Annotated in this window: 43 protein-coding genes, 2 pseudogenes and 1 riboswitch (1 of these 46 running past the window's edge); of the genes and pseudogenes, 27 read left to right on the forward strand and 18 right to left on the reverse strand. The window is 65.2% G+C overall.

Annotated elements, in window-relative coordinates:
• The 4 genes and pseudogenes from QM685_RS33330 to QM685_RS33345 all read right to left on the reverse strand — a co-directional run.
• A pseudogene (locus tag QM685_RS33330) lies at positions 1–225 on the reverse strand (multidrug transporter subunit MdtA); the annotation flags it as partial.
• A 456-nt stretch (positions 226–681) separates the two neighbouring features.
• On the reverse strand, positions 682–1,518 hold the full coding sequence (locus QM685_RS33335) for an IclR family transcriptional regulator (RefSeq protein ID WP_415123511.1): 837 nt from the start codon (positions 1,516–1,518) through the stop codon (positions 682–684).
• Between the two features lie 682 nt (positions 1,519–2,200).
• Positions 2,201–2,581 carry a fluoride efflux transporter CrcB gene (crcB, locus tag QM685_RS33340; protein ID WP_415123512.1) on the reverse strand — a complete coding sequence of 127 codons (381 nt, stop codon included), beginning with the start codon at positions 2,579–2,581 and terminating at the stop codon, positions 2,201–2,203.
• A gap of 72 nt (positions 2,582–2,653) precedes the next feature.
• Positions 2,654–2,715: riboswitch (Fluoride riboswitch) on the reverse strand.
• A 118-nt stretch (positions 2,716–2,833) separates the two neighbouring features.
• Positions 2,834–4,021 carry an ammonium transporter gene (locus QM685_RS33345; RefSeq protein ID WP_415123513.1) on the reverse strand — a complete coding sequence of 396 codons (1,188 nt, stop codon included), beginning with the start codon at positions 4,019–4,021 and terminating at the stop codon, positions 2,834–2,836.
• Between the two features lie 411 nt (positions 4,022–4,432).
• Between QM685_RS33345 and QM685_RS33350 the strand changes: the two genes are divergently transcribed.
• A complete protein-coding gene (locus QM685_RS33350) occupies positions 4,433–6,154 on the forward strand; it encodes a sensor histidine kinase (RefSeq protein WP_415123514.1) in 1,722 nt (573 codons plus the stop codon).
• Positions 6,155–6,190: 36 nt separating this feature from the next.
• On the opposite strand, the gene QM685_RS33355 is transcribed toward QM685_RS33350, so the two are convergent.
• Positions 6,191–6,772 carry a DJ-1/PfpI family protein gene (locus tag QM685_RS33355; protein WP_415123515.1) on the reverse strand — a complete coding sequence of 194 codons (582 nt, stop codon included), beginning with the start codon at positions 6,770–6,772 and terminating at the stop codon, positions 6,191–6,193.
• 221 nt (positions 6,773–6,993) lie between these two features.
• Here QM685_RS33355 and QM685_RS33360 point away from each other — a divergent pair, with 221 nt between their 5' ends.
• The 4 genes from QM685_RS33360 to QM685_RS33375 all read left to right on the forward strand — a co-directional run bounded on the left by QM685_RS33360 (position 6,994) and on the right by QM685_RS33375 (position 11,917).
• A complete protein-coding gene (locus QM685_RS33360; RefSeq protein ID WP_415123516.1) occupies positions 6,994–7,467 on the forward strand; it encodes a hypothetical protein in 474 nt (157 codons plus the stop codon).
• A gap of 87 nt (positions 7,468–7,554) precedes the next feature.
• Entirely contained in the window at positions 7,555–8,010 is a 456-nt protein-coding gene (locus tag QM685_RS33365) for an Rrf2 family transcriptional regulator (RefSeq protein WP_415123517.1), read from the forward strand.
• A 182-nt stretch (positions 8,011–8,192) separates the two neighbouring features.
• Positions 8,193–8,840: an NAD(P)-dependent oxidoreductase gene (locus QM685_RS33370; protein WP_415123518.1), complete on the forward strand. Its 648-nt coding sequence runs from the start codon at positions 8,193–8,195 to the stop codon at positions 8,838–8,840.
• A 248-nt stretch (positions 8,841–9,088) separates the two neighbouring features.
• A complete protein-coding gene (locus QM685_RS33375) occupies positions 9,089–11,917 on the forward strand; it encodes a mechanosensitive ion channel domain-containing protein (protein WP_415123519.1) in 2,829 nt (942 codons plus the stop codon).
• A gap of 97 nt (positions 11,918–12,014) precedes the next feature.
• Here the strand turns inward: QM685_RS33375 and QM685_RS33380 are convergent, their stop codons facing one another.
• Positions 12,015–12,608, reverse strand: a complete 594-nt coding sequence (locus tag QM685_RS33380; protein WP_415123559.1) for a cysteine dioxygenase — start codon at positions 12,606–12,608, stop codon at positions 12,015–12,017.
• Between the two features lie 212 nt (positions 12,609–12,820).
• On the opposite strand from QM685_RS33380, the gene QM685_RS33385 reads away from it, so the two are divergent.
• The 4 genes from QM685_RS33385 (at position 12,821) to QM685_RS33400 (ending at position 14,504) form a co-directional block, all read left to right on the forward strand.
• Positions 12,821–13,288, forward strand: coding sequence for an Lrp/AsnC family transcriptional regulator (locus tag QM685_RS33385; RefSeq protein WP_415123520.1), 468 nt, complete (start codon positions 12,821–12,823; stop codon positions 13,286–13,288).
• A 218-nt stretch (positions 13,289–13,506) separates the two neighbouring features.
• A complete protein-coding gene (locus tag QM685_RS33390) occupies positions 13,507–13,749 on the forward strand; it encodes a type II toxin-antitoxin system Phd/YefM family antitoxin (protein ID WP_415123521.1) in 243 nt (80 codons plus the stop codon).
• On the forward strand, positions 13,736–14,026 hold the full coding sequence (locus tag QM685_RS33395) for a type II toxin-antitoxin system RelE family toxin (RefSeq protein WP_415123522.1): 291 nt from the start codon (positions 13,736–13,738) through the stop codon (positions 14,024–14,026). Before QM685_RS33390 ends, QM685_RS33395 begins: the two co-directional genes overlap by 14 nt.
• 268 nt (positions 14,027–14,294) lie before the next feature.
• A complete protein-coding gene (locus QM685_RS33400) occupies positions 14,295–14,504 on the forward strand; it encodes a hypothetical protein (RefSeq protein ID WP_415123523.1) in 210 nt (69 codons plus the stop codon).
• Between the two features lie 22 nt (positions 14,505–14,526).
• On the opposite strand, the gene QM685_RS33405 is transcribed toward QM685_RS33400, so the two are convergent.
• Positions 14,527–17,034 carry an FUSC family protein gene (locus QM685_RS33405; protein WP_415123524.1) on the reverse strand — a complete coding sequence of 836 codons (2,508 nt, stop codon included), beginning with the start codon at positions 17,032–17,034 and terminating at the stop codon, positions 14,527–14,529.
• 214 nt (positions 17,035–17,248) lie between these two features.
• On the opposite strand from QM685_RS33405, the gene recC reads away from it, so the two are divergent.
• From recC to QM685_RS33420, 3 genes are read left to right on the forward strand one after another with little or no spacing between them, the layout of a single operon-like run.
• A complete protein-coding gene (gene recC, locus QM685_RS33410; protein ID WP_415123525.1) occupies positions 17,249–20,692 on the forward strand; it encodes an exodeoxyribonuclease V subunit gamma in 3,444 nt (1,147 codons plus the stop codon).
• Positions 20,689–24,399: an exodeoxyribonuclease V subunit beta gene (gene recB, locus QM685_RS33415; RefSeq protein WP_415123526.1), complete on the forward strand. Its 3,711-nt coding sequence runs from the start codon at positions 20,689–20,691 to the stop codon at positions 24,397–24,399. The genes recC and recB overlap by 4 nt, the downstream gene beginning before the upstream one ends.
• Positions 24,396–26,453 carry an AAA family ATPase gene (locus tag QM685_RS33420; RefSeq protein WP_415123527.1) on the forward strand — a complete coding sequence of 686 codons (2,058 nt, stop codon included), beginning with the start codon at positions 24,396–24,398 and terminating at the stop codon, positions 26,451–26,453. Before recB ends, QM685_RS33420 begins: the two co-directional genes overlap by 4 nt.
• A 67-nt stretch (positions 26,454–26,520) precedes the next feature.
• On the opposite strand, the gene QM685_RS33425 is transcribed toward QM685_RS33420, so the two are convergent.
• Entirely contained in the window at positions 26,521–27,162 is a 642-nt protein-coding gene (locus QM685_RS33425) for a VC0807 family protein (RefSeq protein WP_415123528.1), read from the reverse strand.
• A 149-nt stretch (positions 27,163–27,311) separates the two neighbouring features.
• On the opposite strand from QM685_RS33425, the gene arfB reads away from it, so the two are divergent.
• On the forward strand, positions 27,312–27,716 hold the full coding sequence (gene arfB, locus QM685_RS33430; RefSeq protein WP_415123529.1) for an alternative ribosome rescue aminoacyl-tRNA hydrolase ArfB: 405 nt from the start codon (positions 27,312–27,314) through the stop codon (positions 27,714–27,716).
• A gap of 16 nt (positions 27,717–27,732) precedes the next feature.
• Here arfB and QM685_RS33435 read toward each other — a convergent pair whose 3' ends face one another.
• Positions 27,733–29,052, reverse strand: coding sequence for an EAL domain-containing protein (locus tag QM685_RS33435; RefSeq protein WP_415123530.1), 1,320 nt, complete (start codon positions 29,050–29,052; stop codon positions 27,733–27,735).
• A gap of 608 nt (positions 29,053–29,660) precedes the next feature.
• On the opposite strand from QM685_RS33435, the gene QM685_RS33440 reads away from it, so the two are divergent.
• Entirely contained in the window at positions 29,661–29,951 is a 291-nt protein-coding gene (locus QM685_RS33440; protein ID WP_233829372.1) for a putative quinol monooxygenase, read from the forward strand.
• A 103-nt stretch (positions 29,952–30,054) separates the two neighbouring features.
• On the opposite strand, the gene QM685_RS33445 is transcribed toward QM685_RS33440, so the two are convergent.
• From QM685_RS33445 to QM685_RS33455, 3 genes are all read right to left on the reverse strand, one after another.
• Complete coding sequence (locus QM685_RS33445) at positions 30,055–30,312, reverse strand: hypothetical protein (RefSeq protein WP_008923870.1); 258 nt, start codon at positions 30,310–30,312, stop codon at positions 30,055–30,057.
• A gap of 246 nt (positions 30,313–30,558) precedes the next feature.
• Positions 30,559–30,798, reverse strand: coding sequence for a hypothetical protein (locus tag QM685_RS33450; RefSeq protein ID WP_415123531.1), 240 nt, complete (start codon positions 30,796–30,798; stop codon positions 30,559–30,561).
• Between the two features lie 256 nt (positions 30,799–31,054).
• On the reverse strand, positions 31,055–31,774 hold the full coding sequence (locus QM685_RS33455; protein WP_415123560.1) for a YdcF family protein: 720 nt from the start codon (positions 31,772–31,774) through the stop codon (positions 31,055–31,057).
• 264 nt (positions 31,775–32,038) lie between these two features.
• On the opposite strand from QM685_RS33455, the gene QM685_RS33460 reads away from it, so the two are divergent.
• Entirely contained in the window at positions 32,039–32,365 is a 327-nt protein-coding gene (locus tag QM685_RS33460) for a hypothetical protein (RefSeq protein WP_415123532.1), read from the forward strand.
• A 357-nt stretch (positions 32,366–32,722) separates the two neighbouring features.
• On the opposite strand, the gene QM685_RS33465 is transcribed toward QM685_RS33460, so the two are convergent.
• The gene (locus QM685_RS33465) at positions 32,723–32,977 is read right to left on the reverse strand and encodes a hypothetical protein (protein ID WP_415123561.1); all 255 of its coding nucleotides are present in this window, start codon (positions 32,975–32,977) and stop codon (positions 32,723–32,725) included.
• A gap of 325 nt (positions 32,978–33,302) precedes the next feature.
• Positions 33,303–33,698: pseudogene (locus tag QM685_RS33470) on the reverse strand (transposase); the annotation flags it as partial.
• 411 nt (positions 33,699–34,109) lie between these two features.
• On the opposite strand from QM685_RS33470, the gene QM685_RS33475 reads away from it, so the two are divergent.
• The 9 genes from QM685_RS33475 to truB all read left to right on the forward strand — a co-directional run bounded on the left by QM685_RS33475 (position 34,110) and on the right by truB (position 46,773).
• Positions 34,110–35,012, forward strand: coding sequence for a LysR substrate-binding domain-containing protein (locus QM685_RS33475; protein WP_415123533.1), 903 nt, complete (start codon positions 34,110–34,112; stop codon positions 35,010–35,012).
• A gap of 192 nt (positions 35,013–35,204) precedes the next feature.
• Entirely contained in the window at positions 35,205–36,413 is a 1,209-nt protein-coding gene (locus QM685_RS33480) for a pyridoxal phosphate-dependent aminotransferase (protein ID WP_415123534.1), read from the forward strand.
• Positions 36,414–36,780: 367 nt separating this feature from the next.
• A complete protein-coding gene (scpB, locus tag QM685_RS33485) occupies positions 36,781–37,866 on the forward strand; it encodes an SMC-Scp complex subunit ScpB (protein ID WP_415123535.1) in 1,086 nt (361 codons plus the stop codon).
• Positions 37,867–37,930: 64 nt separating this feature from the next.
• A complete protein-coding gene (gene rluB, locus QM685_RS33490) occupies positions 37,931–39,703 on the forward strand; it encodes a 23S rRNA pseudouridine(2605) synthase RluB (protein ID WP_415123536.1) in 1,773 nt (590 codons plus the stop codon).
• A gap of 523 nt (positions 39,704–40,226) precedes the next feature.
• Positions 40,227–40,685 (forward strand): ribosome maturation factor RimP, encoded by a 459-nt coding sequence (gene rimP / locus QM685_RS33495; RefSeq protein WP_062123533.1) that lies wholly within the window; start codon positions 40,227–40,229, stop codon positions 40,683–40,685.
• A complete protein-coding gene (gene nusA / locus QM685_RS33500) occupies positions 40,682–42,157 on the forward strand; it encodes a transcription termination factor NusA (RefSeq protein ID WP_415123537.1) in 1,476 nt (491 codons plus the stop codon). Before rimP ends, nusA begins: the two co-directional genes overlap by 4 nt.
• Positions 42,158–42,251: 94 nt before the next feature.
• On the forward strand, positions 42,252–45,176 hold the full coding sequence (infB, locus tag QM685_RS33505; protein ID WP_415123538.1) for a translation initiation factor IF-2: 2,925 nt from the start codon (positions 42,252–42,254) through the stop codon (positions 45,174–45,176).
• A gap of 198 nt (positions 45,177–45,374) precedes the next feature.
• Positions 45,375–45,740: a 30S ribosome-binding factor RbfA gene (gene rbfA / locus QM685_RS33510; protein WP_415123539.1), complete on the forward strand. Its 366-nt coding sequence runs from the start codon at positions 45,375–45,377 to the stop codon at positions 45,738–45,740.
• Between the two features lie 76 nt (positions 45,741–45,816).
• Complete coding sequence (gene truB / locus QM685_RS33515; protein WP_415123540.1) at positions 45,817–46,773, forward strand: tRNA pseudouridine(55) synthase TruB; 957 nt, start codon at positions 45,817–45,819, stop codon at positions 46,771–46,773.
• A gap of 130 nt (positions 46,774–46,903) precedes the next feature.
• Here truB and QM685_RS33520 read toward each other — a convergent pair whose 3' ends face one another.
• From QM685_RS33520 to QM685_RS33535, 4 genes are all read right to left on the reverse strand, one after another.
• Positions 46,904–48,466, reverse strand: coding sequence for a DHA2 family efflux MFS transporter permease subunit (locus QM685_RS33520; RefSeq protein ID WP_415123541.1), 1,563 nt, complete (start codon positions 48,464–48,466; stop codon positions 46,904–46,906).
• Between the two features lie 32 nt (positions 48,467–48,498).
• The gene (locus QM685_RS33525) at positions 48,499–49,722 is read right to left on the reverse strand and encodes an EmrA/EmrK family multidrug efflux transporter periplasmic adaptor subunit (RefSeq protein WP_415123542.1); all 1,224 of its coding nucleotides are present in this window, start codon (positions 49,720–49,722) and stop codon (positions 48,499–48,501) included.
• Positions 49,723–49,803: 81 nt separating this feature from the next.
• The gene (locus QM685_RS33530) at positions 49,804–51,312 is read right to left on the reverse strand and encodes an efflux transporter outer membrane subunit (protein WP_415123543.1); all 1,509 of its coding nucleotides are present in this window, start codon (positions 51,310–51,312) and stop codon (positions 49,804–49,806) included.
• A 49-nt stretch (positions 51,313–51,361) separates the two neighbouring features.
• Positions 51,362–51,877, reverse strand: coding sequence for a MarR family winged helix-turn-helix transcriptional regulator (locus QM685_RS33535; RefSeq protein WP_415123544.1), 516 nt, complete (start codon positions 51,875–51,877; stop codon positions 51,362–51,364).
• Between the two features lie 342 nt (positions 51,878–52,219).
• Between QM685_RS33535 and typA the strand changes: the two genes are divergently transcribed.
• The 3 genes from typA to odhB form a co-directional block, all read left to right on the forward strand.
• Positions 52,220–54,049 carry a translational GTPase TypA gene (gene typA, locus QM685_RS33540; RefSeq protein WP_415123545.1) on the forward strand — a complete coding sequence of 610 codons (1,830 nt, stop codon included), beginning with the start codon at positions 52,220–52,222 and terminating at the stop codon, positions 54,047–54,049.
• Between the two features lie 414 nt (positions 54,050–54,463).
• Positions 54,464–57,325, forward strand: a complete 2,862-nt coding sequence (locus tag QM685_RS33545; protein WP_415123546.1) for a 2-oxoglutarate dehydrogenase E1 component — start codon at positions 54,464–54,466, stop codon at positions 57,323–57,325.
• Between the two features lie 144 nt (positions 57,326–57,469).
• Positions 57,470–57,671: the start of a 2-oxoglutarate dehydrogenase complex dihydrolipoyllysine-residue succinyltransferase gene (gene odhB, locus QM685_RS33550; protein ID WP_415123547.1), read on the forward strand. It continues 1,082 nt past the right edge of the window; 202 of the gene's 1,284 nt are visible here — the first part of the coding sequence; it begins with the start codon at positions 57,470–57,472; its stop codon lies off the right edge, out of view.

Genomic DNA, 57,671 nt, shown 5'->3' on the forward strand with positions numbered 1-57,671 from the left:
GCTCGCGGCAGCCGGCGCGCTCGCGCCGCTGCCGGGCCCGCCCCACGGATGCCAGCGCCACAGCACGACTCCGAGAATGACCAGCGCCGCGACGATCAGTGCAATGGTGCGGCCGCGATGCCGCTTCACCGTGCCGGGCGCGCCGGCTTGCGCACCGCCGGCGGACGGTTGGGAAGCCGGGGCGGCGGGGCGTTGGGTTTCCGGATGCTTTTGTTGTTCGTCCATCGGTTCGGTCAGGTGGCTGGCTTTGTGATGTGAATTGCTCGCGCGGTTGCCATCGTTGAAGGGCGGCGGACCGCGCGCGGGCGGTGTGACAGGCGGTCTCGGCAGCGAGTGCGCCGTGCACGCTGAAGCGCGATGCTACCCGAGGCGCGGGACAGAGATGTTAACGCACCCAAAAGCGCACGCCAAAAGCGCAAGGCGGAATCATCATGGCCAGACAAAGCCCGCTTTCGACCGCGCCGAGGCTTGTTGCGCAAGCTTTCCGCCACAGGATGCGTGATCGTACGTTGCGGCATCTGTAACAGTCCAGCCGTCTATTTTTCGTTTGATTACGAAGGTTACAGGATGTTGGGATATTGTCGGCTGGGCGCGCGCGGCAGTGTAATGCGAGACGGCGCGAGGGCGGATGCGAGTGCAATGCGCGCCGCCGGACTTGCCATTTCAAGCCGTCTTTATGCGTCATTCGTTGAGCCGGCGCCCCGGCGAACCGCCGATTTCCTGCACGATCTTGTCGATGCATTCGAGCAGCGCGGGCGCCGCGTGCGAGATCAGCCAGTCGCGCGGGCACTGATCGGCCGAGCCGCCGCAATTGACCGCGTAGCGCTCGCCCGAAGGCCCGACGAAGCCGAGCGCGATCGCGTTCAGGCCGTCGTACCACTCGCCGGTGGCGATCGCGAAGCCGCGTTCGAGCGTGTCCCTGACCGCGCTTTCGAGTCGGCTCCCCAGGTAGCCCCAATCGTCGCCCTCGGCAGTCTGCAGGCCGGTGAGCAGCCGGTCGCGCTCCGGCTGCGCGAGCGCCGCGAGGTACGCGCGGCCGACGGCGGTGCGCGGAAGGCTCACGCGCGAGCCGATTTCGAGCCGCGACACGAGGACTGCGGAGCGCGGCCGGATCGTGTCGATGACGACCATGTCGTAGCGGTCGCGCACCGCAAGATGCACGGACAGCGCGGTGCGTTCCGCGAGCTCGATCAGGAACGGCCGCGCGCGGGCGCGAATGTCGAAGTTGCGCAGAAAGCCGTTGCTCAGTTCGAGCACCGACGATGTCAGCACGAAACGCTCGCTGTCGGGCAGCCGCAACAGGAAGCCGGCGCTGACGAGCGTCGCGGTGATGCGTGAGACCGTGGGTTTCGGAATTCCGGTCTGCTCGGTGAGCTCGCGATTGCTGAGCGGCGCGTGAGCGGCGGCGACGGCGCGCAGCACGGTCAGGCCGCGGGCGAGCGCGGTCACTTCGTCGCTCGTGCCTTCTTTCTCTTTGGTTTGGGCGGCTTCGATCTGGGTACGGGCGGGGTGATTCATCGTTTTCTGGAACTGTATTTCAGATTATGTGTGCGTAACCCGCTGGTGGCTGGTGGGCGAGACGGCGTCATCGTCTCCACTCCGCGCATAAGCTTACTTTTCATAAGAAGATTCATGGTATCGGAATAAATTTCCGGAACACGCCGGGCCTTCTTATATTTTGCTTGACTTGGTCAGCATAACCATAAAAAATGGAACTTCATTTCGAAAATGATTTCAGCTTCCGCGTTCGCTGTTCACATTATGGGTTTAATGTGAATTGACAGGATTTGTCGTCGACAGGCTACGGCGATTTTCCCGGTTTTCGGCGGCTTCGTTTTCGAATCCCCTCTCTCAGGTTCTAGCACGGCCCTCGGAATGGCTAGAACTTTTTTAAAGCGTCACGGCAACGTGACGCTTTTTTTTTGATGTTTTTCATCAGCGGCGATTTTGCGCCGGTTATCGCTTTACTTTGATATTGCCGACGGGCCGCATCAGTTAAGGGGCATCGAAGGCGGTGACATGGCGAAGCGTGATGCCCCGCTCAATTGTCGGGTCGATTTTCTGGATGAATTGCCGGTGGGTTTTTCAACTCACTGGATGCATCTCCGATACGCTTTACGTGATCCCGAACAGGATTTTGTCGAGCGCGGAGCAATTAATAGCCGGACGGCGCGCTACGACTATATTTCTCGCGACGATCTCAACGCGCCAGCAGCGAAACAGTCGCGATTCCGAGAATCGTCATGACAAGCGAAGCGCTCACGTGAATCACGACTTCGCCCGCCGCCCAGCCGAGCCGGCCGTCCTGCAGACGCTGCACGACTTCGGCGGAGAAGGTCGAGAACGTGGAGAGTCCGCCCATCAGGCCGGTGATGACGAAAAGCCGCCATTCCGGCGCGACTTGCGGCACGCGCGCGAAGCCCGCGATCGCGACGCCGATGATGTAGCCGGCGATCACGTTCGCGGCGAACGTGCCGAGCGGCATGCCGCTAAAAATGCCGTTCAGGCGAATGCCGAGGAACCAGCGGAACAGCGAGCCGAGTGCACCGCCAATGGCGACAGCGAGTAAGGACCAGTACATGGAGAGGTACGGAAACCGGAGTGTCGACAAACCGGTTCATGCGGGCGAGCCGATGCCGCGTCCGCATAGCCGGGCGTAGCAGGCATCATCAGCCCCAGGGGCGGTTAACGGAGAATGCCATCTCCAGCGGCGAAGTCTAACATCGGCACGGGCATTTGGGGACAGGCGGGCTGCGGCGGTGACGCGCAGCGACGGCATTGCGTATCCGCCGCCGGGCTCGCCACGCGGACGGACACTGCGCCCGGCGCCCTCTCACTCCGGCGTCGCCGAAATTTTGTGGATCGACAGATCCGCGCCGTTGTATTCCTCTTCCTGGTCGAGCCGCAGGCCGACCGTCATGCGGATCAGGCCGTACACGACCGTGCCGCCGAGCCCCGACACGACGATCCCGCCGAGGGTGCCGATCACCTGCGAGCCGAACGACACGCCGCCGAGGCCGCCGAGCGCGTGCGTGCCGAAGATGCCGGCCGCAATGCCGCCCCATGCGCCGCACAGGCCGTGCAGCGGCCACACGCCGAGCACGTCGTCGATGCGCCAGCGGTTCTGCACGCAGGTGAACATATAGACGAACAGCACGCCGGCGATGCCGCCCGTCACCAGCGCGCCGAGCGGATGCATGATGTCCGAGCCCGCGCACACCGCGACGAGCCCCGCGAGCGGGCCGTTATACGTGAAGCCGGGGTCGTTGCGGCCGGCGAACCAGGCGGTCAGCGTGCCGCCGACCATCGCCATCAGCGAATTGACCGCGACGAGACCGCTGATCTTGTCGAGCGTCTGCGCGCTCATCACGTTGAAGCCGAACCAGCCGACTGTCAGCACCCATGCGCCGAGCGCGAGAAACGGAATGTTCGACGGCGGATGCGCGGCGATGCCGCCGTCGCGATGGTAGCGTCCGTGGCGCGCGCCGAGCAGCAGCACGGCCGGCAGCGCGACCCAGCCGCCGAACGCATGCACGACCACCGAGCCGGCGAAGTCGTGAAACGGCGCGCCGAACACGTGCGCGAGCCAGCCCTGGATGCCGAAACGGTTGTTCCAGACGATCCCTTCGAAGAACGGATAGACAAAGCCGACCAGCACGAAGGTCGCGAACAGTTGCGGGTTGAATTTCGAGCGTTCGGCGATGCCGCCCGACACGATCGCGGGAATCGCGGCGGCGAACGTCAGCAGGAAGAAAAAGCGCACCAGTCCATAACCGTTGTGCTGGGCAAGCGATTCGGCGCTGCCGAAGAACTGCACGCCATATGCGATCGTGTAGCCGATGAAGAAATACGCGATCGTCGAGACCGAAAAGTCCACCAGAATCTTGACCAGCGCATTGACCTGATTCTTTTTGCGTACCGTGCCGAGTTCGAGGAACGCGAACCCCGCGTGCATCGCCAGCACCATGGCGGCGCCGAGCAGAAGAAACTCGGTATCGGCGCCGGATTTCAGACTTTCCATCGATGTGTCCCGCTTATGCCAAAAAAGTGCGCTATGCGAGCAAGAAGCGGGCCAAAGTTGTGCCGATCGCATCGACACGGTGCAGTCTGGCACCGGGATGGGATCCGATGATGATCTGAGTGTTTCGGAATGAAGCGCGATCCGCACCTTAACGGTGACGATAAGCACAATATATGTGCATATAGCCAGGATCGCACCGGAGATGATCCAACTCGGGGCGCAATATTCGATTTTAATTACAGCTTTATTCCGCATGCTGACGGCCGATGCCCGTGGTGTGGCGGCACTGCCGCCCGCGTCGGCACAGACGCCCGCCGCGACTCGTGCCCCTCTTTGTCTTCCCGCCCAAACGCCGACATAATGTGCCGACCCCGTGCATGATCCGCCGGCTACTTCCTCCAATGTGCACGCATGAGACTGACCACTAAAGGCCTGTTGCTGATCGCGATTCCGGCCGTCTTCGAACTGGCGTTACTTTCCGGGCTGGTGAAGGCGCAGGCCGACACGACGCAGGCGGAGCGCTGGGCGATGCATAGCGAGGACGTGCTGCGTCAGACCACCGCGATTCTCGATCCGGTGCTCGTGGAGTCCGTCGCGTTGCGCGGCGCGGTGCTCGCCAACGACACGCATTTCACGACGCCGGTCGCGGCCTGGGTGGACGTCGACCGGCGCATCGATCAACTGGCCGAGCTCGTCGCCGACAATCCCGCGCAGGTCGAGCGCGTGGTCGAGGTGCGCCAGGCGGCGCAGGCGTACCGCCAGTGGTCGGACCGGATCCAGGACATGCTGCATGCGGGGCGCCGCGCCGATATCCGCGAGCGTTTTCACGACCTCTCCGACGTCGACGTGCTCGATCGCTTCCGCGTGCAGGTCACCGCGTTCCAGGCCGAGGAGCGGCGTATCGACACGCTGCGCGCGAACGCCGCCAGCGCCGCGCGCGAGCGGCAGCAGACGCTGATCGTCGCGGCCGCGCTCGGCTCGCTGCTGTTCGTCGCGCTGGCCGTGTGGCTGTTCACGCGCGGCGTGCGCGGCCGGCTCGCGTTGCTGTCGGACAACGCCGGGCGCCTCGCCGGCAACGAGCCGCTTGCGCCGATCGGCGCGGGCCGCGACGAGATCGCGCGACTCGATCTGACGTTGCACGAGACCAGCCGGCGTCTGCTCGAAGCCGAGCGCATCGAGGCGCGTTTTCATGCGGATCTCGAACGCCGCGCGGCCGAGCTCGCGAGCATCAACGAGACGCTGCGGCAGCAGACCCAGGAAAACGAAATGTTCATCTACAGCGTGTCGCACGATCTGCGCGCGCCGCTCGTGAACCTGCAGGGCTTTTCGAAGGAGCTGATCCGCGCGTGCGACGAGCTGCGCGTGGCGGTGCGCGAATCGTCGCTCGCGGCGGACACGCGGCGGCGGATCGAGCGGATCGTCGAGGAAGACATCGGCGAGGCGCTGCATTATCTGCAGACCGCCGTGCTGCGCGCGTCGCACATCATCGACGCGCTGCTGCGGCTGTCGCGCGTCGGCCGCGTCGAGTACCGGCGCCAGAAAGTCGACGTGCGCGACATCGTGCAGCGCGTCGTCGATGCGATGCAGGGCTCGATCCGCGCGCGGCGCGCGCGCGTGACCGTCGGCGAACTGCCCGCGGTGTGGGGCGATCCGACCGCGCTCGAACAGATCTTTGCGAACCTCGTCGGCAATGCGGTCAATTATCTGGATCCGGCGCGCGCAGGCCGCATCGAAATCGGCACGACGCCCGCGCCACCGGGTGTGCATTCACTGCGCATCTTCTATGTGCGCGACAACGGCCTCGGCATTCCGGCGATCGCGCTGCCGCGTCTTTTCAGTGCGTTTCAGCGTCTGCACGGCAATGCGACGGCCGGCGAGGGCATCGGTCTCGCGCTCGTGCGGCGGATGGTCGAGCGGCACGGCGGACGCGTGTGGGCGGAATCGAAGGAAGGGGCGGGCACGACGTTTTATCTGTCGCTGCCCGAAGCCGGGTTGGCGGCGGCGAATGCGGGAGCGAGAGAGCCGGCGGCCGGGCGGCGGCCGGAAGCGGCCGCGGGTCAGCTTTCACGCGACAAGGGGAGCGGGCGGGCGCAGGCGGATGCACGCGAAATCGCCAATGGAGTTGGCCGATGAAGTTGCGGCGAGCGCCGAACGCGCTCGCCGCCGGACTCAGTGCTCGATCCGCGTGCCGAGCACGACGAAGAACTGCCGCAGCCACTCGGGATGCGCGGGCCACGCGGGCGCGGTGACGAAATTGGCGTCGGTGATCGCGGCGTCGACGGGGATGTCGGCATACTCGCCGCCCGCCAGCTTCACTTCGGGCGCGCAGGCCGGATACGCGGAAATGCGCTTGCCGCGGATCACGTCGGCGGCGGCGAGCAGTTGCGCCGCATGGCAGATCGCGGCGATCGGCTTGCCCGCCTCGGCAAATTGCCGAACCATGTCGATCACCTTCGGATTGAGCCGCAGATACTCCGGCGCGCGGCCGCCGGCAATCGCGAGCGCGTCGTACTGGCGCGGATCGATGTCGTCGAACGTTGCGTTCAACGTGAACTGGTGGCCCGGCTTCTCGGTATAAGTCTGATCGCCCTCGAAATCGTGGATCGCGGTCTTCACACGCTCGCCCGCCTTCCTGTTCGGGCAGACCGCGTCGACGACATGGCCGACTGCCTGCAGCGCCTGAAACGGCACCATCGTTTCATAGTCCTCGGCGAAGTCGCCGGTCAGGAACAGAATCTTCTTTGCCGCCATCGTATGCCTCCAGTTGATCAACGAAACACTGCGCCGAGGTCCGCACGGGCATCGACGCGAGGAGATGCTGACAGATGCTGGTTGATACTCTGGCAGTCTACTCCATCATGTTTGACAGAACCGCGACGAGGTGGGGCGGTGACTGGGGCGCGCGGCGCTTCGGCGGTATCATTGGCGCGTCTTCGCATGCACGAGCCGCCCCGCGCGGCTCCTACCCAAACATGATTTCAGCTCTTTCCTCGTCGTTGCCGCGCCGCGTGGCGTGCATCCTCTTCGTCTTCGGCGCGCTGGCCGCATGCCAGAAGAACGACGCGTCGGCCGGTCAGGTCGCCGGCAAGCTCGACGATGCCGCTCAGGCCGCCGGTCAGAAGCTCGATCAGGCGGCGAGCTACGTCGGCCAGCAGGTCGACGCGACCCGCTCCGCCGCGCAGCAGAACCTCGAATCCGCGTCCGCGCCGTCGATCAGGATCGATCCCGCCGCGCTCGCGTCGAGCGCGCAGGCCAATCTGCAGAACGCGGCGAGCGCGGCCAACGCGCAGCTCGGCAAGGCTGCGTCGATTACCGGCCAGGGTCTCGAAGTGGCGGGGCGCAAGCTGCAGTCGTGGTCGGCGCAGAATTCGGCGTCAGCGGCTGCGGCGAGCGCCTCGACCAGCTCCGCCGATTCTTCCGACGCACAGAAGCAGATGGACAAATGACAGGCGCACGGTTCCATTCCGCGGTTTGACGGCGGAGATAAATGTAATTACCATGGTTACATTTTGTCGTTGCCGGGCGGATTCGCTGTGAACACGAGTAGCCGGTTTGCATTTGCCGTGCATGTGCTCGCACTGCTGTCGTTGCAGGGCGGTGTGCCGCTGTCTTCGGAAATGATCGCGGGCAGCGTGAACACGAATCCCGCGCTGATCCGTCGGCTGCTGGCCATGCTTGCACAAGCGGGACTGACCACGTCGCAGCTCGGCTCGGGCGGCGGCGCGCTGCTCGCGCGGCCGCCCGAGCAGATCACGCTGCTGGAGGTGTATCACGCGGTGGAAGATGCTCAGTTGCTCGCGCTGCATCGCGAGGATCCGAATCCGGCGTGCATGGTAGGACGCCATATCCAGGGCGTGCTGCGCGGTGTCATCGACGAAGCGCAGCGGGCCATGGAGGCATCGCTTGCCGCGCGCACACTCGCCGATACGACGGCCGACGTGGTGCGGGCGGAAAAGCAGCGCGAGCGCAGGCGTCGCGCGCAAGCGTGACGCCGCGGGAATGAGCGGGCGGCAATAAACGGCAGAAGGCGGACAGAAAGCAGTATCGGTGGCGCGTGTCGGGCGGTTGCGGCACGCGCGCCTGAAAAAACGGACGGGGTGAACACCCCGTTTTTTTCCACTCTATATGTAACTTTTGTGGTTACATATATCGACATCAGGAGTACGGTGAAATGAGCCAGCAACTCAAGATCGCATTGTTTGGAGCAACCGGCATGATCGGTTCGCGGATTGCCGCCGAGGCCGCGCGTCGCGGGCATCAGGTGACGGCGCTCGTGCGCGACCCGGCGCGCGTGCCGGCCGGCGTCGCGAATCTGCACGCCGCGCGCGCCGATCTGCTCGACGCCGCGAGCGTCGGCGCGGCGGTACGCGGTCACGACGTCGTGGCGAGTGCGTATGCGCCGCCGCCAAGCGACCTCGCGACGCTCAGCAGCGCGACGCAGGCGCTAGTCGAGGGCGTGCGCGCGGCGGGTCTGAAGCGCCTCGTGGTGGTGGGCGGCGCGGGCTCGCTCGAAGTCGCGCCGGGCAGGCAACTGGTCGACACGGAAGGTTTTCCGGACGCCTATAAGGCAATCGCGCTCGCGCACCGCGACGCATTCGACTACTACCGCGGCGTCGCCGATCTCGACTGGACGTTCTTCGCGCCGGCCGCGCTGATCGCGCCGGGCGAGCGCACCGGCAAGTTCCGCACGGGCGCCAGCACGCTGATTGCCGACGCGGATGGCAATAGCCGCATTTCCGCGGAAGACTATGCGATCGCATTCGTCGACGAACTGGAACAGGGCCGTTTCATCCGGCAGATCGCGACGGCGGCGTACTGACGGGGACCGGTGCCGGCGGCGTTGCGCTGCCTTACGCCCGCAGCACGCGAATGCATAATGCGTGATGCGTGATGCGTGATGCGTGATGCGTGATGCGTGAATGCGTAAAGCCGTCGCCCGGCCGGCATACATTCCACCGCACACCCATTACCGCCCGCGCAAGCACACTAACAATCGGTTACGCATGTTCGGGCGCGCCGGGCGCAACTGCGGCTACACTGGCGTCTTCCGTTTTCTTGCGGATTGCCATGCAGTCATGCCCGTTGCGGCGTGAGTCCGAGGCTGCGCCGTCTGATGGCGCGCAGCAGCCGGCGACCCGCGCCGCCCCTCATTTTTCCTCCGACCCCACCGCCCGCACGACTCGCCGCGCGTCCAGCGGTGACATCCGCGCGTGCATGTCAGCGAGATTCGGCACATGGATCGCCGCGCTGCTGGGCGCCGCGCTGCTGCTGTGCCTCGGCGCAATCCCGTTACAGGCCGAAGCCGCGGGCCCGGTGGTCGGCACCGGCACGCCGGTCATTCCGGCATTGCAAAGCCTCATCAACAGCGCGACGGTGACAGCGGCGGTGCCCGCGTCGGCGGCTTCGGGCGCATCGGCGGCCGACGCGGCCTCCGCGCCATCGCCCGCGAGCCAGGCGGAACTCGCGCGCTCGCTCGACAGCGTGATCAGCACGCTCGACAACGACCGCCAGCGCGCCGCGCTCGTCAGCCAGTTGAAGAAACTGCGCGACGTATCGCAAAACGCCGCGCAAACCGTCGGCCCGGCTGCGCCGGTGCAACCGAGTCCCGGCCTGCTCGGCGCGATCGCATCGGGCATCGCGTCGTTCGAATCCGACGTGCATCAGGGCCGCACGCCGGTGCGCTACTGGAGCGGGCGCGTCAACGCGGCCGGCAACGAGCTCTTCACGATCGTCTCGGGGCAGGGGCGCGAGAGCCTCGGCCGCATCCTGCTGTCGATGCTCGCGATGCTGGCCGGCTGGGGTGCATGCGCGGGCGCGCTGATCTATCTGCAGCACCGCTTCTACCGGCGCTTCGGCATCGATGTCGGACTGCGGCCGAACCCGACCACGCGCGAGCTGCTGATCTTCGCGCTACGCCGCGTCGGCCCGTGGATCATCGCGTTTCTCGCCGCGCTGCTGTTCGTGCGCGCGATGCCCGATGCGCTCGGCCGCACGCTCGGCATGGTCGTCGCGTATGCGATCGTCGCGGGCGCGGTGTTTTCGGCGATCTGCCTGATCATGTTTTCTCTGTTCGGCTCGGGGCACCGGCGCGTCGCGGTGCGTCAACTGATCGATCACGCGCGGCGCGTGCTGTTCGTGATCGGCGTGTGCGGCGCGCTCGGCGACGCGGCCGTCAATTACGACGTCGCGCATCAGCTCGGCCCGAATCTCGCCGCGCTGATTTCGACCGCGGCCAACATGACGGCCGCCGTGCTGACCGGTTATTTCGCGGTCGCGTTCCGGCGCCCGGTCGCGCATCTGATCCGCAACCGGCCCTACGAGCAGCGCAACGACCACAAGGCCGCAACCGACGCGTTCGAGGTGCTTGCCGCGCTGTGGCACGTGCCGGTGCTGGTGCTCGCGGCCGCCTCGGTGGTCGCGACGTTTGGCGGTTCGGACTCGAGCGAAAACGTGCTGCAGATTTCGATCGTCACCGCGCTGTTGCTGGTGCTCGCGTTTTTCCTGTCCGCGATCGTGCTGCGCATGACGCGTCCGCGCAGTGCCCGCGCGCGGCGCCGCTCACCGTATCTGACGCGGCTGCTGCGCTTTTGCGGCACGCTGTTCACGCTCTTCATCTGGCTGTTCTTCTTCGAACTCGCGGCGCGTTTGTGGGGCGTGTCGCTTGCCGCGATGGTCGAGAAAAACGTCGCGGCGCGCGGCATCGCGCATGCGGTCACGGCGATCGTCGCGACCGTGTTCATCGCGTGGCTGCTGTGGATTCTGATCGACACCGCGATCACCGAGTCGCTCAATCCGGGCAGCGCGCGCAACAAGGCGCGCGCCCCGAGCATGCGCGCGCGCACGATGCTGCCGCTCGTGCGCAACGTGCTGCTGGTGACGATCATGACGATCGCGGGCATCGTCACCGCCGCCAATCTCGGTATCAACGTGACGCCGCTGCTCGCGGGCGCGGGCGTGATCGGTCTCGCGATCGGCTTCGGCGCGCAGTCGCTCGTGACCGACCTGATCACGGGCCTGTTCATCATCATCGAGGACACGATTTCGGTCGGCGACTGGATCGATGTCGACGGCGGACACGCGGGCACGGTCGAGCATCTGTCGATTCGCACCGTGCGGCTGCGCGACGGGCAGGGCGCGATCCACGCGATCCCGTTCTCGCAGATCAAGATCGTGAAGAACCTGTCTCGCGATTTCGCGTATGCGGTGTTCGAGGTGCGCATGTCGTTCTCGACCGACGTCGATCAGATCATCCAGTTGATCCGCGAGGTCGGCGCCGATCTGATGGCTGATTTCCGCTACCGGCGCGAGATGCTCGGGCCGATCGAGGTGTGGGGGCTCGACCGCTTCGATCCGAACTGGATGGTCGTCAAAGGGCAGATCAAGACGCGGCCGCTCCAGCAATGGAGCGTCGCGCGCGCGTTCAATCTGCAGCTCAAGCGCAAGATGGACGAAGCGGGGATCGAGATTCCGGTCGCGCAGATGCGGGTGTACACGTCGTCGAAGGATAGCGAGGGCGAACCGTTGCGCGACGATGAGATGACCGGCTTCGTCGCGCCCGTGGAGGCGCGGGAGAGCCGGCATGCGCATGGCGAGTCGCGTGGGGAAGCGCATGAGCGGGCGCGAGGGAGCGCGCGCGATCAGGCCGAGGAGGCGGTGTCGGCCCGCGCGCATGAAAGGACGTACGAGCAGACCCATGAAAGGGTGCACGAGAATGCGCACGCGGGGGCGCACGAGCCGGGCGGGATCGGTGCTTCGCCGCACGTGTCGGCGCAGGTGCCGCTTGCGCCGGCACGCGACGTGTCGCATGAGCCGCGTCCGGCGCCCCCACCGACCGGACAGACCGCGCCGATTCCGCCGCAGATTCCGACAGCCGGCGATGCGGGCGGCAAGAGTTGACGGGGTGAGAATCTGATCAGGCGTGCGGCGCAATTATTTCAACTGATCGACTTCAATTGATGCCGGCCCGCGCCGCGACGCGCCCGGCGTTGGCCCGTCAAACCAATGCCGCCGCGTCGGCCACGCGCACGATGTCATTCACATGGGTGCCGATCCGCGCGCCTTCGACGCCGTAGACATGCAGCGACACGGCCGGCGCGTCGCTGCTGTTGCCGAGCCGATGAATCGCGCCGCGGCCGTCGCGCACGAACGACACCGCGCCGCGTTGGCGCGCCTGCGAGCGCAGCGCGCTCGCGCAATCCCGCGCGTCGTTCCATTCGTAAATCGTCTCGCTGAGCTTGCCTTCGACCACCGCGTAACCGCACCACGTGTGATGCGCGTGCACGGGGCTCGCCTGGCCCGGCTGCCAGACCAGCGCGGCGATCGCGTAACGGCCGTACGGATCGGCGGCGAGCAGATGGCGGCGATAGCCAGTGGCCGAGCCTTCGCGTTGCGCCGGTTCGAGCAGGGCCGGATCGGCGGCCGCCTCGGCGAGCGCGAGCCGCATGCCGCGCGCGAAGAACGTCGAATGCGACGGCTCGGGAAATTTCGCGCAGGCCTCGAACATCGCGTCCAGCGTGTCGCACAGCCGCTCGAGCGGCGTGCGGCCGTGGCGGCTCGGCATATGGACGGACGTTGTGCCGGTGGGCATCCCGGCCGGTTCCGCCAGCGTGGCGAGGAAGTGGGAAGTGCGCTCGAAAGCGCTGGCGCGAAGGTTGTCGCTCATGGTCGTGGTGCAGCGTGCGCGCTGCCTGTCGGCTATTTTCGGTATCGATATTTATACCCGTTTGACCGGAGAAAGAGTTTTCATATAATTCCCTCGAGGCTCTAAAAAGTAGAATAATTTCCTATATGGAGTGTCCCATGGGTATGGATATCATCGATCGCAAGCTGCTCGAACTGTTGCAGGAAGACGCGACGATGCCGATCGCCGAACTCGCGCAACGCGTGAACCTGTCGCAGACGCCGTGCTGGAAGCGGCTCCAGCGGCTCAAGGAGGCGGGCGTGATTCGCGCGCAGGTGGCGCTGTGCGACGCGCGCAAACTGGGCGTCGGCACGACGGTGTTCGTGGCGGTGCGCACCAACCAGCACACCGAGGCGTGGGCCGCCACGTTCACGCAGGCGGTGCGGGACATTCCGGAGGTGGTCGAGGTTTACCGGATGAGCGGCGAGACCGACTATCTGCTGCGCGTGGTGGTGTCCGATATCGACGACTACGACCGTATTTACAAGCAACTCATCACGACCGTGCCGCTGTACGACGTGAGTTCGAGTTTTGCGATGGAGCAGATCAAGTACTCGACGGCGTTGCCGGTGCGGTACACCGTGTAAGCCTAACCTTTGTCGCGTATCAGGGGTGCCGCCGCATCTTTTTGTCCCTGCCCGGAATTGTCTCGAGAGGAATTTGACGAGACCTGATAAATGACCTATTATTAAATCTTTAAATGGGTCTTTCTAGGCGCCAGCCAACGACTTCATGAGGTCCGTGCTCTTCTGAAGACGAAACGACGCAATATTGGCGGCTAAATTGGCTGAGAGGTAATACCCCGATGGAAAGCATTCTTGCCCGCACATCGATTGGCATCAGCGAGCTCAAGGTCAATCCGACTGCTGCAATCGAGCAAGCTGATGGACCGGTCGCCGTGCTCAACAGAAACAAACCGGTCGCATACCTGATCCCGGCCGTGGAATGGGAAGCGATTTGCGAGAGGCTTGAAGACATCGAGCTGGCGGAAATCGTCAGGGCGCGCAGCGGCGAAACTGCTGTGAGCGTGAAACTTGAAGACCTATAGTCTGCAGTTTTTGACGTCCGCCCGAAAGGAGTGGGACAACCTCGACAACACGGTGCGCCAGCAGTTCAAGCGCAAGCTTGCGGAAAGACTGGAAAATCCGCGTGTCGAGTCGGCGCGCTTAAGCACGATGCCAGACTGCTACAAGATCAAGCTTGCGGCATCAGGTTATCGACTCGTGTATCAGGTAGTTGATAGCACCATTACTGTTACTGTGGTGTCGGTAGGCAAGCGCGAGCGAAGTGCCGTCTACGCTGCGGCGATAGCTCGATTGAAGTAAAAAAGCTCGCTTCGGCGGGCTTTTTTCATTTAACGATGCGTTTTTTGCAGTGACGTGAAAATCGCGGATGACACACAAGTGATGTATAGAGCGACGCACGATGCGCGGCGCATGGGGTAGGTGCGCCGCTTGCTGGGTTGAAGGTGAGCGCCACGCGTCCCGCTTCATTGCCGGTGCTGTCGACTGCAAGCCGTGTGCAAGCTCAGTGGGCGTAGAATTCCGCCTTCCCCGACCCATCCGCGACCGCGTCGCGAACCGAGCCTGCTTCATGAACAAACCGCCGCGCAAGAAGAACCCGACCTTGGGCATCGCCGTCTTCATCGTGGTGGCGATCCTGCTGGTGATTGCCACGCTGTTCTACAACGCGATCCGCGAGAAGGACGAGTTCGACAGCCAGAACGCGCAGGCGCCGTCGGTGACGTCGCAGGCCGCGGCGGCGGCGAATGCGATGAAGCCCGCGAGCGGCGCCGCGCAGTAACGCGAGCCGCTTCCCTCCCGTTTTATTCCTCCGGCAGCCGGATGATGCTCGCATCCTTGCGAATCTGCGCCGACGCCGCCAGCATCTGCTTGCACTGGTGAGCGAGCTGCTTCATGTCGTGCACGGCATCGGCCGCATAGTCCGGCGATTTCTCCGTTTCGACGACCATCGCATCGAGTTCGCGATTCATCAGCTTGATCTGCTCGCTCTGCTCGCCGGGCAACGCGATGCCGGCTTCGGCCGCGGTGAGGTTGTCGCGCACGAGGGTGAGCGCGCGTTGCAGCGGCTGTAGCGAGATGTCCTCGACCTGCTGCTGTTGTTGCGCGGAGGTGCGCAGCAACGGGGCAGCGGCGGTGATCTGCGACGCGAGCACGTGGCTGCGCACCAGCAGGCCATTGAGTTCCGGCACGAACTTCTGCGCGGACTTCGGCTCGAGCATCATCCGCTGGAACGCCTGGCCCAGATTCGCGAACGCGACGTGGACGTTCTTGCGCGCGAGCCGGTAGCGGTAGTCGCGATCGAGCGCGGTGGCCGCCGCGGCGGCCGCGGCCGATGCGCCGCCGGCGGGTCGCGCGGTCGCGTTGCTGATCGTGGTCGTGGCGGTGTCCGTGGCGGCATCGGCCGCGCTCGTGTCGATGCCGGTGTTCGCGACCGGCCGTGCGGCCACGCTGGCGCTGGCACCGGCGCCGCCATCAGCGCCAATGCCCGCCCCGGCAAGCGCGGTTCCCCCAAACCCGATCGCCGGATCCGCCATCGCCGCCGCCGGCGCGCGCGCGCCGGCTTCCGTCACGGCGGTCACGACCGCCGCGGCCGGCCTGCCGCTCCACCACCAGCTCGCTTCCAGATACTGCCGCGTCGCGCTGATCATGTTGTTGACGAGCTTGCCCATCAGCCGGTATTCCCAGTACGGGAACAGATGGCTCGCCGCGATCGCGATCGCGCAGCCCACGACGGTGTCGATCGCGCGCTCGCCGATGATGCGCATGCTGCCCGGCGCGAGCAGATGAAACATCATCAGCACGTACGACGACGTGAACACCACGCTCGCCGTGTAATTGAACAGCAGCAGGCTGTAGCTCATCACCATCGACGCGAACATCACCACCATCAGGATGTGCGGCTCCTTTACGAAGATGATCAGCGCGATGCTCGCCGCGCAGCCGATCAGCGTGCCGATGATCCGCTGCCCGTTGCGCTGCTTGGTCAGCGAATAGCCGGGCTTCAGGATGATGACGGTGGTCATCACGATCCAGTACGCGTTCGTGAGCGGCAGCAGCCGGCCGAGCCAGAAACCCACGGCGACCGCGATCGTCACGCGCAGCGCGTGGCGAAAGCTCGGCGAGGCCATCGTCAGATTCGAGAAGATCTGCCCGAACGGCACGCGGCGGCTCGACACGAAGCGGGTGAGCGCCTCGTCGATGCGCAATTCGGTTTCGGTCGCGCCCGGCTCGGTCGTGAGGCTGCGGCGCATCTTGTCGATCAGCCGCGTGGCGCTCCAGATGCGCCGGAAGTTCGACGATACCGCCGAATACGCTTCCGGGTTCTGCGCCGGCAACGCCTGCTTGCGCATCAGCTCGATTTCGTACTCGATCGCGCGCAGTTCCGCCTTCACGTTCACGCGCCGGCGCGGCGCCTGGTTCTGCAGCACCGCGAGGCCGATCTCCTCGAGATCCTCGGCCGCCTTGCGGATCAGATCGCGATAGAACACCAGCAGATCGGAGCCGCCGAACGTACTGCGCACGAGCGTGTAATCGGTTTGTGCGCCGACGAACAGCTCGTGCAGATCGACGGTATTGATGAACAGGTTGTACAGCATCGCGCGGCGCGGTTCGAGCTCGCCGCGCTTCAACGTCGGCAGATTGCGCAGCACGATGTCGCGCGCGGCGTCCTGGCGCTCCACCGCGGAGATCTGCTTGTCGACGAGGTTGCGGTAGCACTCGTCGAGATCGTTGTCGAGGTCGTAAAACGCGGCGCGCGCGAGCAGATAGTCGGCGCACGCGAACACGCTTTCGGCGAGCGCCTGCTGCTCGATGCGATGCATCATCCAGCGGCTCACGAAAGTCGACCAGTACGTGTACCAGAGGCCGCCGAGCAGGATCCACGACGCGTTGATGAGCGCCTGCATCGGCGTGAAGTGCTCCTCGAGCGTCATGATCATCATGAACAGCGTCGCGAAGCTGATCTGCGGCCAGCGGTTGCCGTACACGACGATCAGCGACAGCACGAAGGTGAGCGGCACGACCGTGCACCACAGCGCGACCGGATTGACGGTGGCAAGCCCGGTGGCGAGCGCGGACAGAAAGCCGATCACCGTGCAGGCTAGCATCTCGTTGTGCTTGTACTTGAGCGGGCCCGGCATGTCGACGACGCAGGCGCCGAGCGCGCCGGTCGCGATCGTGAAACCGAGTTCGCGGTTGTGAAACACGATCAGGCACAGGATGGCCGGTAACGACACGCCGACCGCGATGCGCAGGCCGCCATAGAAATACTGGCTATAGAGGAATTTTTTTATTTCGACCGAATAGCGCATCGACTACCTGAAATCCATTCACCGAGAAAGCCGCAGTTGAAAAGACAACTCGAAACTGCCGTCGAGTCTAACTGATTTTGCGCGCGTTCTGACCTTGGCCATTCGGCCAGGTTATGCCCTGGGAGCGCGTTTGTTATGCTGTCGCTTCAATGTCCGCCGTGGCTCGCGCGCGCCGCTCGCGAGCCACCCGCGTGTCACATCTCACCCGGAATCCATGCTGCAGCTCTTCTACTCGAACCGCTATGAAACGCTGGTCGGCGCGCTGCTCGACGACCTCGCGCGCGCGCCGGCCGACCCGTGGACCGCGCAGCCCGTGATCGTGCCGAGCGCGGCCGTGCGCAGGCGGCTCGAGCTCGATATCGCGACGCGCCGGGGCATCTGCGCAAACATCGACTTCTGTTACCTCGCGCAATGGCTGTGGGCGCAGATCGGCGGCGTGATCGAGGTGCCGAGGCATTCGCCGTTCGCGCCGGACCGGCTCGTGTGGCGCTGTTACCGCCTGCTCGGGACCGGGCCTGACGCGCACGAAGCACCGCCGTGGAACGCGTCGCCTCGTCTGCGCACCTATCTCGATGCGGCGGATGCGTCGATGCGCTACGAACTCGCGCGGCGCGTCGCGACCGTGCTCGATCACTACCTGACGTACCGTCCGGAATGGCTGTTGCAGTGGCAGAAGGGCGGCTCGATCTTCGCGAGCGGCGCAGCCGACAAAAGCGCGGACGATACCGGCCCGCGCCTGAGTGGCGCGAGCGAGGCGGCGCGCGAAGACGAGCGCTGGCAGGCGGCGCTGTGGCGCGCGGTGCTCGCGGAAGTCGCGCAAGCGGCGCGGCCGGTCACGGAACACATGGAACACACGGGACACGCGCACTCGCCCGCGGCCGCGCTGCCGCCCGCGTACCGCTTCCTCGATCAGATCGGCACGCTCGATCTCGAGGCGATCTCGAATGCGCGCTGGCCCGAGGCGGTCAGCGTGTTCGCGCTGCCGACCATGCCGCCGCTGCATATCGCGCTGCTGCGCGCGCTGTCGCGCTGGGTCGACGTGCGTCTGTACGTGATGAATCCGTGCCGCGAGTTCTGGTTCGACGTCGTCAGCGAAGCTCGCGTGCAGGCGCTCGATGCGGCCGGGCAGCTCGACTATCAGGAAGTCGGCCATCCGCTGCTCGCCGAGTGGGGCCGGCAGACCCAGGCCCAACTGCACATGCTGCACGAGCTGACCGAGAGCGCCGCGTCCGCCGAGACCGGCGACTTCACTGAAAACCCGGAGCCGAGCTGGCTCGCGGCGGTGCAGAACGGCATCCTCGATCTGCGCGCGGAGAGCGACGCGGACGAACCGCCGCTCGAGCGCGGCATCGAGGTGCACGTCTGCCATAGCCTGTCGCGTCAGCTCGAAGTGCTGCACGACCGGCTGCTCGGCTGGTTCGACGAGTTCGACGATCTGCAGCCGTCCGACGTGCTCGTCGCGGTGTCCGATCTGGCGGCAGCCGGTCCGCTGATCGACGCGGTGTTCGGCACCACGCCGGCCGGCGACACGCGCCGCATTCCGTATCGGATCACCGGCCTGCCGCCGTCGCAGGCGAATCCGGTCGCGCGTCTGCTGCTCGACTGGCTCGCGCTGCCCGAGCGCAGCGTCGGCGCGCCGGATCTGATCGAATGGCTGCGCGTCGACGCGATCGCCGTGCGTTACGGGATCGATGCGAATTTGCTCGAAGTCGCGCAGGAATGGCTCGCGGCGGCCGGCGCGCGGCGCGGGCTCGCGCCGCTCGAACCGGTCGGCGAAAACGTGCCGGTCGCGCGCCATACGTTCGCGGATGCGCTCACGCGGCTCTATCTCGGCTACGCGATGCCGGCAGGTGGCGAGCCCGTCGACGCCTGGCTGCCGGTCGAAGGCGCGGGGGGCTCGGACGCGGAACTGCTCGGCCGCCTGTCGCGTTTCGTCGACGACATCGACAGCTTCGCGGCGCAGTGCGCCATCGAGCGGCCGCCCGCCGAATGGGCGCGGCTATTGCTCGAAACGCTTGCGCAGTGCTTCGACGGCGGCGTCGAGTTCGCCGAAACGCTCGCCGCCGTGCGCGACGCGATCGGCGCGATGAGCGACGCGATGCAGGCCGGCGCGCACGATGTGCGATTGCCGGCGTCGGTGGTGCGCAGCGCGCTCACCGAAGCGCTCGACGACCCCGCGCGCGGCGGTGTGCCGTGGGGCAGCGTGACGTTTTCTTCGCTCACGAGCCTGCGCGGCTTGCCGTTTCGCGTCATCTGCCTGCTCGGCATGGACGACGGCGTATTGCCTTCGCTCGCGCGCGCCGACGAGTTCGATCTGATGGCCGCGTTCGGCAAGGCCGGCGACCGCCAGCGCCGCGACGACGAGCGCAACCTGTTCCTCGATCTGCTGCTCGCCGCGCGCGAACGGTTCTTCATCGCGTACACCGGCCGCAGCATCCGCGACAACGCGCCGCTGCCGCCGGCCGCGCTCGTCGACGAACTGCTCGATCACCTCGCGCGGGTGTCGGCGGGCGAGGGCGCGAGTCCAGCGGAAGTCGATGCCGCGCGGCGCGAATTCATCGTCGAGCATCCGTTGCAGGCGTTCGCGTCGGACTATTTTTCATCGAAGCCCGACCTGTTCACGTACGACGCCGATCGTGCCGAACTGGCGACGCTGCTCGCCGAGCCTCGGCATCCGGCCGCCGCGCCGTTCTTCGACCAGCCGCTGCCGCCGGAAGACACCTGCGAGGTCGAATTCGACGACTTCGTGCGCTTCTGGCGCCACCCTGCACGGGCGCTGCTGCGCGATCGCCTCGGCATTGCGTTGTCTGACGCGCAAGGTGAATTGCTCGACACCGAACCGTTCGAGCTCGATTACGCGGGCCGCGACACGCTCGCCGGACGTCTGTTGCCGGTGCTGCTCGACACCGATAGCGAGGACGAAGTCATGTTCGAGCGTGTGCGGCGCGTGGCCGAGGCGAGCCCCGAGCTGCCCGGCGGCGCGACCGGCGCGGTATGGCGCGCGCGCGAACTCGCCGCGTTGCGGCAACTGGCAACGAGCGTGCGTCGCGAGGTGGCGTCCGGTGTCGAGCGTTTGCCGTTCGTGCTCGACATCGCGCCGCGCTGGCCCGATAGCGCCGATAGCACGGACTTCCCCGTCGCGCTGTTCGGCGCGCACGACGCGGCGTTGCGCGAGGCCGCCGAAACGCCGCTGCAATTGCGCGGCACGTTGAACCTGCTGACCGGAACCGGGCAAGTGATCTTTCGTTACGCCAAAGCCACCGCGCGCGACTATCTGTCCGCGTGGCTTGCGCATCTGGTCTATTGCGCGGCGCAGCCGGATGGTCCGCGCCGCACCGTCTGGCACGGCAGCGGTGACAGTTTCGAACTCACACCGGTCGCGGCTCCCCTCGACGAACTCGCGCCGCTCGCCGCGTTGTTCAAAGCCGGCCGCCGGCTGCCGCTGCGCTTTTTCCCGAAAAGCGCGTGGACCAAAGTCAGCGAAAGCGATTCGGCCGCGCAAGGCGTGTGGATCAACGATCGCGTGCGTGGCGAAGCCGACGACCCTGCATTGCGCATCGCACTGCGCGGCACGCCGCTCACGCTCGACGAACCGTTCGGCAGCCTCGCCGCGATCGTATTCAAGCCGTTGATCCAGCATCTGCGGAGCGCATCATGAGCGCCGCGCCGCGCCACCATGCGCTGATCGCCGATGAGCTCGACGTGTTCGCGTGCCCGCTCGACGGTGTCAACCAGATCGAAGCGTCGGCCGGTACCGGCAAGACGTGGAATATCTGCGCGCTGTACGTGCGCCTGCTGCTCGAAAAGAATCTGAACGCGGATCAGATTCTGGTCGTGACGTTCACGAAGGCGGCGACCGCCGAACTGCACGAGCGCATTCGCGGCCGTCTCGCGGAATTGCATCGCGCGATCGAGATGGACGACGATGGCGGCGATCCGTTCATTCAACGGCTGTTCGAAACGACGCTCGCGCCGCAAAGCGGCATCGGGCGCGACGAGGCGCTGAAGGTGGTGCGCCGCGCGCTGCGCACGTTCGATCAGGCCGCGATCCACACGATTCACGCGTTCTGTCAGCGCGCGTTGCAGGAGGCGCCGTTCGCCGCCGCGATGCCGTTCGCGTTCGAGATGGAAGCCGACGATGCCGCGCTGCGTTTCGAACTTGCCGCCGATTTCTGGCGCGAGCAGGTCGAGCCGATCGCGCATGCGCATCCCGCGTTCGCCGCGTGGCTGGTGGCGAAGCGTGCCGGCCCCGCGTCGCTCGACGAGCAGCTCGCGAGGCGTCTGAAAAAGCCGCTCGCGCAATTGCGCTGGGGCCGTGTGGACGCGGACGGCGCGGGTGTCGACGCGCAAGCCGGTTTCGATGCCGCGTGCGCGATCTGGCAGGCTGAGCGCGACGCGATCGTCAGTCTGCTCGCCGCGGCACAGGAGCGGCTGAGCAAGACCACGCACAAGCCCGATCACGTGAGCGCGGCGATCGCCGCGTGGACCGATTACTTCGCGCAGGGCGACTGCCATGCGCCGCCGCCGCGCGCCGCGTTGAAGCTGACCGCGTCGGCGTTGAAGAAGGCGACCAGAGTCAAGTTCGAACCGCCCCAGCACCCGTTCTTCGAGCATGCCGAAGCACTCGCGGCCGCCGTTGCCGCGGCGGAAGCCGCGCAACGCGCGCGCTGGCTCGCGCTCGTGGAGACCTGGCTCGACTACGCGCCGGCCGAACTGGTGGCGCGCAAGCGCACGCGCCGCGTCGTCTCGTTCGACGATCTGCTCGCGAACCTGTATCGTGCGCTCGCCGCGCATGCGTGGCTCGCCGATGCGTTGCGCCGCCGCTATCCGGCCGCGCTGATCGACGAGTTTCAGGACACCGATCCGCTGCAGTTCGCGATCTTCAGCCGTATCTTCGCGCCGGCCGGGCCGCTGTTTCTGGTCGGCGATCCGAAGCAGGCGATCTACAGTTTCCGTGCGGCGGATCTGCACACCTATCTCGCCGCGCGCGTGTCCGCATCCGCGTGCTACACGCTCGCCGTCAACCAGCGTTCGACCGCGCCGATCGTCGACGCCTGCAACCGAGTTTTCGAAGCCAACCCGCGGGCGTTCGTGCTGGAAGGGCTCGACTATCAGCCGGTGCGCGCGGGCGAGCGGCGTCGCGCGCCGTTTGTCGATCCCGATGCGAGCGGCGGCGATTTCCGCATCTGGACCTTGCCGCAGGGCGAGGCGGCGCTGACCAAACGCGCCGCGCAGCGCGCCGCGAGCGAAGCGTGCGCGGCCGAGATCGTGCGCCTTCTGCGCGGCGCGCGCGAGGGTACGGTAACGATCGGCGACAGGCCGCTCGCGCCGGGCGACATCGCGGTGCTCGTGCAGACGCATAAGCAGGGCAGTCTCGTCAAACGCGTGCTCGCGGCGTGGGGCGTCGGCAGCGTGGAGCTTGCGCAGGCTTCGGTGTTCGCGACGCCCGATGCCGAGCAGATCGAGCGTGTGCTCGCCGCGATCGACATGCCCGGCGATCTGCGCCGTCTGCGCGCCGCGCTCGCGACCGACTGGCTCGGGCTCGACGCCGCCGCGCTATGGCGTCTCGAGCAGGTCGCCGACGCGCCGGCGCCAGTCGACGACCCGGCACAGGCGGCGGACGCGATGGGCTGGGTCGAGCGTTTTTCGCGCTACCGCATGCTGTGGCACGAGCGTGGCTTCGCGGTGATGTGGCGTACGCTGATGCGCGAGCTGCGCGTCGCGCAACGGCTCGTCGCCGGGCCCGATGGCGAGCGCCGTCTGACCAACGTGAATCACCTCGCCGAACTCGTGCAGGCGCGCGCGGCCACGCAGCCCGGCATCGCGCCGACCTTGCGCTGGCTCGCCGCGCAGCGCGAGCAGGGTGGCGGTGAAGAGGCGCAACTACGGCTCGAATCGGATCGCAATCTCGTGCAGATCGTGACCGTCCACAAGTCGAAAGGCCTCGAATATGCGGTCGTGTTCTGTCCGTTCCTCAACGACGGCGGCTTGCGCGAGCCGCCGTCGTCCGGCTTGCCCGATGCGCGCGAATATCACGACGAGACCGGCGACGCGGTGCTGCACTACGGTTGCGACGACGACGAGGCCGAGCGCGCGTCGCGTTACGCGGTGCGCGAGCAGGCGGCGGAGCGCGCGCGCCTCGTTTATGTGGCGCTCACGCGCGCGGTGTATCGCTGTTATCTGGTCGTGGGCACATATCTGTCGTCGCGTTCGACGAAGGAGTCGCGCCGCAGCGTGCTGAACTGGCTCGTCGGCGGCGCGGGCCACACGTTCGACGCGTGGCTCGCCGAGCCGCCCGACGAAGCCGCGTTGGCCGCAAGCTGGCAGGCGCTCGCGGGCGGACCGGTCACGTTGCGGCCGCTGCCCGAAGTGACGCGTCCCATACCGCTCGAAAGCCTGCAGGATCACGGCGCGCATCTACAGGCGCGCGTGCATCGCCGGCCGCTGCGCGATCAGTGGCGCATGGCGAGTTTCAGCGGCCTGATCGCGGCGGGTGGCCGCGGCGGGGACGCTCACACGCGTGCGCCGCAGGAGGACGTGCGACCCGATCACGATGAAATTGCCGACGCGCTCGAAGCGGCGCCGCTGCTTGTACGGGGGGTGGCTGCGAACGCGCCGGCACATGCCGCCGACGACATCCTCGCGTTCCCGCGCGGCGCGGCGGCGGGCGACTGCCTGCACCGCATGTTCGAACTCGCCGATTTCACCGACTCGCATACATGGCCCGACGCGATTCGCGGTGCGCTGCGCGAGCGTCCTGCGCCGGCCACGCCCGAACTTGCGGCGCGCTTGCCCGCGATGATGCATCGGCTGATCGGCGACGTCGTCTCGACCGAACTCGTGCCGGGCATGACGCTCGCACAGCTCGACCGGCACCGGCGTCTGAACGAACTCGAGTTTCTGTTCGCGGCGCCGTCGCTCGATTTCCCGGCGCTGCGCGAATTGCTGATCGAATACGGCTATCCCGACGTCGCGCTGGAGCCCGGCGTGCTGCGTGGTTTCGTCAAAGGATTTATCGACATGATCGTCGAGCACGACGGCCGCTTCTGGATCGTCGACTGGAAATCGAATCATCTCGGCGACACCGTCGCCGACTACGCCGCCGCGCCGCTCGAAGCGGCAATGGCGAGCCATGCGTATCACCTGCAGGCGCTGCTCTATACGGTCGCGCTGCATCGCTATCTGAAAACGCGCGTGCGCGACTATGCGTACGACACGCATGTCGGCGGTTATCTGTATCTGTTCGTGCGCGGCGTGCGGCCGGATTGGCGCGATGCCGATGGCCCGGCCGGTGTGCATCGGCGGCGGGCACCGTTTGAGCTCGTTGCGCTGCTCGACGCGGCGATGATCGGGGGTGGCGCATGAGCACGCTCGAACAGGGCGCGGCGCCGCCGCCAGGCCTCGATGACATCGGCGTCAATCTGCCCGCGCCGGCCGACTTCAGTATCGCGCTCGCCGAAGGATTCGCGCGCCGTATCGGTATGCTCGCGCGGCGCGGCGGCGCATCGTCCGATGCGGTGAGGTGGGCCGCGCGCGGCGCGTTTGCCGCGAGCCGCGCGACCGCCGAAGGTCACGTGTGCGTACCGCTCGCGGTGCTTGCGAGCCGCTTCGACGCGTCGAGCGCCGAGGTGCGCGCGGCGCTGCTCGCGAGCGGGATGGCGAGCAGCATGGCGGACGGCAGCGCGCGGAGCGCGGCGGCGTTGCTGCCGCTCGTGATCGACGGGCAGGGGCGGCTGTATCTCGCGCGTTACTACGATTACGAGCGGCGTCTGGCGCGCGCGCTCGTTGCGCACGCAAGGGGTGAAGGGCGCGTGACGGATGCCGATATCGAGAGCGATCCCGCAGCCTTGCGCGAACGTCTGCTGCGCTACTTCGGGCCGCCGAAAGACGATGAGGTCGACTGGCAGCGCGTCGCGGCCGTGATGGCGCTGTCGGGACGGCTCACGATCGTCAGCGGCGGGCCGGGCACCGGCAAGACCACGACCGTGGTCGGCGTGCTCGCGTGCCTGATCGATGCGCGCGCCGATCTGCGCATCGCGCTCGCGGCGCCGACCGGCAAGGCGGCGCAGCGGATGCAGGAAGCGTTGCTCGCGCGCGCCGGGGATCTGCCGCCCGAACTCGCCGCGCGTTTGCCGCAAACCTCGTACACGCTGCATCGTCTGCTGGGCTCGGGGCCGGGCGGGCGCTTTCGCCATCATCGCGACAATCCGCTGCCGTACGACGTGGTCGTGATCGACGAGGCATCGATGATCGACGTCGCGATGGCGACGCATCTGCTCGATGCGATCGCGCCGCACACGCGTCTCGTGATGCTCGGCGACAAGGACCAGCTTGCCGCGGTCGAGGCCGGCGCGGTGTTCGCCGAACTCAGCGCGCGGCCGGCGTTGACGGCTCACGGGTTGCGGCGCGTCGCGCAGGCGCTCGACATCGACGAGGCGCGGCTTGCGAAGGCGTTGCCGCGCGCGTCGCGTGAGCGTGATTTCGATCAGACGCCCGAAGCGCGGGAAGTTTTCGAAGCCGAACCGCCGGGTGATCTGTTCGACGGCATGGAGCCCGCTGCACGCGAATCGGCCGAGCCGGTGGGGCTGCCCGCGAACGAAGGAAACCCGCTCGCCGACTGCGTCGTCTGGCTCGAACGTAATTACCGCTTTGGTCTCGAATCGCCAATCGGCCGTCTATCGCTCGCGATCCGCAACGGTTCGGCGAGCACCGCGCTCGAGATCTTGCGGGTCGAGCCGACCGAAACCTGCGCGGCGGCGCTGCGCGAAGACGCCCACACGACGCTGGCCGAGCACACCGTCGCGCGGCTCGCCGCCGGCTTCGCGCCTTATGCAGACGCACTCGCCGCGGCGCTCGCAACCGATGCACCCGACCCCTTGCCGCTGTTCGACGCGTTGAACAGCTTCCGCATCCTGTGCGCGACACGCGTCGGGCCGCGCGGCGTCGATCAGGTCAACGCGGCGATGGCGGCCCAGGTGCGCCGCGCCGCGGGCGTCACGCTCGCGATCGGCGCGCAGTGGTTCGCTGGGCGTCCGGTGATGGTCACGCGCAACGACTACGCGCTGGGCCTGTTCAACGGCGACATCGGCATTGCGCTGCCGGGCGCGGGCGGCGCGCTGCGCGTGTATTTCCGCTCCGGCGACGGCGGTTTGCGGGCGGTATCGCCGGCCGCGCTGCCGCCGCACGACACCGCGTTCGCGCTGACCGTCCACAAGTCGCAAGGCTCGGAGTTCGAGCATGCGGTGCTGGTGTTGCCGTCGGTGTTCAGCCGGGTGTTGTCGCGCGAGCTGGTGTACACGGCGATTACGCGGGCGCGCGAACGCGTCGAGGTGATCGGCGCGCCCGCGGTGCTCGCGCAGGCGATCGCCACGCCGACGCAGCGCGATTCCGGTCTGGACGCACGCATCGCGGACGCATAGCGTTACTGAGGTCGAGGCGGGCTGTGGCGCGGGAGCGAGGAGCCTGGACGTGCGTGGTGGCCTTAACCTAACCGGCGGCTTCGCTCGCTCTTGCGCTCGCCTCGACGCGGCTGCGCATCGTCTTCCGGTACCACAGCGTCCACAGCGTGAGGCCGGCGTAGATGCCGTAGCCGATGAACGGCGAGACTACCAGGAAGCGCTCGATCGGCCACGTCAGTGCCATCCATGCGCGCAGCGCGGTTTCGGCGCTCAGGCCGACGCCCCAGACGAGCGTCATCGTCCGCATTGCCGCGGCGAGTCCCGGGCGTTCGTGCCACAACGCCTCGAAGTGCGCGGCGCCGCCTTCCATTTCGCGCGCGACCGTCGCGCGGGCGAGATAGAAGATCAGCGGGCGGCGCATCGGCAGCGACAGCAGGAACAGGACCCCGACCGCGCCGGACACGAGCGACTCGCGCAACAGCAGCATGCGCGGGCTGCCGCCGAGCGCCATTGCCGCAACCGACAGCACGATGCCGACGACCACCATGACGCTGAGCGCATCGACGCGGCGAAAGCGCGCGAGCTCGATCGCGCTCCACACGAGCGGCGGCACCGCGGATGCAATCAGCGCGCCGGTCTCGCCGACGTGCGGCAACGCCAGCCGGTACGCGAGCCAGGGCAGCAGGAAGTTGACGGCCAGTTCGAGCACGAAACCCGGACGGATTTTCATATGAATTTACGCCGTAAGCGAAGCATGCAGTATCGATGAACCGGGTGCGCCGACGCAAACGGTTTTTCGTTCCGCGATGCGAGCGGCTGAGCGCAACGCGCCATCACGCCCCGGCCTGTACACTGAGCGCTCTTCACCCCATTGCACCGATGACATCCCGCTATCCGATCCCGCCGAACGAAATCGAATTGACCGCCGTGCGCGCGCAGGGGGCGGGCGGCCAGAACGTCAACAAGGTCTCGAGTGCCATCCACCTGCGTTTCGACGTACACGCTTCGTCGCTGCCCGAGGTGCTGAAGATGCGTCTGCTCGCGCTGTCGGACCACCGGCTCACCCGCGACGGGGTCGTCATCATCAAGGCGCAGGAATATCGGACTCAGGAGATGAACCGGGCGGCGGCGCTCGCACGGCTCGATGAGCTGATCGAAAGCGTGAGCGTGACGCGCAAGCCGCGCGTCGCGACCCGCCCGACGCGCGCGTCGAATCTGCGGCGGCTCGATAGCAAGGCGAAGCGCGGCGAGGTCAAGTCAGGCCGCGGGCGAGTGCACGAGTAGCGCCGTCCGCTACCCGCTACCGTTTGCCGCCACGCTTGCCGGTACGCGCATCCGTGCTCGACGCCTCCGGCACGAAATCGACGCACAGCACGTGCGTGCCGTCATGCTCGAACGCGATTGCCGCGGTGTAACAGTCCTGGCCATCGGCGAGCGAATAGTGCGGGCCCATCATCGCGACACGTCCCGGCGCGGCGAGCGCATGGCGGAAATACGCGCGCCGCGACCAGTTGGCGCGCGTCTGCGCGTAGAGCGGCGCGAGCCGTAGAGGCGGCGGCGGCACCGATGCGGCGGTGATGGACGGCTGGGTCTGTTCGCCCTGGCCGTCGGTGAGAAACACACGGCGCGCTTCGGGCAGATGCCAGATCTTTTGCGCGGCCTGCTCGAGGTCGCCGGTCGCCTTGTAGGCATCGGCGGCGGCGAGCACCGCTTCGGCGAACCCTTCGAATCCGAGCCGCTGGTGGCCCGCATGCGCGCGTTCGTATTCGGCAAACTTGCTCCAGATCGACGCGACGAGCGCCGGCACCTTCGTGCAGGCGGCCTGCACCGTGCTCATCGGCTGACCGAACCAGAAGCCCTGCACGAAATCGACGTCGGCCTGCATCAGGATCATCAGCTCCTCGTCGGTTTCGACGCCTTCGGCGAGCACGAGCGTGCCCGATTGATGAAGCATCGCGATCAGATGGCTGATCATCGACTCGTCGCCCTCGCGCTTGCCGGCGCGCGCGACGAGCGAGCGGTCGAGCTTGACGATGTCGGGGCGAAAGCGCCACACGCGGTCGAAGTTCGAAAAGCCGGTGCCGAAGTCGTCGATCGCAATCAGGAAGTCGCGCGGCTGCGAGGCGGCGAGCATGCTGGCGACGGCGGATTCGTCGTCGGCGGGCTGCTCGAGCACTTCGATCACGATGCGCTCCTGCGGCAGCCCGAAATGCGCGGACAACTCATCGATGAACGCGCGCTGCGGCCAGCCGGTCTCGAACACCTGCGGGCGCGTGTTCAGAAAGAGCCAGCCCGCGCTGATGCCTTGCTCCATGAAATTCGCGACATGCAGGCAGCGCGCGATGCGGTCGAGTTCGCGCGCCTCGGCGGCCGAGCGGGCGCCGGAGAACAGCACTTCGGGCGAGACGGGTAGCCCGACCGGGTCGAATGCGCGCAGAAGCCCTTCGTAGCCGACCACGCATTGATGCGTGACCGATAACACCGGCTGGAACACGCTATGCAAGGTCAGTGCTCGCCATGTCGCGGTCCATCCGGACTCGCCGTGGACCAGATGCGGGAGCAGACCGCTCAGAGTCAATTCGCTGACGGATGGCATGGAAGCGGGCATGAGAGCTGACATGGGATTCTTGCGGCAAGCGGGTGAAGGGGCACGCAAACCCATTCGGCGCACAGCGGCAGATCGCCCAAAGCGTCGACGGGGCAACTCGGATACGGCCCGGGAACGCGGAGGACGACGCCAGCCATGCTGGACTCCGGCGAATTGGTCAAAACGAGTCTAGCAGTTTGCAGCACGTAATAATGTGCGGGTTATCACAAACGCCCGAGCGAGAAAATCGCCAGCAAACCGGGCCGCGAGCGGCCATTCGGCAACGCGTTTAGCGTAGTAATGCGCCGGAGCGTTTCGCGCGCTTGCCATGCGCGAATCTCAACCCAACCCGTTGCCGCACCAGGCTGAGGGTAACAGGGCGGTAAGCTGCCGCCCGCCAAACTCCAGGCGAGGACGGTGCTCGGATGTGAGTGCCGGCGGCGAAGCCTGCACGGTGCTTTTGCTGGGTCTTCGCCGGCATTGCCGTCAGCGCTTTCGGCTGGCCCCGGAGGTGTCGCGGCATGGCGGGCAAAGACCGGATTCATGCGTTTGCGCGCTTGCGGGTGCGCTTGCAGGTTGCTTGCCGGCAGGTTCCCGGGTCGACGGGTATGCTGCTGTTTTTCGTGAAAAGGAGAACAGGCATGGCGGAAATCGCAGTGGTCGCAATTTCGGTGGCGAAGCCGGGTTATGAGGAGCAACTGCGCGCGGCGCTCGAAGGGATCGTCGGGCCGACGCGCAATGAGCAGGGCGCGCTGCAGTACGACCTGCATCGCGATGTGCAGGAGCCGCGCCGGTTCGTATTCGTCGAGCGTTGGGAAAGCCAGGAAGCGCTCGCGGCGCATGCGAAATCCGCGCATATCCAGGCTTACAGGAAAGCGGTCGCGGATTGGGTCGAGCACTCGGAAATTCGCGTCGTGTCGAAGATCGCGTGAGTTTCTTCGCCTGAGTTCCGGCGCTGGCATCGGTGGTATGCGAATGCGCGAAGCGGGCACCGGGCCGCCGCGTTCGCCATGACTGACTGCGCGTGACTGACTATCAGTGAGTCGCTTGCGGCACGTCGAGAATCAGGATGATGGTCCAGTCCGCGTCGCCGTCATGGTGATACTGGCGTTCCGCGACGATGAACGGCTGCTGCTTGCCAGCCGGACCGAGAAACAGCACGTCGCCTTCCATCGGCAGGCATTCGACGGGCGGCAGCGCAAGATACGCTTCCTGGCCGCCGCGGGGCATCAGTTTTTCGATTTTGCGGGATGCCGCTTCGGTCCATTCGATATCTAGCTGGATGTTGCTCATGCTGTCCTCCGCACCAGGGTGCGCACGGGTTAGGGGATGCCGGCCAGGCGCCGGTCGGTGCGCGACTTTAGCATACCGAACGCGGGACGCCGCCGGCCTTGCGCGTTCATGCCCGCACGCTTTGCGCGCCGCTTTCCGAACCCGTCTTCACGATGCGCCGGATAGCAAAAAAGCCGAAACCGGCGGGCGCCAGCTTCGGCTTTTCACCTTCACGGGAACGCCGTGAAGCGAGACTCTCACGCTCGATCAGGTGCCCGACGCGCCAGGAGCCTTCTTGTGATGATGCGGCGCCATCTTGTGGTGCTTGGCCGGCGCGGCGGGTGCGCTTTCCATTGCTTGCTGGCGGTTTTGCAAATCCTGCGCGCGCTGTTCGATGTCCGCGGCCTTGGCCGGATCGGTACTTGTCGTGATGCCGTTGTCCTGTGCATAGGCCGCGCCCGCTGCGGCACAGAGGGAAACCAGGATCGCCAGGGACACTTTCTTCATCGTTACCTCCGTAGAGTGGTGGTGGACCCGAGTATTGCCTGTCCGTTGGGAAAGACAATGCATTCTATCGAGCAAACTCTACTCCAGCGGATGGCTTTGTAACTGCAATAAACATTTGTTACATCTGGTAACTATCGGACCCGGTCAGTGCGCGAGCGGCTTGTTTCCTTTGACGCAGTGTGATTTCCGGATGAGATGAACGTCACGCGAACCCGGTCCGGAAGTCATTCACGGTTTGAATAGCCCGTTGCCGGAATCAGAACCAGCCGATCGCCCGATACACGTGAAATTGCGCAAGCCCGCCCAGTTCATGCAGCGCGATTTCCGCCGCCACGAGGTTGTCGACGCGCGGCAGCACGCCGAGCCGCGCGTGCCGCGCGCTGGAAATCAGCGGCTGGGGCGTGATGCCGAAGCAGCGGAAATCGAGTAACGCACGCGGCATCTGATACGCGGACGTGACGAGTATCAAGGTGTCGTAATGTGATCGGCCGACAATAGCCGAAACGTTGCGGGCGTTTTCGTAGGTCGTCCGGCTGCTCTTCTCGAGCACGATGTCCGAGCGTGCCACCTGGTGACGCAGCAGATAGGGCAGGTAGGTGTCGGCCTCGGTCGCGCTGTGCCGCTGCGGATTGCCGCCGCTTACGATCACCTGGCAGGTGACCGCCGTTCGCTTGCAGGCCGCGTAGTTTTGCGCGCTCACTTCGATGCGGGCGAGCACGTCGCGCGGCGGCACGAGCACGTCGTCGTCATCGTAGATCGTGCCGCCGCCGAGCAGGATGATCGCAGTGCGCGGCGCGAACGCGGCCGGTGCGGCGCTTTGCCGATTCGGCTGCGCCAGATCGAGCAGCGGTGCGGTTAGCCAGCCGGCCGCGAGCAGCCAGAACAGTGCAATCATGCATATGATTAGAGGACGGCGCGCACGTTTCCATAGCACGATTGCTGCAAAAAAAAGCGCCAATAAAGTGAATAGAATCAATTTAAATGGGGTAACGTATGTCTTTCGGGACAAATCTACGGGCTTGCCATCGCGCCGCAGCGGTTGCATCGTCGGTTCGTGGAGAGAACGCTAACACGACGTTCAGACGGGGGTTCCGGAAACGAGACCAGGCAGCACCTGGCGGAATTCCGCCGCTCGACATGCGGCGCGCTTCCGGCCAGAGGCGGGTGCCACGCGCGTCACCAGTGGCGTGGTGAAGCGTAGGCACGGTGTGTCATAGCTGCACTTTAAGAAAGAAGTGAGATGACGACGTATTCCAACGAAGCGGTACTTGAAGCGCTGCGGCGAGCGCAATATCGTCAGGTTCCCTGGGCCAGAAGGCCGGGCGTATTCCAATATCTTCGCGCGCTGGGTCTGATGGACACCGTCCGACAGCGCACCGTCGCGCCGGCGCCGGGCTTTCATGCCCCTGTCGACATCGCCGTGCTCACCGAGCGGGGCAAAGCCGAGTTCGCGCGGCTCGAGCACGACGAACGTCTGCTCACGTGGACCGCGCAGCGCATGAACGACTATGTGCTCGCCGCGGCCGAACCGCAGGCCGCCGCCACCGCTGCCGAAATCAGGTCCTAGTTCAAGGCTCATCGCTCCCTCAGATCAGTAGTCCGCTCAGATGCATCGGCCGTCAGAGTGGACTGCTTTCTTCCGCCGACCAGGTCGCGTGGCGTGCCGGGCGGCGATTCCCTGCATCCCAGCAACGACGGCGCCGTGCGATTGCGGCGGTTGTCGTGTTGCGTGCAAAAAAAAGCCCGTATCGCGAAGATACGGGCATACCGGAATTACTACTGCCACGCTGTGCTAATGGCGTTGAATCAGACTGGTGCGACGCCCGGTGGTTCCCCGATTGTTCATTTACACCGCGAGATTCGGCTTTTGGCATTGCAATCGGCGCATGCCGAGTCGCGCCATTGAACGCGCGGTCGATCGCCGTTAGCGACGCCGCGGCTGATCCGTGCGTGCTTCATCGGGCCGCCCCCGCACATTACTGGCGATATCGCCACGCAAATCGCCGCGCGGTGCCGGCGGGGTGAAATCGCGGCTGCGCACTTCGCTTTGTTGCCACGCTTCCAGCGTAGCCGGACGATCCGGTCGCCAGTTCCATCCCTGCGGACGTTGCTGGGCGAATGTCGTAGTGGCCATCGATGAAATCACAATGCCGCACAACAGCAGTGACATTGGTTTCATACAGAACTCCCGTTCAAGCCAGTGATGCAAGGCCTGTTTGCATACATGCAAAGGTATGCCGGGTCACGAAAGGGCGCTGTAATTAATAGTAAATGGATGTTTCACCCGGAGAGATCCGAGGCTTGATGTGTCTGAGGCAGCCGGAAGAAGGGGCTGGGCGCGTTGGCGCGGAGAGAGGAGAAAAAGGACGGAGCCGAGCCTCGCGTGCGCGGACGGGAATGCCCGCGGCGAGACCGGTGGGCGACCGGCGCGCGCGAATACTGTTACGGCGCCGGATAAAAACCGGGCGCCCGCAGGCGCCCGATAACAACATGGTTTCGCGTCAGGCCATCTTGACCGGCGCGCGCCACGATTCTGGATTGGTCCAGAAAGCGCCGCGCAGACGGTCGCGGCTCGGCGGTGCCGGCGGTTTCGCGGCGGTCGCTCCGATCCGGCCGCGCAGCGAAATTTCGCGGCCGCTGGTGCCAAGCCGCTTCACAATCTCAGCGAGCGTGCCGTCGGCTTGCCATTCGTCGAAGCGCCGGCGGCAAGTCGGCGGGGACGGGTAGCGGCCCGGCAGCTTGGACCAGCCTTCGCCCGTCGACAGCACCCAAAGCACGGCATTGACCACCGCGCGCGCTTCCACGCGCGGTCGGCCGCGCCGTTCGCTGCGCGCCGGTTCGGCACAGAACAAAGCCTCGACCAGCGCCCACTCGTTGTCTCTCAAATCGTCGAACAGCATCATGTTTCACCTCAGCGAAGCTAACTCCGGTGCGCTGCCCCGCGCCGCGCACTCTTCATGCACCCGGATAGTGGAGTGCCAAAAGGGGACGGGCGTGCCACGGTCTGCTATTCAGTCAGAAGTCATGGCGCCGACCCTGTGCGCTTCTCAACGCATGAAGTGTGCCAATTTGATTCCGATCGCCTCAAAGCCCCGTGGCGGCGGGCTAGCGCGGGCGCCAACCAGGGCCGTATAAGAATCCAAAAAACCCATCTCGCAAATCGGGACAATCACCAATCTTGTGCAGCGAGGCCCGGCCAGCGTGCGTTCGCGCCTTTTTGCTGCATTGCAGCGAGTGGGTTTAGAGGCACCGCGTGACGTGGGTTTGGTCTTACAATGCGCATCAAATCGCGCTATTGATGAGGTGGGTAAATGAATGTGACGCTGCGGCAACTAAGGGTTTTCATCGAGGTTGCGCGCCTGCAAAGCTTCAGCCGGGCCGGCGATGAAATCGGCCTGACGCAGTCGGCGGTGAGTCGCTGCGTGCGCGAACTCGAGGGCGAAATCGGCCTGAAGCTCATCGATCGCACGACGCGTGACGTGCAGCTCACCGACGTCGGCGGCAACCTCGTGTCGAGCGTGTCGCGGCTGCTGTCCGACCTCGACGACGCGTTGCGCGAAATCCGCGAAATCGGCGAGCAGCGCCGCGGCCGCGTGGTGGTGGCGGCGAGCCCGACCGTCGCGTGCCGCCTGATGCCGCGTGTGGTGGCCTCGTGCGTGCAGCAGTTTCCGTACGTCACACTCGGTTTGCGCGACGATGTGCAGAGCGACGTCGTGCGCAAGGTGAAGTCGGGCGAAGTCGACTTCGGCGTGATCATCGGCCCTTTCTCCGACGACGATCTGCTCAGCGAAACGCTGATGACCGACTCGTTCTGCGTCGTCTCGCGCGACGACCACCCGCTCGCCGCACGCAAGCAGGTGGCGTGGAAGGATCTCGACGGCGAGCAGCTCGTGATGCTCGATTACGCGTCCGGCAGCCGGCCGATCATCGACGCGGTGATGCAGGCGCAGGGCGTGAACGCCGCCGTGGTGCAGGAGCTTGGCCATTCGGCGACCGTGTTCGGGCTCGTGGAGGCGGGCGTCGGCATCAGCGTGCTGCCGTGGCTCGCGTTGCCGTTACCGGCGGGGGCGTCGCTCGTGGCGCGTGCGCTCGTGCCGCGCGCGGAGCGCCGCGTCGAGCTGGTGCGGCGGCGCGATCGCTCGCTGTCTCCGGCGGCCGAGGCCGTATGGAATCTGATCCGGCAATTGCCGGCGCGGGCGGAAGAGTTGAATTAGCGGCGCCGGTCGCGGTTGGAAGGCCGTTCGCGCGTCCTTGATTAGTGGCCCGCGGGGACTACAGGAGCCACGCGAGCTCCACTGCCCGCTTCGCCGCTCCCGGGCAGGCGAAGCGCTAAACTACCGCCTTCCTCGAGCACGTCCGTTGAGCGTGTTCGCAGAGCCTCTACCCCTGATTCATCCGGAAGCCTGATGAGCGAATTGGACCTGTCTGTGCCCTCTACCCCGAATGCGCGCGATGCCGTGCGCGCGCTGCGTCCGTCGCAGATCCGTGAAGTCGCCAACGCCGGTTTCGGCGTCGAGGACGTATTGCCGTTCTGGTTCGGCGAGTCGGACCGGGTCACGCCGGCCTTTATCCGCGACGCCGCGAGCGCCGCGCTTGCCGCCGGCGCGACGTTCTATACGCACAACCTCGGCATCGCGCCGTTGCGCGCCGCGCTCTCCGACTATGTCAGCGGACTGCACGGCGCGACGTCGGCCGATCACATCGCGGTAACGAGCGCGGGCGTCAACGCATTGATGCTCGCCGCGCAGCTCGTGGTGGGCGCGGGCGATCGCGTAGTCGCGGTGACGCCGCTGTGGCCTAATCTGGTCGAGATTCCGAAGATCCTCGGCGCGCACGTCGAAACCGTCGCGCTGGGCTACGGCGAACGCGGTTGGCAACTGGACGTCCAGCAATTGCTGGACGCGCTGACGCCGGGCACGAAGATGCTGATGATCAACTCGCCGAACAACCCGACCGGCTGGGTGATGAACCGCGACGACCAGCGCACCGTGCTCGAGCATTGCCGGCGTCACGGCATCTGGATCGTCGCGGATGAAGTCTATGAACGGCTCTATTACGCCGGCGAGGGGGGCGGCGCGCGTACCGCGCCGTCGTTTCTCGATCTGGCGACGCGCGACGAGCGCGTGATCTGCGTGAATTCGTTCTCGAAGGCATGGCTGATGACCGGCTGGCGGCTCGGCTGGATCGTCGCGCCGGCCGCGTTGATGGACGACCTGGCGAAGCTCGTCGAGTACAACACGTCGTGCGCGCCGTCGTTCGTCCAGCAGGCGGGCATCGCCGCGCTCGAGCAGGGCGAGCGTTTCACGCAGGAACTGGTGCGCGACCTGAGAGCGTCGCGCGATCATCTGGTGCGGGCGCTGTCGGCGGTCCCGGGTGTCGACGTCAAGGCGCCGTTGGGCGCGATGTATCTGTTCTTCTCGATGCCGGGTTCGGCGCGCAGCTTCGAACTGTGCAAGGCAATGGTGCGCGAAGTCGGGCTCGGCGTCGCGCCGGGCAGCGCGTTCGGGCCGCAGGGCGAGGGTTTCGTGCGCTGGTGCTATGCGTGCGATACGGCCCGGCTGGATCAGGGTGTCGAGCGTCTGAGGCGGTTTTTGGCGCGGCACGCCGGCGCCTGAGGCACGTGGGCACTTTGGGGCATACCAATCCCGCGGCCTGCGGCGAGCCGCAAGTCGCGAAAATGCAGCAAACAGGTGAACTTTCCGCTCAGCCGCTTCAGGCGCGCCAGCCGGCGCGCGGCGAGAAAATGCAGCGGGGATTGCGGCTTTACGCACCGGTCGTTTTTGCGTAATATGGCGCTCAGTCACGCGATTCCTTTCAGGAATATCGCCGCTCCGTCCGGCTGGGTTTGGTTCGATAAGTCTGTTCGCCGCCCCCCGGTGCGTGCTCCCATCAATATGACCGATCAGAATCGGGCGAGCGCGTCTTCAGTTCCACATCGTCTGTTTGATCCGGTTCTTTGACCACAGGGTCTGACCTAGCTGCATGAATACCCAAGAGGCGAAGATCGTCCTCGAGACTGCCTTGATCTGCGCGCAGGAGCCGTTAAAGCTCGTCGAATTGCGCAAGCTCTTTGCCGATGGCGTATCGGCAGACACTGTTCGGACCTTGCTCGAAGACCTGAAGCACGACTGGTCGGGGCGCGGTGTGGAGCTGGTCGGGCTGGCGTCGGGCTGGCGATTCCAGAGCAAACCCGCGATGCGTTCGTATCTGGATCGTTTGCATCCGGAAAAGCCGCCGAAATATTCGCGCGCGGTGCTCGAAACGCTCGCGATCATTGCCTACCGGCAACCGGTTACGCGGGGCGATATCGAAGAAATTCGCGGTGTGACAGTAAATACGCAGGTCGTCAAGCAGCTTGAAGATCGCGGCTGGATCGAAGTGATCGGTCATCGCGATGTGCCGGGGCGTCCGGCGCTGTATGCGACCACGAGGCAGTTTCTCGACGACCTGGGCCTGACGGCGCTCGATGAATTGCCACCGCTCGCGGATCCGTCGGCGCAATTGAACGTGGATCTGCTGGGCCAGCATGCGATCGAGTTCGCCGAAGGTGGAGCGGAGGGTGCCCAGGAAGCAGTGCAAGACGTAGAAAGCGAGTCTGTCGAGTTTTCGTCGTCGGAGTCGACGCAGCCAGATGAAGCGGCAGCGCACGCGGCCGGCACGATTGAAGCAGTAGGCGCAGTGGAAGAGGCGCAAGCTGAAGCGGCCGATCACGTCGCGCAGGCCGAGCCGGTATCAGAACCGGAGCCGAGCGCGACGGAACCGGCCGACACGGTCGGCGTGACGCACGCGACTGACGCGGCAAGTGCGCCACACGACGCGCAAGAACAAACCGAATCGGCGCACGCGGCAGCGCAGACCAGCACCGTCGGCCCGGCACAGCATCAAGATCCAGTCGCCGGGACCGATCCGGCGGCACCCGCGCACGACTCGGGCGTGTCTCGCAACACGGAACATCCCGCCGAGCCGAACCCAATCGAAGCGGCGCACGGCGATCCTGAAGATCGCCGCGACGCCGCGCAGGACGCAGGCTTTCTGACCGACGACGAAACCGAGTCGCGCAGCGCCTGACGTAACCGAACTTTTTTTGCCGCGCCCGCAACGGGCGCGCGCGACCTGACATTTTGAGGTTGTTTTGACACATACCCACGACACCGATTCGTCCGAATCCGAGCGCGCTGTGCCGTCGGCGCGGCCCGACGAAGCGCGCACCCCGCAAGCGTCGGCAGGCGAGGGCGAGCGCCCGGCCCAGAGCGCGGAAGCAGACGGCGAAGAGCGTCCGCGCCGCGGCCTGCGTCGCGGGCCGCGCAGCCTGATCGCGCGGCGCCGCGCCGGAGCGAAGACGAAGGCAGCGGAAGGCGCGGCGGCACAAGGCACGCCGGTGGTCGCCGAAGCGCCGCCTGACGGTGAAGTCGTCGCGCAGGTGCGCATGCCGCGCAAGGACGCGGGCAAGGACGCGGGCGCGAAACAGGGAGCGCGGCGCAATGCAGGCGCGGGTGGCGCGAAGCGTGAAGGCCAGCGCGAGCGCCAGCCGCGCGAGGGCGGTCAGCGCCAGAACCGGCGCGGTGGCGACGCTGCCGCGGCGACCGATACCGCTCAGGACGATCTGTTCTCGTACGTGACGTCGCCCGCGTTCGACGCCGACAACAGTACGACCGGCGGTGTGCGGGCGCCGATGCTGCGCCAGGGCAAGGCTGCCGGCCCGAAGCGCGTGCTCTCGCCCGATGACGACGCGCCGAAGCTGCACAAGGTGCTCGCCGAGGCGGGCATGGGTTCGCGCCGCGACATGGAAGAGCTGATCATCGCCGGCCGCGTGTCGGTGAACGGCGAGCCGGCGCATATCGGCCAGCGCATCATGCCGACCGACCAGGTTCGCATTAACGGCAAGCCGGTCAAGCGCAAACTGGCCAGCAAGCCGCCGCGCGTGCTGCTGTACCACAAGCCGACCGGCGAAATCGTTAGTCACGCGGACCCGGAAGGCCGTCCGTCGGTGTTCGACAAGCTCCCGCCGATGAAAACCGCCAAGTGGGTTGCGGTCGGCCGTCTCGACTTCAACACTGAAGGTCTGCTGATGTTGACGACTTCGGGCGATCTCGCGAACCGCTTCATGCATCCGCGCTATAGCGTCGAGCGCGAGTACGCGGTGAGGGTGGTCGGCGAACTGGCGGAAGGTATGCGGCAGAAGCTGCTGCACGGCGTCGAACTCGACGATGGTCCCGCGAATTTCCTGCGTATCCGCGACGGCGGTGGCGAGGGCACCAATCACTGGTATCACGTCGCGCTCGCCGAAGGGCGTAACCGCGAGGTGCGCCGCATGTTCGAAGCAGCCGGCCTGATGGTCAGCCGGCTGATCCGTACGCGTCATGGTCCGATCTCGCTGCCGCGAGGCTTGAAGCGTGGTCGCTGGGAGGAGCTCGAGGACAACCAGGTGCGCGCGCTGATGGCTTCGGTCGGCCTGAAGGCGCCGAGCGAGGAGCGCGGCGGCCGCAATGCGGCGCCGGAGCGTCGGCAGCCGGATCCGATGCAGACGTCGATGGGCTTTATCAATCGCGAGCCGGTGTTGATGTCGCATAGCCGCTTCGAGCAGCAGCCGCGCGGCCAGGGCCGTCGGGGCGCCGCGAGCGGCGGTTTTGGTGCCGGTACGGGCACGGGCTTCGGTACGGGTTACGGCAATCGTGGCGCGGGCGGTCAGCGTGGCCGCGATGTCGACGGCAATCGCGCGCCGTCGCCGAACGGCAATCGCGCGCGTACCGGCGGCAAGCGGGCCGGCGCGGCCGGTAACGGTGGAAATCGCGGCCAGGCCGGGAATCGGGGCGGCAATACCAATCCCAATCGCGCGGGCGGCAATGCTGGCGCGGGTGGTGCGAATCGTGGCGGCGCGCCGCGCGGTCGCTCACGGGGCCGTTGAGCGACGCGGCCCGTGCGCGACGGCGGGTCGTTGACCATTCTTAACGGCTTTCGCGTCTCGCCATTCACCGCATTCAACAGGCGGTTTCAGACTCCAGATGTGGTGCGAAACCGCGCGGTGGCCAAGTAAGGGGCGGATCGCCGGATATCATTTGCGTGGTCGCCCGGTTGAGCGTCGCCGCAATATAAGTCACCTTGGAAAAACCGCCGATCGCCGCTACATTCGCCAAAGATTCCCATGAAATCAAGCGGAAATGAGCGCCGCGCGGCGCTCTGCGGATTGCGTTTGGGCCGAAAAATGGCTACAATCGCGAAGTCGCTGGGCGTACGGTTTTATGTGCGGCTCAGGTGCGACCACCGGCAATAAGATGATGGGCGTTCAGCCCATTTTTTTTTGCCGCTCAGTTCAGTGTGGTGCGGCATCTCGGGTTCGCACGAGCGTGCGCCGGCTTGGCGCGCGGCCCGCTTGGTTGTTTGCAGAAGAGAGGCGCGAGGCTCGCTGCGCGAACATCTAAGAGGGCACTGTGCAACTGACGGAACTGATTGAAACCACGGTCGTGGGACTCGGCTACGAGCTCGTCGATCTCGAGCGCACCGGGCGCGGCATGTTGTGTATCTATATCGACCAGCCGGCCGGCATCGCGATCGAAGACTGCGAGAAAGTCACGCGTCAGCTCCAGCACGTTCTGACGGTCGAAAATATCGATTACGAGCGACTCGAAGTATCGTCGCCCGGTCTCGACCGCCCGCTGAAAAAACTGGCGGATTTTGAGCGCTTCGCGGGCAGCGAAGCGGTAATCACACTGAAAAAGCCATTCGACGGACGGAAATCGTACCGGGGCATTCTGCATGCTCCGCAAGGCGAGACGATCGGTCTGGAATTTGAAGGGAAAGAAGGCGCCGCGATGCTCGATTTCACGCTCGCGGACATGGACAAGGCGCGCCTTGTTCCGAAAGTTGACTTTAGGAGCCGCAAACAATGAGTCGCGAAGTGTTGATGCTGGTGGATGCGCTGGCACGCGAGAAGAATGTCGACAAGGACGTGGTATTTGCCGCGCTCGAAGCGGCTCTCGCTTCGGCCTCCAAGAAACTCTTCGAAGAAGATGCGGATATTCGCGTCCATATCGACCGTGAAAGCGGTGAACACGAAACGTTTCGCCGCTGGAAGGTGGTGCCGGACGAAGCCGGTTTGCAGGAGCCGGATCAGGAAATCCTGTTGTTCGAGGCGCGCGAGCAGCAGCCGAGCATTCAGCTCGACGAATACATCGAAGAGCCGGTGCCGTCGATCGAATTCGGCCGTATCGGCGCGCAGGCCGCCAAGCAGGTGATTCTGCAGAAGGTGCGCGACGCCGAGCGCGAGCAGATCCTGAACGATTTCCTCGAGCGCGGCGAGCACATCATGACCGGCTCCGTTAAGCGTCTCGACAAGGGCAATTTCATTGTCGAATCGGGCCGCGTCGAAGCGCTGCTGCGTCGTGATCAACTGATTCCGAAGGAAAACCTGCGGGTGGGCGACCGCGTGCGCGCGTACATCGCGAAGGTCGACCGTACCGCGCGCGGCCCGCAGATCGAGCTGTCGCGCACGGCGCCGGAATTCCTGATGAAGCTCTTCGAGATGGAAGTGCCGGAAATCGAGCAGGGCCTGCTCGAGATCAAGGCGGCGGCTCGTGATCCGGGCGTGCGCGCGAAGATCGGCGTGGTCGCTTATGACAAGCGTATCGATCCGATCGGCACCTGTGTCGGTATTCGCGGTTCGCGCGTACAGGCCGTGCGCAACGAGCTCGGTGGCGAAAACGTCGACATCGTGCTATGGTCGGAAGACCCCGCCCAGTTTGTGATCGGCGCGCTCGCGCCGGCTGCCGTGCAGTCGATCGTCGTCGATGAAGAAAAGCATTCGATGGACGTCGTCGTCGACGAAAACGAGTTGGCGGTCGCGATCGGCCGCAGCGGCCAGAACGTCCGTCTCGCCAGCGAACTCACCGGCTGGCAGATCAACATCATGACGCCGGACGAATCTGCGCAGAAGCAGAATCAGGAACGTGGCGTCCTGCGCGACCTGTTCATGGCGCGTCTCGATGTCGACGAAGAGGTCGCCGACATCCTGATCGACGAAGGCTTCACGAGCCTCGAAGAGATCGCCTACGTGCCGCTCAACGAAATGCTCGAAATCGAGGCATTCGACGAAGACACCGTTCACGAACTGCGTAACCGCTCACGCGACGCATTGTTGACGCTGGCGATCGCAAACGAAGAAAAGGTCGAGAATGTAGCGCTCGACCTGAAAAGCCTGGACGGTATGGACGCCGAGCTGCTCGCGAAGCTGGCCGAACATCAGATCCAGACGCGCGACGAGCTCGCCGAGCTGGCCGTGGATGAACTGGTCGAAATGACTGGAGTGGAAGAGGATGCCGCTAAGGCGTTGATCATGAAAGCACGTGAACACTGGTTCCAGTGAGAAATGACCATGGCGCACTGAACTGAACGCGGCCGCGAGGCCGCATGACCCGATGCTAACCGCAAGGAATCGGTCCTTGCACTAAGAGGAATGAATGGCGAGTAACAACGTAGCCCAATTTGCCGCGGAACTGAAAATGCCTGCTGGCGTGCTGCTCGAGCAGCTGCAGGCGGCGGGCGTCCAGAAAGCGAGCGAAGACGACAACCTGTCCGAGGCGGACAAGGCGCGTCTGCTCGATCACTTGCGCAAGTCGCATGGCTCGAACGATGCCGACAAGCGCAAGATCACGCTGACGCGCCGGCATACGTCGGAGATCAAGCAGTCCGATGCGACGGGCAAAGCTCGCACCATTCAGGTCGAGGTGCGCAAGAAGCGCACGTTCGTCCGCCGCGACGAGACCGTCGCGGAAGGCGGGGATGCATCGAATCATGTGGCCGAAAGCGCGGATGCCGAGGAGCTCGAACTCCAGCGTCGTGAAGAGGAAGCTCGTCACGAAGCCGAACTGCTCGAAAAGCAGGCGCAGGAACTGAAAGCGCGCCAGGAGCAGCTCGAACGCGAAGAGGCCGAGCGTCAGGCGCGTGAGCGCGCCGCGGAAGCCGAGCGTCAGCGTGCGGAAGAGGAAGCGAAGAAGCGCGCGGCGACCACGGCCGAGGCGGTAGCTCGCGAGAAGGCCCAGCAGGCGGCTGCGCAAGCCGTGGCGCCGGCCGCCGCGAAGGACAGCGAGCAGGACGACGAACGCGCCGCAGCGGAACGTGCCGCGCAACGCGAAGCCGCAAAGAAAGCGGAAGATGCGGCGCGTCAGGCTGCCGAGAAAGCGCGCGCCGAGCAGGAAGAAATCGCGAAGCGCCGCGCGGCGGCGGAAGCCGAAGCACGCGCAATTCGCGAAATGATGAACACGCCGCGCAAGGCGCAGGTGAAGGCGCCGGAACCGGCACCGAAGCCCGCCGAGCCGGCCAAGGCCGCCGAAGCCAAGGGCACGCTGCACAAGCCGGCGCGTCCGGCAGGTGAAGCGCCGGCGCGTCCGGCCGCGAAGAAGCCGGCCGCGGCGGCCCCGGCCACCACGAGCGCGCCGCCGTCGGGCGACAAGAAGAAGCCGGGCGCAGGCAAGGGTGGCGGCAACTGGCAGGACGACGCAGCGAAGCGCCGCGGCATCAAGACTCGCGGCGATTCGAGCGGCGGTGTCGATCGTGGCTGGCGCGGTGGTCCGAAGGGCCGCGGCAAGCACCAGGAGCAGACCACCACGTTCCAGGCGCCGACCGAACCGATCGTGCGCGAAGTGCACGTACCGGAAACCATCACGGTTGCCGATCTCGCACACAAGATGGCGGTGAAGGCGTCGGAAGTCATCAAGGTGATGATGAAGCTGGGCCAGATGGTCACGATCAACCAGATGCTGGATCAGGAAACGGCGATGATCATCGTCGAGGAACTGGGCCACCGTGCGGTCGCGGCGAAGCTCGACGATCCGGAAGCAATGCTGGTCGAGGGCGAAGTGACCGATGCGGAAGCATTGCCGCGTCCGCCGGTCGTTACCGTGATGGGCCACGTCGACCACGGCAAGACCTCGTTGCTCGACTACATCCGCCGCGCGAAGGTCGCGGCGGGCGAAGCCGGCGGCATTACGCAGCACATCGGCGCTTACCACGTCGAAACGCCGCGCGGCGTGATTACGTTCCTCGACACGCCGGGTCACGAAGCGTTTACGGCGATGCGTGCCCGCGGCGCGAAGGCGACCGACATCGTGATTCTGGTCGTCGCCGCCGACGACGGCGTGATGCCGCAGACGAAGGAGGCGATCGCTCACGCGAAGGCCGGTGGCGTGCCGCTCGTCGTCGCGATCAACAAGATCGACAAGCCGGAAGCGAATCCGGAACGGGTGAAGCAGGAACTCGTCGCCGAAGGCGTCGTACCGGAAGAATACGGTGGCGATTCGCCGTTCGTGCCGGTGTCGGCGAAGACCGGCGCGGGCATCGACGATCTGCTCGAAAACGTGCTGCTGCAGGCCGAAGTGCTGGAGCTGAAGGCACCGGTCGAATCGCCGGCCAAGGGTCTCGTCATCGAAGCGAAGCTCGATAAGGGTAAGGGTCCGGTCGCAACGATCCTCGTCCAGTCGGGCACGCTGAACCGTGGGGACGTCGTGCTCGCAGGCAGCGCCTACGGTCGCGTCCGTGCGATGCTCGATGAAACCGGCAAGCCGACCAAATCCGCGGGCCCGTCGATCCCGGTCGAAATTCAGGGTCTGTCGGAAGTGCCGCAGGCGGGCGAGGAAGTCATCGTGATGCCGGATGAACGCAAGGCGCGTGAAGTCGCCCTGTTCCGTCAAGGCAAATTCCGCGACGTCAAGCTCGCGAAGCAGCAGGCCGCGAAGCTCGAGAACATGCTCGAGCAGATGGGCGAAGGCGAAGTGCAGTACATGCCGCTCATCGTCAAAGCCGACGTGCAGGGTTCGCAGGAAGCGCTGGTGCAGTCGCTGCAGAAGCTTTCCACCGACGAAGTGCGTGTGCAGATCGTGCACGGCGCGGTCGGCGGCATCAGCGAATCGGACGTCAACCTCGCGACGGCGTCGAAGGCGGTCATCATCGGCTTCAACACCCGCGCGGATGCGCAGGCTCGCAAGCTCGCGGAAGCCAATGGCGTCGATATCCGCTACTACAACATCATCTACGACGCAGTGGATGACGTGAAGGCGGCAATGTCGGGCATGCTGGCGCCGGAGAAACGCGAAGTCGTGACGGGCACCGTCGAAGTGCGTCAGGTCTTCAAGGTGCCGAAGGTCGGCACGGTGGCGGGCTGCATGGTCACAGACGGTTTCGTCAAGCGCTCGTCGTCGGTGCGCGTGCTGCGCAACCATGTCGTCATCTTCACGGGCGAACTCGATTCGCTCAAGCGCTTCAAGGACGACGTGAAGGAAGTCCGTCAGGGCTTCGAATGCGGTATGTCGATCAAGAACTTCAACGATATCGTCGAAGGCGATCAGTTCGAAGTCTTCGAAGTTACCGAAGTCGCGCGTACGCTGTAATTCACGCGGCACGGCACAACGGGCGGAACGGGCTTGACGCCCGCTCCGCCCGTTGTTTTTGAGCCCGTTGTTTCGAGTCCGTCGCGCGAGCGAGTCATCCATATGTCGCGGCGCCGTGATGCCGTCGTATCGAACAGATAAAAACCGTGGCGCGCGCGAACAACTTTTTTGCATCCGTCAGAGCGGATCATCAACACCATGCCTAAAAAACGTTCTTCACCCAATCGCAACGCGCAGATCTCCGATCAGATCCAGCGCGACCTGTCCGAGCTGCTGCGCGAGGTCAAGGATCCGCGTATCGGCATCGTCACGTTTCAGAGTGTCGAGCTGACGCCTGACTACGCGCACGCGAAGGTCTACTTCACGACGCTGACGGGCGATCCGCAGGAGACGCTCGAGGCGCTCACGCACGCGGCCGGCCATCTGCGCAACCTGTTGTTCAAGCGCCTGCACATCCATACGGTGCCGACGCTGCATTTCCACTACGACAAGACGATCGAGCGGGCCGTCGAGATGTCGCGTCTGATCGACGAGGCGAACTCGACCCGCGCGAAAGACGATTGAGTGTTTGCTATGCCGTGACGTTCACCGCGGCCTCTGGCGTTGTTTTCGTATCCCCTGAAGTCCTTGCCTCATTGACATGACCGTACCTCAACGCCCCCGCGTGCCGCGTCGCGCGATAGACGGCGTGCTGCTGCTCGATAAGCCGATCGGCCTGTCGAGCAACGACGCACTGGTCCGCGCGAAGCGTCTCTATCAGGCGAAAAAGGCGGGCCACACTGGCACGCTCGACCCGCTCGCGACCGGTCTGCTGCCGCTGTGTTTCGGCGAAGCCACCAAGTTCTCGCAAGACCTCCTCGAAGCCGACAAGACCTACGAGGCCACGATGCGCCTCGGCATTCGCACGACCACCGGCGACGCCGAAGGCGAGGCGATCGACATACGCGTCGTCCAGTGCGACGAAGCAGCGGTGCAGGCAGCTTTGCGCCGATTCTTCGGCGAGATCGTGCAGATTCCACCGATGTACTCCGCGCTCAAGCGCGATGGCAAGCCGTTATACGAATACGCACGCGCTGGTCAGACGGTTGAACGGGAAGGGCGTCAGGTGATGATCGTCGCGCTCGAACTGATTGCGTGCGCGCTACCGGACGTGACGTTTCGCGTCACGTGCAGCAAGGGCACGTACGTGCGCACGCTTGCCGAAGATATCGGCGAAGCGCTCGGTTGCGGCGCGCATCTGATCGCGCTGCGCCGCACGGGCGTCGGCGCGCTGACGCTGGAGCATTCGGTCACCCTCGACGCGTTATCCGACGCGAGCCAGGCCGAGCGCGACGCATGGCTGCAACCGGTCGATGCATTGCTGTCGACATTCCCGCAGGTGTGCCTGAATGACGACGATACGCGCCGCTTTCTGCACGGCCAGCGCCTGAAGCTTGCCACGCTGACGATCCCCAGCGATGCGCAGAAAGCGCTGCGCGTCAGGGTCTATTCCGCGCAGGGGAGGCTTCTTGGCGTCGCGAAGCCGGGCGACGGCGTGCTCGCACCCGAGCGTCTGGTCGTGACGACGGAGAGCGACGCGGAGCGCGCGGGATCGTAAGTGCGAGCCGTCTTGCCAGTTACGCACGCACAGTAAAAGTAAAAAAGCGGGATCGCCATCGAGCGATCCCGCTTTTTTTCATACCGTCCACTGTACCGCCGAATCGGCGTGGCGTCCCGTAAGCGACGCCTCAGTGCGCCGCGGCCGCCGCCGCACCCGCGTCGCCGCCCGCGCGTTCCGGCCGCGTGATCCAGATCAGCGCAATCAGCGCGACGAAGATGCCGGCCGAGATAAAGAACAGATCGTTCACGCCCAGTTGCGCCGCCTGCTGCGAGACCGTCGAGTTGAACAGACCGTACGCCTGTGGCTGGCTAAAACCTGCGGCGCCCATCTGATGGATCGACTGATCGAACGCCGGGTTGTACGCATTCGCCTGCTCGGTCAGTTGCGCGTGATGCATGATCGTGCGGTGATCCCACGCCGTCTGGAAAATCGACGTGCCGATACCGCCGCACATGATCCGCACGAAATTCGACAGACCCGACGCCGCCGGAATCCGGTGGCCCGGCAAGCCCGACAACGTGATCGACACGAGCGGAATAAAGAAGCCGGCCATGCCGATGCCCTGAATCAGCGTGGGCAGCATCAGCGAGTACGTATCGACGCCGGTCGTATAACGCGAGCGCATCCAGAAGCACAGCGCGAATATGAGGAACGACAGCGTCGCGATGTAGCGCGGATCGGTGCGCGGCAGAACCTTGCCGGTGATCGGCGACAGCAGGATGGCGAACAGACCGACCGGCGCCATGACGAGACCGGCTTCGGTCGCGGTGTAGCCGATATCGGTTTGCAGCCACAGCGGCAACAGCACGAGATTGCCGAAGTAGAGTCCGTAGCCGATCGACAGCGCGATCGTGCCGCCCGTGAAGTTACGCCGGCTGAACAGCGACAGGTCGACCACCGGATGCTCGGCCGTCAGTTCCCACACGATGAAGAACGCGAGCGCGATCACCGCGACGAGCGCGAGCACGACGACCGTCGTCGACGAGAACCAGTCGAGGTCCTTGCCCTTGTCGAGCATGACCTGCAGCGAGCCGACCCAGACGATCAGCAGACCGAGGCCGACACCATCGATCGGCGCTTTCTTCACGACCGAATCGCGGTTGCGGAAGATCATCCATGTCGCGGCCGCGGCGATAATGCCGACCGGAATGTTGACGTAGAAAATCCACGGCCACGAGATGTTGTCGGAAATCCAGCCGCCGAGAATCGGGCCGGCGACCGGCGCGATCAGCGTGGTCATCGCCCACATCGATAACGCCATCGGTGCCTTTGCGCGCGGATAGCTCGCGAGCAGCAGCGTTTGCGACAGCGGAATCATCGGACCGGCCACCGCGCCTTGCAGCACGCGCGACGCGAGCAGGAACGGCAGGTTCGGCGACAGTCCGCACATCCATGACGAGATCACGAACAGCACGATCGACGCCATGAAGAGGCGCACCTGGCCGATGCGGTCGGTGAGCCAGCCGGTGAGCGGCACCGAGATCGCGTTGGCGACCGCGAACGACGTGATGACCCACGTGCCCTGGTCGGACGACACGCCGAGATCGCCGGAAATCGACGGGATCGACACGTTCGCGATCGACGTGTCCAGAACGTTCATGAACACGGCGAGCGACACCGCGATGGTGCCGATCACCAGTTGCGCGCCCTCGAGCGGCGGGTGAGGGACTTGCGCCTGAGCCTGAGCCATTAAAAAAGCCTTCTATGAATCGTCGGAGCCGCTCAGCTCTTCGCCGCCGGTTTGGCCGCTGCACCGGTTTGCGCCGACTTCTGGTTGCCGTTCGGGCCTGCGTTTTCCGCGATGATGCGCGCGATGACCGCGTCGGCTTCCGCGCCGTACTTGTCGAAGACGTTGGTCTGATACGCGGTGTTCGGCGCGTTGCCGAGCTGGCCGCCGGAGTCGTCCTTGATGTTCACGTCCGCCTGCATCGACAGACCGATGCGCAGCGGGTGCTTCTCGAGTTCCTGCGGATCGAGCGCGATCCGTACCGGCAGACGCTGCACGACCTTGATCCAGTTGCCGGTCGCGTTCTGCGCGGGCAGCAGCGAGAACGCCGAACCCGTGCCCGCCGAGAAGCCGACCACCTTGCCGTGATACGGCACCGACGAACCGTACACGTCGGCCGTCAGTTCGACCGGCTGGCCGATGCGCATGTGCTTGAGCTGCACTTCCTTGAAGTTCGCGTCGACCCACACGTCGTGAAGCGGCACGATCGCCATCAGCGGCGTGCCCGGCGACACGCGCTGACCAACCTGCACCGAGCGCTTGGCGACATAGCCGGTAACGGGCGCCGGCAGCGTGTTGCGCGCGTTGTTCAGGTAGGCGTCGCGCACCTTCGCGGCCGCGGCCTGCACGTTCGGATGATCGGCGATCGTGGTGTTCGCGGTCAGCGCCTGATTTGCCGCAAGCTGCTGTTTGGCGGCGTCGAGCGCGGCCTGGGCGGTCTTCACGGCGTCGCGTGCGTGCGAGATTTCTTCCTGCGACACCGCGCCGGTTTGCGCGACCGTCAGACGGCGCTTGAGATCGTCTTCGGCGCGCGACAGATCGGCCTGGCGCAGCGAAACCTGCGCTTCATACTGGCTGTCGTCGGCGAAGAGGCCGCGCACCTGGCGTACCACCTGCGCGAGATTCGCCTCGGCCTGTTCGAGCGCGACGCGCGCGTCGGCCGGATCGAGCACGACGAGCGGGTCGCCGGCCTTGACGATCTGCGTGTCGTCGGCATTCACCGCGATCACGGTACCGGTGACCTGCGGCGTGATCTGCACGACGTTGCCGCTCACGTAGGCGTCGTCGGTGTCTTCATGGAAGCGCGCGACGAGGAAGTAGTACAGGCCGTACGCGACCGCGGCGATCAGGATCACGATGACGAGCAGCGTCATCATGCGCTTGCGTTTGCCGTTGTTCGCCGTTTGCGGCGGGGTGGCGGGCTGTTGGGGGGTGCTCATTGATGTGCTCCGGGTTCTCTTGAACGTCGTCGTTTATTCGGATGTTCGTGCGTGTGTGCGCTCTGTCGGTTGCCTGCGCGCTCAGTTTGCAGCGGCGGTCGCGGCAGTGGCCGATGCCGGGGCATCGGTCGGTACCACGAGACCGGTTTGCGTTGCGTCGAAGCCGCCGCCAAGCGCCTTGATGAGGCCGATCTGCAGGGCGCGGCGGCGCATCTTCAGGCCCGCCACCGTCTGCTCGGCGGCGAGCATGTTCTCGTCGGCGGTCAGCACCTGCAACTGCGGCGACAGGCCGGCCTTGTAGCGCACCACGGCGAGCTGATACGCCTTGGTCGACGCGTCGAGCGCGCGCTGCGCATCGCCCGCCTGGCGGTCGATCGAACGGATCGACGACACTTGCGTCGACACATCCTGCAGCGCGTTGATCAGCGTCTGGTTGTAGTTGGCGACGTCGAGGTCGAAGTCGGCGTAGCGGCCCTTCAGTTGCGCGCGCAACGCGCCGGCGTCGAAGATCGGCAGATGGATCGCCGGGCCGAACTGGATCTGACGGCTCGACGCGGTCAGGAAGCGGCCCCAGCCGAACGCGTCGAAACCGAAGCCGGCCGCGAGGTTCACGTCCGGGTAGAACTCGGCCTTCGCTTCCTTCACGTCGTGCATCGCGGCTTCGACCTGCCAGCGCGCGGCGACGATGTCCGCGCGGCGCGACACGAGATCGGCGGGAATGTTGTCCGGCAGCGCGACGGCGTCGCCGCCGGTGAGCGCCGGCCTGGCGATCTGCAGGCCGCGGTCCGGCCCCTTGCCGAGCAGCGCGCCCAATTGATAGCGCACGACGGTGATCTGGCCGTCGAGGTCGGTCAGGTTCGACTGGCTCGTCGCGATGTTGCCGGCGGCGGTCTGCTTCTCGACCTCGGTGTCCAGCCCGGCGGTTACACGGCCATTGGTGATGCGGCTGACATCCTGGCGGTTGGCGATCTCGCGCTCGGCGATGTCACGGAACACATATAGCTGGGCGAGCTGGTTGTAGGTGCTCGCGACCGATGCGGCGAGCGCCACGCGCGCCTGCTGCATGTCGGCCTCGGCGGCTTTTTGCTGCGACACGGCCTGACCGAGGCGTTGGCGATTCTTGCCCCACAGGTCGAGATCCCACGACGCGCTCGCGAGCACGTTGTTCTCGCTATACCAGGTGCCACCGTACGGAGGCGGGTAGAGCCCGTTCCCCGAGAACAGCTCGCGGGTCCAGGAATAGCTCCCGTTGACCTTCGGGAACAGCGCCGAGCGCGAGCTTTCGATATACGACGAGGCCTTCGCGAGCCGCGCCTGTGCCTGCGCGATGGACGGGTTGCCCTCGAGCGCTTCCGCAATCAGCTTCGGCAGTTGCGGGTCGCCGAACTGGTTGGCCCAGTCGAGCGACGGCCACTGGCCGCCCTCGTTGGGCAGGCTCTGCGTCGATTCGTATTGCGTCGGCGACGAGATCTGCTTGTCGCTCTTCACGCCGAAGTAGTTCGCGCACCCCGTGAGGGCGAACGCTGTCACCGCGGCAGCGACAGCGGCCCGGCTCGAAAACGCGGGCGCGGACAGGGAAAGGGATTTCATCGCTCGACTCTTTGAGTGGAATGTGATGGTGGACGCAGCAATTAATTTCTTACGATTTGCTATCGAAATTACTTGCGGCGTCACGGGATAGCCCCGTTTGTTCACCGGAATTGACGAGTACGCGGCGCAGCATGCTTTTCAGAAAGCCGACTTCCTCGGGCGTAAAGCCGTTCAGCAGGTTGTCGAGCACGCCGTTGAAAATGCCTGGCATGCGAGCGGCGATTGCGTGGCCTTCCGGCGTTAGCGCGAGGCGCACGACCCGCCGGTCCTCGTTACTGCGTACCCGGGTGAGCAGGCCGCGCTTTTCGAGCCGGTCGATCAGCCGCGTGACGGCGCTGGCGTCGATACCGTACTCACGGGCCAGTTCGGCCGCCAGCAGGCACTTGCCGCTCGCCACCATGAACAGGATGCTGCCCTGCTGGCTCGTGATGCCGAGCTCGGCCACGCTGCGCTGCGTGACCAGATTCGACATGGTGGATTTCACCCGGGTGATGAGATAGCCGACGCTTTCGCCGAGCTGGTACTCGCTGAGGTCCGGCGTGGGTTCGGTGGACGGCTCCGTCATGATTCTCGTGCGAATGCAATGGTTGACTAGGCAGCAGTATAGCTGGCTGTTGATTGACACGACAAGCGTTATTACAGCTTAGGCAAGGATTTTTTCGCGCTCAAGTGGGGAAAGATACGCGGTGTTGTAGGACGGGCGCGGCGGATGTCGGGCGCCGCACGCAGTGGAGAAGGGGCGGTGGTCTATCGGGGAATACCAGAAAGCATCATTTCGCCATGCTACAATATTGGGTTCCCAAAAGTGCGCTTTGGGCTTGTCGTATATCAGGCTTGCCGGGTTTATTTCCCCGACTGGCATAAGCAGGCGGCAGCAAGCGGCGCACTCCAACTGTTCAGGTTTCCTATGACCCGCGCCCTACGCAACATCGCCATCATTGCTCACGTCGACCACGGCAAGACCACGCTCGTCGACCAGCTCCTTCGTCAGACCGCCACGTTCCGCGACAACCAGCAGGTTGCCGAACGCGTGATGGACTCGAACGACATCGAAAAGGAGCGCGGCATCACGATCCTGTCGAAAAACTGCGCGGTGGAATACGAGGGCACGCATATCAATATCGTCGACACGCCGGGACACGCGGACTTCGGCGGCGAGGTGGAGCGCGTGCTGTCGATGGTCGACTCGGTGCTGCTGCTCGTCGACGCGGTCGAGGGCCCGATGCCGCAAACGCGTTTCGTCACGAAGAAGGCGCTCGCGCTCGGCCTGAAGCCGATCGTCGTGGTCAACAAGGTGGACCGCCCGGGCGCGCGGGTGGACTGGGTCATCAACCAGACCTTCGACCTGTTCGACAAGCTGGGCGCCAACGACGAACAGCTCGACTTCCCGATCGTCTACGCGTCGGGCCTGAACGGCTATGCCGGCCTCACGCCGGACGTGCGCGAAGGCGACATGCGCCCGCTGTTCGAAGCGATTCTTCAGCACGTACCGGTGCGCCCGGCCGATCCGGAAGCGCCGTTGCAACTGCAGATCACGTCGCTCGACTATTCGTCGTACGTTGGCCGTATCGGTATCGGCCGCATCACGCGCGGCCGCATCAAGCCGGGCATGGCCGTCGCGGTGCGTTCGGGTCCCGAGGGCGAAATCCTCAATCGCAAGATCAACCAGGTGCTGTCGTTCAAGGGCCTCGACCGCGTGCAGGTCGACTCGGCTGAAGCGGGCGACATCGTGCTGATCAACGGCATCGAGGAAATCGGCATCGGCGTGACGATCTGTTCGCCGGAGCAGCCGGAAGCGCTGCCGATGATCACCGTCGACGAACCCACGCTGACGATGAACTTCCTCGTCAATTCGTCGCCACTCGCCGGCCGCGAAGGCAAATTCGTCACGAGCCGCCAGATCCGCGACCGCCTGATGAAGGAACTGAACCACAACGTCGCGCTGCGCGTGAAGGATACCGGCGACGAAACCACGTTCGAAGTGTCGGGCCGCGGCGAGCTGCATCTGACCATTCTGGTCGAAAACATGCGCCGCGAAGGCTACGAGCTGGCCGTGTCGCGTCCGCGCGTGGTGATGACGGAAGTCGACGGCGTCAAGCATGAGCCGTTCGAAAACCTGACCGTCGACATGGAAGACACGCATCAGGGCGGCGTGATGGAAGAGCTCGGCCGCCGCAAGGGCGAACTGCTCGACATGACGTCGGACGGCCGCGGCCGCACGCGCCTCGAATACCGCATTTCCGCACGGGGGCTGATCGGCTTCCAGTCGGAGTTCCTGACGCTTACGCGTGGCACGGGTCTGATGAGCCACACGTTCGACTCGTACCAGCCGGTCAAGGAGGGCGCGGTCGGCGAGCGCCGCAACGGCGTGCTGATCTCGCAGGACGACGGTGCCGCCGTCGCCTACGCGCTGTGGAAGCTGCAGGATCGCGGCCGCATGTTCGTGACGCCGGGCGACGCGCTCTATGAAGGCATGATCATCGGCATTCACAGCCGTGACAACGACCTCGTCGTGAACCCGATCAAGGGCAAGCAGCTCACCAACGTGCGCGCCTCGGGCACCGACGAAGCCGTGCGCCTCGTGCCGCCGATCCAGATGTCGCTCGAATACGCGGTCGAATTCATCGACGACGATGAACTGGTCGAAGTCACGCCGCAGTCGATCCGTCTGCGCAAGCGCCACCTGAAGGAGCACGAGCGCCGCAGCGCGAGCCGCAACAAGGTCACGACCGAGTAAGCGGGCCGATAAGCGAACCGCTGGACGGAAGCAAACGGAAGCCACCTTCGGGTGGCTTCGCTGTTTCTGGCGCCGGAAAGCCGGGCGAGCCGCGTGACGCGCCAGATGCGCTCCTGTGCTCATTGCGCCGCGTTTTGCGGTCGATCACGCTCCTTGCCCCCAATTTTCACAGAATACTGTTGCGCGCCTCGAAGAGAGGCTGGACCACCCGTGAAACACCCGTCATGACGGGCGTTCGGGGCTATGCTGTTCGCTATCTGGGCTATTTGTTCTGTGCTATGCTCCCGGGTGCACTGTTTTAGGTCCTTCCAAGCAAGACTTGATTCGCGCAATCCGCTAAACGGTCAGGCCGTGTCGCGGAAGGTTCTGTAACCCGCTATTTCTCGAGAAGCTCGAAGAAAGGTGAGCGTAAAAATGATGAAGCAATTCCAGTCGAACTCTTATCTGTTCGGCGGCAATGCTCCGTACGTTGAAGAAATGTACGAAGCGTATCTCGATAATCCGGCGTCAGTGCCCGAGACCTGGCGCAGTTATTTCGATGCGTTGCAGAACGTTCCGGCATCGGACGGCAGCAACGCCAACGATGTGGCCCATGGCCCGATCGTCGAATCATTTGCCCAGCGCGCCAAGGCCAATGCCTTCCTGCCACGCGCGGCAACCGGCGGCGAAGATCTCGCAACCGCCCGCAAACAGGTTTACGTCCAGTCCCTCATCGGCGCATATCGCTTCCTCGGCTCGCAATGGGCCAACCTCGATCCTCTGAAGCGCCGCGAACGTCCCGCGATCCCCGAACTTGAACCCGCGTTCTACGACTTCACCGAAGCCGACATGGACCAGGAGTTCAGCGCAACGAATCTGTACTTCGGGTTCGAGCGCGCGACGCTGCGCGACATCGTCAAGGCCCTGCGCGACACGTACTGCGGCACGATCGGCGCCGAGTACATGTACATCAGCGATCCGGAGCAGAAGCGCTGGTGGAAGGAGAAGCTCGAGTCGATCCGTTCGACCCCGAACTTCAGCAGCGAGAAAAAGAAGCACATCCTGAACCGCCTGACGGCCGCCGAAGGCCTCGAGCGTTTCCTGCACACCAAGTACGTCGGCCAGAAGCGCTTCTCGCTCGAAGGCGGCGAGAGCTTCATCGCGTCGATGGACGAAGTCGTGCGTCACGCCGGCGCCAACGGTGTCCAGGAAATCGTCATCGGCATGGCGCACCGTGGCCGTCTGAACGTGCTGGTCAATACGCTCGGCAAGATGCCGGCTGATCTCTTCGCCGAATTCGAAGGCAAGCACGTTGACGATCTGCCGGCCGGCGACGTCAAGTATCATAAGGGCTTCTCGTCGGACGTCGCGACCGAAGGCGGCCCGGTTCACCTGTCGCTCGCGTTCAACCCGTCGCACCTCGAAATCGTCAACCCGGTGGTCGAAGGTTCGGCAAAGGCGCGCATGGACCGCCGCGGCGACGACGCCGGCCTGCAGGTGCTGCCGGTGCAGATCCACGGCGACGCGGCTTTCGCGGGCCAGGGCGTCGTGATGGAAACGTTGAACCTCGCGCAAACGCGCGGTTACGGCACGCACGGCACGCTGCACATCGTCATCAACAACCAGATCGGCTTCACGACGTCGGACCCGCGCGATTCGCGCTCCACGTTGTACTGCTCGGACGTCGTCAAGATGATCGAAGCGCCGGTGCTGCACGTGAACGGCGACGATCCCGAAGCGGTCGTGCTGGCTACGCAGCTCGCGATCGACTTCCGGATGCAGTTCCACAAGGACGTCGTCGTCGACATCGTCTGTTTCCGCAAGCTCGGTCACAACGAGCAGGACACGCCGGCGGTCACGCAGCCGCTGATGTACAAGACGATCGCGAAGCACCCGGGCACGCGCGCGCTGTACGCTGAAAAGCTCGTGCAGCAGGGCGTGATCACCGCGGAAGAGGGCGACGAATACGTCAAGGCCTACCGCAAGGCGATGGACGAAGGCCATCACACGGTCGACCCGGTGCTCTCGAACTACAAGAGCAAGTACGCGGTGGACTGGGTGCCGTTCCTGAACCGCAAGTGGACCGACGCGGCCGACACGGCCGTGCCGCTCGCGGAACTGAAGCGCCTCGCCGAGCGCATCACCACGATCCCGGAAAACTTCAAGGTTCACCCGCTCGTCGAGCGCGTGATCAACGACCGTCGCGCGATGGGCCGCGGCGAAGCGAAGCTCGACTGGGGCATGGGCGAACACCTCGCGTTCGCGTCGCTCGTCGCATCGGGTTACGCAGTGCGCCTGACCGGTCAGGACTCGGGCCGCGGCACGTTCACGCATCGTCACGCGGTGCTGCACGACCAGAACCGCGAGCGCTGGAACGACGGCACCTACGTGCCGCTGCAGAACATCGCCGATGGTCAGGCGAAGTTCACGGTGATCGACTCGGTGTTGTCGGAAGAAGCGGTGCTCGGCTTCGAATACGGCTACTCGACCGCTGAACCGAACACGTTCGTCGCATGGGAAGCCCAGTTCGGCGACTTCGTGAACGGCGCGCAGGTCGTGATCGACCAGTTCATCTCGTCGGGCGAAGTGAAGTGGGGCCGCGTGTCGGGCCTGACCATGATGCTGCCGCACGGCTACGAAGGTCAGGGTCCGGAGCATTCGTCGGCGCGTATCGAGCGTTTCCTGCAACTGTGCGCGGACCACAACATGCAGGTCGTTCAGCCGACCACGCCGGCGCAGATCTTCCATCTGCTGCGCCGCCAGATGATCCGCCTGTTCCGCAAGCCGCTGATCGTCTTCACGCCGAAGTCGCTGCTGCGTCACAAGGAAGCCGTGTCGGATCTGTCGGAGCTCGCGAAGGGTTCGTTCCAGCCGGTGCTCGGCGAAGTCGACGAAGCCATCGACGCGAAGAAGGTCAAGCGCGTGCTGGTGTGCTCGGGCCGCGTGTACTACGACCTCGTCGCGCATCGCCGCGAAGCGAAGGCGAACGACGTCGCGATCGTCCGTATCGAACAGCTTTATCCGTTCGCGCACAAGCAGTTCGAAGCGGAAATGAAGAAGTACGACAACGCGACCGAAGTGGTGTGGGTGCAGGACGAGCCGCAGAACCAGGGCCCGTGGTTCTACATCGAGCACCATCTGAAGGAAGGCATGAAGGAAGGGCAGAAGCTGGCATACAGCGGCCGTCCGGCTTCGGCCTCGCCGGCAGTCGGCTACTACGCGAAGCACTACGAGCAGCAGAAGGCGCTGGTCGAAGGTGCTTTCGGCCGCCTCAAGAGCGCGTCGATCGCTAAATAAAGAGAACAGACGAACCGGGAAAGCGTGGCGCGCTTTCCCGCGTCGCGCTTAATGATCCAGTAAAGGCTCAGGCGCGGCGCGCACGGTTCGCAGGCGGTAGTGGTTTAGCGTGCCGTCACCCGATACGTATTCAGGATACTCATAATGGCTATTGTTGAAGTCAAGGTTCCCCAGCTCTCCGAGTCGGTCTCGGAAGCCACCATGCTGCAGTGGAAGAAGAAGCCCGGCGAGGCTGTCGCTCAGGACGAAATCCTCATCGAAATCGAGACCGACAAGGTCGTGCTCGAAGTGCCGGCACCCGCGGCCGGCGTGCTCGCGCAAGTCATCTCGAACGACGGCGACACCG

It is taken from the genome of Paraburkholderia sp., assembly GCF_047605525.1.
In the GTDB taxonomy this organism is placed as follows: domain Bacteria; phylum Pseudomonadota; class Gammaproteobacteria; order Burkholderiales; family Burkholderiaceae; genus Paraburkholderia.

Coding starts and splice junctions, on each gene's coding strand:
- QM685_RS33335 (WP_415123511.1), bottom strand. CDS start 1,518: ATGAATCACCCCGCCCGTACCCAGATCGAAGCCGCCCAAACCAAAGAG.
- crcB (WP_415123512.1), bottom strand. CDS start 2,581: ATGTACTGGTCCTTACTCGCTGTCGCCATTGGCGGTGCACTCGGCTCG.
- QM685_RS33345 (WP_415123513.1), bottom strand. CDS start 4,021: ATGGAAAGTCTGAAATCCGGCGCCGATACCGAGTTTCTTCTGCTCGGC.
- QM685_RS33350 (WP_415123514.1), top strand. CDS start 4,433: ATGAGACTGACCACTAAAGGCCTGTTGCTGATCGCGATTCCGGCCGTC.
- QM685_RS33355 (WP_415123515.1), bottom strand. CDS start 6,772: ATGGCGGCAAAGAAGATTCTGTTCCTGACCGGCGACTTCGCCGAGGAC.
- QM685_RS33360 (WP_415123516.1), top strand. CDS start 6,994: ATGATTTCAGCTCTTTCCTCGTCGTTGCCGCGCCGCGTGGCGTGCATC.
- QM685_RS33370 (WP_415123518.1), top strand. CDS start 8,193: ATGAGCCAGCAACTCAAGATCGCATTGTTTGGAGCAACCGGCATGATC.
- QM685_RS33375 (WP_415123519.1), top strand. CDS start 9,089: ATGCAGTCATGCCCGTTGCGGCGTGAGTCCGAGGCTGCGCCGTCTGAT.
- QM685_RS33380 (WP_415123559.1), bottom strand. CDS start 12,608: ATGCCCACCGGCACAACGTCCGTCCATATGCCGAGCCGCCACGGCCGC.
- QM685_RS33385 (WP_415123520.1), top strand. CDS start 12,821: ATGGGTATGGATATCATCGATCGCAAGCTGCTCGAACTGTTGCAGGAA.
- QM685_RS33390 (WP_415123521.1), top strand. CDS start 13,507: ATGGAAAGCATTCTTGCCCGCACATCGATTGGCATCAGCGAGCTCAAG.
- QM685_RS33400 (WP_415123523.1), top strand. CDS start 14,295: ATGAACAAACCGCCGCGCAAGAAGAACCCGACCTTGGGCATCGCCGTC.
- QM685_RS33405 (WP_415123524.1), bottom strand. CDS start 17,034: ATGCGCTATTCGGTCGAAATAAAAAAATTCCTCTATAGCCAGTATTTC.
- recC (WP_415123525.1), top strand. CDS start 17,249: ATGCTGCAGCTCTTCTACTCGAACCGCTATGAAACGCTGGTCGGCGCG.
- recB (WP_415123526.1), top strand. CDS start 20,689: ATGAGCGCCGCGCCGCGCCACCATGCGCTGATCGCCGATGAGCTCGAC.
- QM685_RS33420 (WP_415123527.1), top strand. CDS start 24,396: ATGAGCACGCTCGAACAGGGCGCGGCGCCGCCGCCAGGCCTCGATGAC.
- QM685_RS33425 (WP_415123528.1), bottom strand. CDS start 27,162: ATGAAAATCCGTCCGGGTTTCGTGCTCGAACTGGCCGTCAACTTCCTG.
- arfB (WP_415123529.1), top strand. CDS start 27,312: ATGACATCCCGCTATCCGATCCCGCCGAACGAAATCGAATTGACCGCC.
- QM685_RS33435 (WP_415123530.1), bottom strand. CDS start 29,052: ATGTCAGCTCTCATGCCCGCTTCCATGCCATCCGTCAGCGAATTGACT.
- QM685_RS33440 (WP_233829372.1), top strand. CDS start 29,661: ATGGCGGAAATCGCAGTGGTCGCAATTTCGGTGGCGAAGCCGGGTTAT.
- QM685_RS33445 (WP_008923870.1), bottom strand. CDS start 30,312: ATGAGCAACATCCAGCTAGATATCGAATGGACCGAAGCGGCATCCCGC.
- QM685_RS33450 (WP_415123531.1), bottom strand. CDS start 30,798: ATGAAGAAAGTGTCCCTGGCGATCCTGGTTTCCCTCTGTGCCGCAGCG.
- QM685_RS33460 (WP_415123532.1), top strand. CDS start 32,039: ATGACGACGTATTCCAACGAAGCGGTACTTGAAGCGCTGCGGCGAGCG.
- QM685_RS33465 (WP_415123561.1), bottom strand. CDS start 32,977: ATGAAACCAATGTCACTGCTGTTGTGCGGCATTGTGATTTCATCGATG.
- QM685_RS33475 (WP_415123533.1), top strand. CDS start 34,110: ATGAATGTGACGCTGCGGCAACTAAGGGTTTTCATCGAGGTTGCGCGC.
- QM685_RS33480 (WP_415123534.1), top strand. CDS start 35,205: ATGAGCGAATTGGACCTGTCTGTGCCCTCTACCCCGAATGCGCGCGAT.
- scpB (WP_415123535.1), top strand. CDS start 36,781: ATGAATACCCAAGAGGCGAAGATCGTCCTCGAGACTGCCTTGATCTGC.
- nusA (WP_415123537.1), top strand. CDS start 40,682: ATGAGTCGCGAAGTGTTGATGCTGGTGGATGCGCTGGCACGCGAGAAG.
- infB (WP_415123538.1), top strand. CDS start 42,252: ATGGCGAGTAACAACGTAGCCCAATTTGCCGCGGAACTGAAAATGCCT.
- rbfA (WP_415123539.1), top strand. CDS start 45,375: ATGCCTAAAAAACGTTCTTCACCCAATCGCAACGCGCAGATCTCCGAT.
- truB (WP_415123540.1), top strand. CDS start 45,817: ATGACCGTACCTCAACGCCCCCGCGTGCCGCGTCGCGCGATAGACGGC.
- QM685_RS33520 (WP_415123541.1), bottom strand. CDS start 48,466: ATGGCTCAGGCTCAGGCGCAAGTCCCTCACCCGCCGCTCGAGGGCGCG.
- QM685_RS33525 (WP_415123542.1), bottom strand. CDS start 49,722: ATGAGCACCCCCCAACAGCCCGCCACCCCGCCGCAAACGGCGAACAAC.
- QM685_RS33530 (WP_415123543.1), bottom strand. CDS start 51,312: ATGAAATCCCTTTCCCTGTCCGCGCCCGCGTTTTCGAGCCGGGCCGCT.
- QM685_RS33535 (WP_415123544.1), bottom strand. CDS start 51,877: ATGACGGAGCCGTCCACCGAACCCACGCCGGACCTCAGCGAGTACCAG.
- typA (WP_415123545.1), top strand. CDS start 52,220: ATGACCCGCGCCCTACGCAACATCGCCATCATTGCTCACGTCGACCAC.
- QM685_RS33545 (WP_415123546.1), top strand. CDS start 54,464: ATGATGAAGCAATTCCAGTCGAACTCTTATCTGTTCGGCGGCAATGCT.